General features: G+C 48.7%; 53 protein-coding genes and 3 pseudogenes (1 of these 56 cut by a window edge). 16 read left to right on the forward strand and 40 right to left on the reverse strand.

Annotation, left to right across the window (positions count from 1 at the left end; all coding sequences use genetic code 11):
* The 6 genes from OU421_RS04735 to OU421_RS04760 form a co-directional block, all read right to left on the reverse strand.
* Positions 1 to 1,162: the 5' portion of a beta-ribofuranosylaminobenzene 5'-phosphate synthase gene (locus tag OU421_RS04735; RefSeq protein ID WP_268187460.1), read on the reverse strand. It extends 374 nt beyond the left edge of the window; the window shows 1,162 of its 1,536 coding nt (coding positions 1-1,162); the start codon lies at positions 1,160 to 1,162; its stop codon lies off the left edge, out of view.
* A gap of 647 nt (positions 1,163 to 1,809) precedes the next feature.
* Positions 1,810 to 3,036 carry a phosphomethylpyrimidine synthase ThiC gene (gene thiC, locus OU421_RS04740; protein ID WP_268187461.1) on the reverse strand — a complete coding sequence of 409 codons (1,227 nt, stop codon included), beginning with the start codon at positions 3,034 to 3,036 and terminating at the stop codon, positions 1,810 to 1,812.
* Positions 3,037 to 3,521: 485 nt separating this feature from the next.
* Positions 3,522 to 4,031, reverse strand: coding sequence for a hypothetical protein (locus OU421_RS04745; protein WP_268187462.1), 510 nt, complete (start codon positions 4,029 to 4,031; stop codon positions 3,522 to 3,524).
* A 297-nt stretch (positions 4,032 to 4,328) separates the two neighbouring features.
* Entirely contained in the window at positions 4,329 to 5,423 is a 1,095-nt protein-coding gene (locus OU421_RS04750) for a TolB-like translocation protein (protein ID WP_268187463.1), read from the reverse strand.
* Positions 5,424 to 5,584: 161 nt separating this feature from the next.
* Positions 5,585 to 6,091, reverse strand: coding sequence for a hypothetical protein (locus tag OU421_RS04755; RefSeq protein ID WP_268187464.1), 507 nt, complete (start codon positions 6,089 to 6,091; stop codon positions 5,585 to 5,587).
* Between the two features lie 165 nt (positions 6,092 to 6,256).
* Positions 6,257 to 7,192 carry a hypothetical protein gene (locus tag OU421_RS04760; RefSeq protein ID WP_268187465.1) on the reverse strand — a complete coding sequence of 312 codons (936 nt, stop codon included), beginning with the start codon at positions 7,190 to 7,192 and terminating at the stop codon, positions 6,257 to 6,259.
* Positions 7,193 to 7,280: 88 nt separating this feature from the next.
* On the opposite strand from OU421_RS04760, the gene OU421_RS04765 reads away from it, so the two are divergent.
* A complete protein-coding gene (locus OU421_RS04765; RefSeq protein WP_268187466.1) occupies positions 7,281 to 7,481 on the forward strand; it encodes a hypothetical protein in 201 nt (66 codons plus the stop codon).
* On the opposite strand, the gene OU421_RS04770 is transcribed toward OU421_RS04765, so the two are convergent.
* On the reverse strand, positions 7,476 to 8,279 hold the full coding sequence (locus OU421_RS04770; protein ID WP_268187467.1) for a hypothetical protein: 804 nt from the start codon (positions 8,277 to 8,279) through the stop codon (positions 7,476 to 7,478). The genes OU421_RS04765 and OU421_RS04770 overlap by 6 nt on opposite strands.
* Before the next feature lie 328 nt (positions 8,280 to 8,607).
* On the opposite strand from OU421_RS04770, the gene OU421_RS04775 reads away from it, so the two are divergent.
* Both OU421_RS04775 and OU421_RS04780 read left to right on the forward strand, forming a co-directional pair.
* Positions 8,608 to 9,324 (forward strand): hypothetical protein, encoded by a 717-nt coding sequence (locus tag OU421_RS04775; protein WP_268187468.1) that lies wholly within the window; start codon positions 8,608 to 8,610, stop codon positions 9,322 to 9,324.
* A gap of 10 nt (positions 9,325 to 9,334) precedes the next feature.
* Positions 9,335 to 10,156, forward strand: a complete 822-nt coding sequence (locus OU421_RS04780) for a winged helix-turn-helix transcriptional regulator (RefSeq protein WP_268187469.1) — start codon at positions 9,335 to 9,337, stop codon at positions 10,154 to 10,156.
* Between the two features lie 262 nt (positions 10,157 to 10,418).
* Here OU421_RS04780 and OU421_RS04785 read toward each other — a convergent pair whose 3' ends face one another.
* The 3 genes from OU421_RS04785 to OU421_RS04795 form a co-directional block, all read right to left on the reverse strand.
* The gene (locus tag OU421_RS04785; protein ID WP_268187470.1) at positions 10,419 to 11,102 is read right to left on the reverse strand and encodes a GNAT family N-acetyltransferase; all 684 of its coding nucleotides are present in this window, start codon (positions 11,100 to 11,102) and stop codon (positions 10,419 to 10,421) included.
* Between the two features lie 97 nt (positions 11,103 to 11,199).
* The gene (locus OU421_RS04790; protein WP_268187471.1) at positions 11,200 to 11,736 is read right to left on the reverse strand and encodes a flavodoxin family protein; all 537 of its coding nucleotides are present in this window, start codon (positions 11,734 to 11,736) and stop codon (positions 11,200 to 11,202) included.
* Positions 11,737 to 11,867: 131 nt separating this feature from the next.
* A complete protein-coding gene (locus OU421_RS04795; protein ID WP_268187472.1) occupies positions 11,868 to 13,322 on the reverse strand; it encodes an MFS transporter in 1,455 nt (484 codons plus the stop codon).
* 292 nt (positions 13,323 to 13,614) lie between these two features.
* Here OU421_RS04795 and OU421_RS04800 point away from each other — a divergent pair, with 292 nt between their 5' ends.
* Positions 13,615 to 14,565 (forward strand): alpha/beta fold hydrolase, encoded by a 951-nt coding sequence (locus tag OU421_RS04800; protein ID WP_268187473.1) that lies wholly within the window; start codon positions 13,615 to 13,617, stop codon positions 14,563 to 14,565.
* 16 nt (positions 14,566 to 14,581) lie between these two features.
* On the opposite strand, the gene OU421_RS04805 is transcribed toward OU421_RS04800, so the two are convergent.
* A complete protein-coding gene (locus OU421_RS04805) occupies positions 14,582 to 15,217 on the reverse strand; it encodes a DUF2115 domain-containing protein (RefSeq protein WP_268187474.1) in 636 nt (211 codons plus the stop codon).
* 268 nt (positions 15,218 to 15,485) lie between these two features.
* Complete coding sequence (locus tag OU421_RS04810; RefSeq protein WP_268187475.1) at positions 15,486 to 16,283, reverse strand: V4R domain-containing protein; 798 nt, start codon at positions 16,281 to 16,283, stop codon at positions 15,486 to 15,488.
* Between the two features lie 81 nt (positions 16,284 to 16,364).
* Here OU421_RS04810 and OU421_RS04815 point away from each other — a divergent pair, with 81 nt between their 5' ends.
* Positions 16,365 to 17,582: an FprA family A-type flavoprotein gene (locus OU421_RS04815; protein ID WP_268187476.1), complete on the forward strand. Its 1,218-nt coding sequence runs from the start codon at positions 16,365 to 16,367 to the stop codon at positions 17,580 to 17,582.
* A gap of 151 nt (positions 17,583 to 17,733) precedes the next feature.
* On the opposite strand, the gene OU421_RS04820 is transcribed toward OU421_RS04815, so the two are convergent.
* The 5 genes from OU421_RS04820 to OU421_RS04840 all read right to left on the reverse strand — a co-directional run bounded on the left by OU421_RS04820 (position 17,734) and on the right by OU421_RS04840 (position 23,011).
* Positions 17,734 to 18,447 (reverse strand): DNA alkylation repair protein, encoded by a 714-nt coding sequence (locus OU421_RS04820; RefSeq protein WP_268187477.1) that lies wholly within the window; start codon positions 18,445 to 18,447, stop codon positions 17,734 to 17,736.
* 117 nt (positions 18,448 to 18,564) lie between these two features.
* A complete protein-coding gene (locus OU421_RS04825) occupies positions 18,565 to 19,242 on the reverse strand; it encodes an alpha/beta fold hydrolase (RefSeq protein WP_268187478.1) in 678 nt (225 codons plus the stop codon).
* A 693-nt stretch (positions 19,243 to 19,935) separates the two neighbouring features.
* The gene (locus OU421_RS04830; RefSeq protein WP_268187479.1) at positions 19,936 to 21,750 is read right to left on the reverse strand and encodes a cation:proton antiporter; all 1,815 of its coding nucleotides are present in this window, start codon (positions 21,748 to 21,750) and stop codon (positions 19,936 to 19,938) included.
* Complete coding sequence (locus OU421_RS04835; RefSeq protein WP_268187480.1) at positions 21,747 to 21,884, reverse strand: hypothetical protein; 138 nt, start codon at positions 21,882 to 21,884, stop codon at positions 21,747 to 21,749. The genes OU421_RS04830 and OU421_RS04835 overlap by 4 nt, the downstream gene beginning before the upstream one ends.
* Before the next feature lie 347 nt (positions 21,885 to 22,231).
* Positions 22,232 to 23,011, reverse strand: coding sequence for a hypothetical protein (locus OU421_RS04840; RefSeq protein WP_268187481.1), 780 nt, complete (start codon positions 23,009 to 23,011; stop codon positions 22,232 to 22,234).
* Between the two features lie 215 nt (positions 23,012 to 23,226).
* On the opposite strand from OU421_RS04840, the gene OU421_RS04845 reads away from it, so the two are divergent.
* Both OU421_RS04845 and OU421_RS04850 read left to right on the forward strand, forming a co-directional pair.
* The gene (locus OU421_RS04845) at positions 23,227 to 23,643 is read left to right on the forward strand and encodes a PaaI family thioesterase (protein ID WP_268187482.1); all 417 of its coding nucleotides are present in this window, start codon (positions 23,227 to 23,229) and stop codon (positions 23,641 to 23,643) included.
* A gap of 93 nt (positions 23,644 to 23,736) precedes the next feature.
* Positions 23,737 to 24,249 (forward strand): DUF6790 family protein, encoded by a 513-nt coding sequence (locus tag OU421_RS04850; RefSeq protein WP_268187483.1) that lies wholly within the window; start codon positions 23,737 to 23,739, stop codon positions 24,247 to 24,249.
* Here OU421_RS04850 and OU421_RS04855 read toward each other — a convergent pair.
* From OU421_RS04855 to OU421_RS04930, 15 genes are all read right to left on the reverse strand, one after another.
* Positions 24,246 to 24,695, reverse strand: coding sequence for a CGGC domain-containing protein (locus OU421_RS04855; protein WP_268187484.1), 450 nt, complete (start codon positions 24,693 to 24,695; stop codon positions 24,246 to 24,248). The two genes, OU421_RS04850 and OU421_RS04855, sit on opposite strands and share 4 nt — an antisense overlap.
* Positions 24,696 to 24,705: 10 nt before the next feature.
* Positions 24,706 to 25,833, reverse strand: a complete 1,128-nt coding sequence (gene cofH, locus OU421_RS04860; RefSeq protein WP_268187485.1) for a 5-amino-6-(D-ribitylamino)uracil--L-tyrosine 4-hydroxyphenyl transferase CofH — start codon at positions 25,831 to 25,833, stop codon at positions 24,706 to 24,708.
* 381 nt (positions 25,834 to 26,214) lie between these two features.
* A complete protein-coding gene (locus tag OU421_RS04865) occupies positions 26,215 to 26,994 on the reverse strand; it encodes a hypothetical protein (RefSeq protein WP_268187486.1) in 780 nt (259 codons plus the stop codon).
* Positions 26,995 to 27,047: 53 nt separating this feature from the next.
* Complete coding sequence (locus OU421_RS04870; RefSeq protein ID WP_268187487.1) at positions 27,048 to 27,254, reverse strand: helix-turn-helix transcriptional regulator; 207 nt, start codon at positions 27,252 to 27,254, stop codon at positions 27,048 to 27,050.
* Positions 27,255 to 27,680, reverse strand: a complete 426-nt coding sequence (locus OU421_RS04875; RefSeq protein WP_268187488.1) for a hypothetical protein — start codon at positions 27,678 to 27,680, stop codon at positions 27,255 to 27,257.
* A gap of 342 nt (positions 27,681 to 28,022) precedes the next feature.
* Positions 28,023 to 29,168: an ABC transporter ATP-binding protein gene (locus OU421_RS04880; protein WP_268187489.1), complete on the reverse strand. Its 1,146-nt coding sequence runs from the start codon at positions 29,166 to 29,168 to the stop codon at positions 28,023 to 28,025.
* A gap of 10 nt (positions 29,169 to 29,178) precedes the next feature.
* A complete protein-coding gene (locus tag OU421_RS04885) occupies positions 29,179 to 29,991 on the reverse strand; it encodes an ABC transporter permease (RefSeq protein ID WP_268187490.1) in 813 nt (270 codons plus the stop codon).
* A 10-nt stretch (positions 29,992 to 30,001) separates the two neighbouring features.
* A complete protein-coding gene (tsaA, locus tag OU421_RS04890) occupies positions 30,002 to 30,532 on the reverse strand; it encodes a tRNA (N6-threonylcarbamoyladenosine(37)-N6)-methyltransferase TrmO (protein ID WP_268187491.1) in 531 nt (176 codons plus the stop codon).
* A complete protein-coding gene (gene modA / locus OU421_RS04895; protein ID WP_268187492.1) occupies positions 30,529 to 31,350 on the reverse strand; it encodes a molybdate ABC transporter substrate-binding protein in 822 nt (273 codons plus the stop codon). Before modA ends, tsaA begins: the two co-directional genes overlap by 4 nt.
* A gap of 234 nt (positions 31,351 to 31,584) precedes the next feature.
* Positions 31,585 to 32,364: a hypothetical protein gene (locus OU421_RS04900; protein ID WP_268187493.1), complete on the reverse strand. Its 780-nt coding sequence runs from the start codon at positions 32,362 to 32,364 to the stop codon at positions 31,585 to 31,587.
* Between the two features lie 110 nt (positions 32,365 to 32,474).
* On the reverse strand, positions 32,475 to 33,056 hold the full coding sequence (locus OU421_RS04905; protein ID WP_268187494.1) for a hypothetical protein: 582 nt from the start codon (positions 33,054 to 33,056) through the stop codon (positions 32,475 to 32,477).
* On the reverse strand, positions 33,053 to 34,540 hold the full coding sequence (locus OU421_RS13005) for a PASTA domain-containing protein (protein ID WP_326493524.1): 1,488 nt from the start codon (positions 34,538 to 34,540) through the stop codon (positions 33,053 to 33,055). The genes OU421_RS04905 and OU421_RS13005 overlap by 4 nt, the downstream gene beginning before the upstream one ends.
* 332 nt (positions 34,541 to 34,872) lie before the next feature.
* Positions 34,873 to 35,301 (reverse strand): type II toxin-antitoxin system RelE family toxin, encoded by a 429-nt coding sequence (locus tag OU421_RS13010; protein ID WP_326493525.1) that lies wholly within the window; start codon positions 35,299 to 35,301, stop codon positions 34,873 to 34,875.
* A gap of 186 nt (positions 35,302 to 35,487) precedes the next feature.
* Positions 35,488 to 36,180, reverse strand: coding sequence for an epoxyqueuosine reductase (locus tag OU421_RS04925; RefSeq protein WP_268187495.1), 693 nt, complete (start codon positions 36,178 to 36,180; stop codon positions 35,488 to 35,490).
* The gene (locus OU421_RS04930) at positions 36,161 to 36,322 is read right to left on the reverse strand and encodes a hypothetical protein (protein WP_268187496.1); all 162 of its coding nucleotides are present in this window, start codon (positions 36,320 to 36,322) and stop codon (positions 36,161 to 36,163) included. Before OU421_RS04930 ends, OU421_RS04925 begins: the two co-directional genes overlap by 20 nt.
* Before the next feature lie 170 nt (positions 36,323 to 36,492).
* Here OU421_RS04930 and OU421_RS13060 point away from each other — a divergent pair.
* From OU421_RS13060 to OU421_RS04950, 3 genes and pseudogenes are all read left to right on the forward strand, one after another.
* Positions 36,493 to 36,999 (forward strand): annotated as a pseudogene (locus OU421_RS13060) (DUF6790 family protein).
* Between the two features lie 59 nt (positions 37,000 to 37,058).
* On the forward strand, positions 37,059 to 37,235 hold the full coding sequence (locus OU421_RS04945) for a hypothetical protein (protein ID WP_268187499.1): 177 nt from the start codon (positions 37,059 to 37,061) through the stop codon (positions 37,233 to 37,235).
* Positions 37,211 to 38,809, forward strand: a complete 1,599-nt coding sequence (locus OU421_RS04950) for a serine hydrolase (protein ID WP_268187500.1) — start codon at positions 37,211 to 37,213, stop codon at positions 38,807 to 38,809. Before OU421_RS04945 ends, OU421_RS04950 begins: the two co-directional genes overlap by 25 nt.
* A gap of 182 nt (positions 38,810 to 38,991) precedes the next feature.
* On the opposite strand, the gene OU421_RS04955 is transcribed toward OU421_RS04950, so the two are convergent.
* Positions 38,992 to 41,949 (reverse strand): hypothetical protein, encoded by a 2,958-nt coding sequence (locus OU421_RS04955; protein WP_407659796.1) that lies wholly within the window; start codon positions 41,947 to 41,949, stop codon positions 38,992 to 38,994.
* A 505-nt stretch (positions 41,950 to 42,454) separates the two neighbouring features.
* On the opposite strand from OU421_RS04955, the gene OU421_RS04960 reads away from it, so the two are divergent.
* From OU421_RS04960 to OU421_RS04985, 6 genes and pseudogenes are all read left to right on the forward strand, one after another.
* Positions 42,455 to 42,616, forward strand: a complete 162-nt coding sequence (locus OU421_RS04960) for a hypothetical protein (protein ID WP_268187502.1) — start codon at positions 42,455 to 42,457, stop codon at positions 42,614 to 42,616.
* A gap of 458 nt (positions 42,617 to 43,074) precedes the next feature.
* The gene (locus OU421_RS04965; RefSeq protein WP_268187503.1) at positions 43,075 to 43,434 is read left to right on the forward strand and encodes a hypothetical protein; all 360 of its coding nucleotides are present in this window, start codon (positions 43,075 to 43,077) and stop codon (positions 43,432 to 43,434) included.
* A gap of 12 nt (positions 43,435 to 43,446) precedes the next feature.
* Positions 43,447 to 44,037: pseudogene (locus tag OU421_RS04970) on the forward strand (transposase); the annotation flags it as partial.
* Between the two features lie 348 nt (positions 44,038 to 44,385).
* Positions 44,386 to 47,655, forward strand: coding sequence for a hypothetical protein (locus tag OU421_RS04975; RefSeq protein ID WP_268187504.1), 3,270 nt, complete (start codon positions 44,386 to 44,388; stop codon positions 47,653 to 47,655).
* Between the two features lie 14 nt (positions 47,656 to 47,669).
* Entirely contained in the window at positions 47,670 to 48,416 is a 747-nt protein-coding gene (locus tag OU421_RS04980; RefSeq protein ID WP_268187505.1) for a hypothetical protein, read from the forward strand.
* A gap of 682 nt (positions 48,417 to 49,098) precedes the next feature.
* Complete coding sequence (locus OU421_RS04985) at positions 49,099 to 49,434, forward strand: PEGA domain-containing protein (RefSeq protein ID WP_268187506.1); 336 nt, start codon at positions 49,099 to 49,101, stop codon at positions 49,432 to 49,434.
* Here OU421_RS04985 and OU421_RS04990 read toward each other — a convergent pair.
* The 7 genes and pseudogenes from OU421_RS04990 to OU421_RS05020 form a co-directional block, all read right to left on the reverse strand.
* A complete protein-coding gene (locus OU421_RS04990; RefSeq protein ID WP_268187507.1) occupies positions 49,397 to 49,741 on the reverse strand; it encodes a hypothetical protein in 345 nt (114 codons plus the stop codon). The genes OU421_RS04985 and OU421_RS04990 overlap by 38 nt on opposite strands.
* Positions 49,742 to 50,520: 779 nt before the next feature.
* Positions 50,521 to 52,656 (reverse strand): metallophosphoesterase family protein, encoded by a 2,136-nt coding sequence (locus tag OU421_RS04995; protein WP_268187508.1) that lies wholly within the window; start codon positions 52,654 to 52,656, stop codon positions 50,521 to 50,523.
* On the reverse strand, positions 52,653 to 55,115 hold the full coding sequence (locus OU421_RS05000; protein WP_268187509.1) for an ORC-CDC6 family AAA ATPase: 2,463 nt from the start codon (positions 55,113 to 55,115) through the stop codon (positions 52,653 to 52,655). Before OU421_RS05000 ends, OU421_RS04995 begins: the two co-directional genes overlap by 4 nt.
* 357 nt (positions 55,116 to 55,472) lie before the next feature.
* Complete coding sequence (locus OU421_RS05005; protein ID WP_268187510.1) at positions 55,473 to 56,597, reverse strand: DNA methyltransferase; 1,125 nt, start codon at positions 56,595 to 56,597, stop codon at positions 55,473 to 55,475.
* Between the two features lie 223 nt (positions 56,598 to 56,820).
* On the reverse strand, positions 56,821 to 56,973 hold the full coding sequence (locus tag OU421_RS05010; RefSeq protein WP_268187511.1) for a hypothetical protein: 153 nt from the start codon (positions 56,971 to 56,973) through the stop codon (positions 56,821 to 56,823).
* A gap of 8 nt (positions 56,974 to 56,981) precedes the next feature.
* Positions 56,982 to 57,272, reverse strand: a complete 291-nt coding sequence (locus tag OU421_RS05015; RefSeq protein ID WP_268187512.1) for a hypothetical protein — start codon at positions 57,270 to 57,272, stop codon at positions 56,982 to 56,984.
* Positions 57,273 to 57,348: 76 nt separating this feature from the next.
* Positions 57,349 to 57,619: pseudogene (locus OU421_RS05020) on the reverse strand (V-type ATP synthase subunit D); the annotation flags it as partial.
* Positions 57,620 to 57,671: the final 52 nt, after the last annotated feature.

The raw sequence follows: 57,671 nt of genomic DNA on the forward strand, positions 1-57,671 counted from the left end.
GGAAGATATCAACCTCGGCCTTCCCGCTCGCCCCCTCCGGGATGGCAGGGGTTGCGAGAAGAATCCGCCAGTCGTCGGGGAACGGGTGCCGGAAGAGAACCGGTGCGGGTTTCACCCCGCCGGATGCGGAAGACGGCCGGAAATCGGATTTTGCCCCTGACGGGCCGAACCGGTGGCCGCCGTCGAGAATAAATCCGCCTGACTCGAAGACCGCCGTCCCGATACCGGACGTGCCGCCTCTCCCGGCAACGGCAGCCATCTCCCGTACGGGAAGGGGACGGTAGAGTTCGCAGATAGCACGGGCGGTGGCAAGACTCACCTGCGTGCCGCTCCCGAGACCGATATGACCGGGATAGGTGCGGTGAAGGGTAATCTCGGCACCCCCCTGCACCCCCAGTGCGGTAAGAACCCGTTCTGCCGTTTTCTGAATCCGGTCGCAATTCCCGTTGTCACTCCGGACACGAATATCACTGCTTCGTTTTGCCTCGATGACAACAGCCGGATCTTCAACCGAGAGGCCGATGCCGCCGTCGACCCTGCCTGAACTGCCGTTCATGTCGATGAGGCCCATGTGAATGCGTGCCGGTGCTTCTACGATTACCCGGGATTCGTCGGTGAAGTGCGAGCACGGGAAGGTCTCCCGGATGGCGATAAGAGGTTCTCCGCCGGTGATGATGCGGTACCTCCGGGAGAGCAGGGGCTCATGGCGGAAGGTCCCGAGGATGCCGCTGACACGGGTTCCGGCCCGGCAGACCCGTACATCGTCGAGTTCACGCCGCGACTCAATCTGGTGCATCCGCATGATCCGGCCGATGGGAATGTCGGCCCGCATCAGATCGTCTTTAAAGGAAGGAGCCAGCCGGGAGAGCGGGGTGTCTGAAGCAGCATAGAGAAGGACTTTTCCGTCTTCACCCTCGTTCAGCGTCACAATGCGATGGTTGACCGGCTCTCCTTCCGGTATCTCCAAAGACACTGCCGCGTGTTTATCGGCCGGAACCACTTCCTGAGAGATGGTATGCACCGTCACCTCGCAGTCAAGAGCATTTTCAAGAAGAGCGGTCACCGACCCGTCTGTTCCGAGGAGGATCTTCTGCATCGGCGAAAGCGTGCCAACTTCTGTTTCCAGGTCCCGGAGTTTCTCAGCGATATTGAATGATTTCATAGGCATTCACGGTAAGAACGGTAAAGCATTGTTGCCTCAGACAGTTAATGGTATAGATTATCAGGGATCGCAATATCGTAGGAGTCGGGTGCATCAGGTTCTTTTTGCGCTCCAACCATAAGCCCCCACGCCCATGAACGGCCAGATTTCCTGAAACACGGCCCGGACGACTCCTGTGATGCAGTCATTTCTCACCTGACCAGTCGGGAAATTGAAGTCGCGAGCGAAGTTGAGGAATGGGATTGGTATGCACATGAAGGGATGATGCAGGACCTTATCGGGAGAATGGGGGAATGTGAACCAGAAAAATAGTATATTGAGAATACCGGGGAAATCCGGAAAGAAAAGTTCATTCCTGTTACAGATTTTGACAACCACGTTGAAATTAACGAATGATGGGTTGTATGAAAATCAAACATATCACATTCATGCAGTAAGACAAACGGAGATGTATCCGAACCTCAAAACTTCCTGTACACACTCTTCCTCCCCGTTCAAAAATGCCAAATATACACCCGACTCTGCATAGTTAGTACGGGTGATGATTCCACTGCCAGAAGAGATACTGCAGAGCCAGCCATTGAATAGTGTATACGGGAGATTACGCAACGATTGCACATATTGCGTAATGCTCCTGTCCGCACGGTTTAATACTGCCGCATAATCCTGATTGCACAGAATTCCCCACACATCGTGCACTCATCCTCTTCATCGGAAAATGCCTGTGCCCGGGCGGGATCAAGGGCATGGACAATCTGGCCTTTCGGATCCAGTGTCGCTCTGATATGTGCGATCTTTTTGTCTTTGGCATCTTTCCCGTACTTCACGGTATCACCAATATGGGCCGCAATTTTAAAGGCGATCAGCCCCTCCTTCACTGCTTCCGGGTTCGGAAGACCTAGATGTTCAGCAGGCGTAATATAGCAGAGATAATCGGCACCGGCAGTGCTTGCCATACTTCCACCGACACATCCCGCGATATGGTCGTACCCTGCGGCGATGTCTGTCGGCAGGGGACCTGCAACAAAAAGCGGGAATGGCGACTGTTTCTTATATTGCTTCACATACTTCGAGATCCGGTCGCTGCGGATATGCCCCCCGCATCCTTCAATGATCACCTGAACGCCATTTTCATGGGCACGGTGCGCAAGGGCGATATTCTGCCGCAGTTCTTCGAGCTGCATCCGGTCCCGGCAGTCATGGATGCAACCGGATCGTGCTGTATTCCCGAGAGAGAGGACAATATCACGCTTCTTACAGAGAGAAAGCACTTCGTCAAAACGCTCGACAAAGGGATTCTCGCATTCGTTAATCAGCATAAATGCGCTCGTGATCGAACCGCCTTTCGAGACCATCCCAAGGATCCGTTTATTCTTACGGAATGACTCCAACATGGCCCTGTTCACGCAATGGACAACAATCGAGCTGACTCCTTCGTCAGCATGTCTGCGAAGCGTGGCAAAAATATCATCGTCAGTCATCTCTTTCAGGCCGTTTTCGACAGCCGCCGGGTAGACCGGGACAGTCGTTATGGGCAGAGTGGAATTTTCAAATACTGCTTTCCGGATGGCGTTAATGTCCCCTCCCATGGACAGGTCGCTTATCGTGTCGGCACCGAACATTTCGGCGATCCGGACTTTTTCAATCTCGTCCTCCACGCTGACTTTTCCGGTTGAAGTACCAAGATTGACATTGATCTTGGTCGATAGCCCGGCACCGATGCCGGTCATGCGGTCGTCGCGCTGCATGATCACAATGCTGCCCTCCGCTATCCGCTCAGCGATGATTTCCGGACTGATTCCCTCAGCATGGGAGAGAGCTTCCATCTGGTGTGTTATTATCCCGTTTTCTGCATACCTGACAAGTGAATCCATATTATATTCCCCGGTATTTCTCTATAATTTTAGCCAGCCCAAATACGATCTAAATAATCTGCAAAAGAGTGGATCGATATAATCTGTGGGTGCTGCAATATGCCAAAATATCACAAAAACATCCGTAACAGTATACATGCCCTCAAATCAAAAGAATGTTCTGATCCTGCAGTCACCACACACGATACCGACATCTCGAAATCCCCATATACGGCAAACAAAACCAGAAGACGCCATTTCAGGCTGATATTGGGATGTCGGCAAATCGCCTGTCAATCCATTCAATCGGACGTGTGGTTCAAAAGGTTCCTGTCGTCGTCGGTGCGATGGCAGGTCCCGCTTCAATTCCTACATCGGTGCCCACCGGTTTGGCAATTGAGATTGCCATAAGGCCTGCAAGACAGCCGATGAAGTAACATGCCCAGAGCCCATAGAATGCCGGGGATTTGAGCGTCAGCGACCGGTAATATTCGCAGGCTTTTTCCTCACCGGGTTACCGGCCGGGGTGTGACCCCTCCCCATCCCAGACCACGAAACACACATGCCGCAAGGCCGACATTCAGTGCAATCACACATGCGTAGACAAGACCGTTGGAGAGAGGAGTGTGCCAGAAAAGTACCGGAACCATAGAGAGGCCGGACCAGACGAGGAGATACGGGAGAAAAAAACCAACGGCTGATACCAGAATGTCGCAAATGAGAATACGGGTGAACCGCACGTCCCCATCGAACCAATCGGAAAACACAAAGGGAGGGATGAGCACTGCCATGGGCACCACGAATATCAGTGCCCCGACGAGAAGCATCGGGGTATCAACTGGCATTAAAAGGGCAAATCCCGCTGCCATGACAAGGGCGGGGAGCCCGATACAAATCATCCGGTTTTTTGTCCGGCTGAGGACGGCATAGACGATGGAGAGCAGCACAACGCCCATAATACAGGCGACAATCTCAAAGAGTATCACCATGCCCAGAAAGCCTTCAACGTTACTCATACCCTGTTCTTCCGGAATAATGCTGGGGCATGGCTTTTCATATATCTATTGGGTGTTTCCCGGCAGGCAGTCACAAAAACGGTCAGGAAGAGTCCTGTGATTGTAGCTTTTCGTATGAATGATGCCCTTCGGGTGGAATTGGAGAGAAGGAGTCAGACCACAGTAACCGGATCAGACTCTCATTCCATGGAGATCTTTTTTCCCCCATATCGATTTTGATCATTAAACGGTGACATAATCAGAATATCCCGGAAAATGAGAGAAAAGGTGAATGATACATCCCGGATGAACAGGTCATTATCTCTTTTTCAGAATCGCAAAACCCACAATTCCGGCGATAAGAACGGATACAAGAACGACCAAACCGATTGGATTTTTCTGTGGAGAATGATTTTGTACCACACTGTCCGAAATATCTGTGACACCAGGTGTGTTTTTCGCAGCTATAGTAGTCGGAATCGTCCCAGATATTGCGGTTAACCATTCCACCCTCGGTGAGTAACGGTGCCATAGCACCAGTCCACCCTCAAAGTCTGTGATTCCTGCAACCTCTGATGCAATATCGCTGAAGGTTGCTGTCCCGATATCATATACCCGGATTGTACCGGTATTCGGATTATCGTAATCGACTTCCGGCTCGTTTACATAGACGACGGTCTCACCCGAGATGAACGGTTTTGAATATCCCTCCATTGTTTCAAGAGAGGTCGTCATGCCGGAAGCCAAATCCGTCAGTATGATTTCACTCCCTTTCATTGGAATATAACTCCCGTTATTCCACGACGGAGCGTGCAATGCCTTCATCCATACAACCGTATCACCGGAAATATCTGCCGTGCCAAAGGTTTTGTCCGATCTGCTCTCTGGAATAACAGTGTCCTCACCGGTAGAGATGGTATAGACATGGATTTCCCGCCCGGATTCCCCGTCCGTCCGGTCGCACCCCCATACGATACGGTCACCGTCGATGGCAAGACCCTGGATCATATCCCCTGAACGAAAGATTCTTTCGTTCGTGCCGGTTGAAAGCGTATGGAGGACAAGATCGTCACCTCCACAATTTTCGCGTAGTATCACGTGGTCCCCGTCAGCGGCAATATCAGTCACTCTTGGTTCAATGTTGTTGTAAAAGCCGGTCGAATAGAGAATTCGCTTTTCTCCGGTGGCCAGATCATATTCATATACCGTTTTGGTCCGCGAAGTCCAGAGTTCCGAAGTGTCATACCCGGTGTAATAAACTCGTCCTTCAGTGATCTCCAGTGATTCGATATCCATGGTATCATTCGCAAGGGGGACACGCCGGTACAGCGCCATGTCAGGACTGTACACCATAATTGCCGGAGGACTGGAACCACCCACATATGTTGCAATCAGATTGTCGTCAATACACATATGAACCTGAGCGGTAGCCGAAGCCTGGACAGGTATACGGACATCCGAGGGTTCTGCAAGACAGGGAACAACAGATACAGTACAAAAGAATAGTAACAGAAAAATAAAACACAATTTTTGGGAAAATTTCATAATTGATCCTCAAAATGGGTTATTTTCCTTCATGAATAACTAACCGGGTCTGCAGTGACGATGATACCTGACCGAATGGATTGAATGCTACCGCTCATAATTCCTGCAAGGATTGACCCGTCCGGGTCGTCAACAGGCTGGCTGTTCTCATCAAAGATCTTGGGACCGGGAGTCACAACCTCCGGGGCAAGGCTTGGATCTACCCACTGATAGGGCCTGCTCCACATTTCTTCGAGCAGCTTTGGATCAACGTTTGCTTTGATCTTTTCGTAATTTTCCTCAGTGTACGCGATCTTCGCCAGTTCACCACGTGTAAGCTCCTCTCCCCAGTGTTCATTCAGCCATTTCATTCCCTCTTCTGTGTATGTGCCAGATATTTCAAAGGCGCTTACAGAAGGGGCGACGAATACCAGCAGGACCATGAGTCCTGCAAGCATTGTTAGCGTTCGTGATCGGTTCATTTTCTTCACGTCCATCCTGGCCGGATCTGCCCGGCCGGGTCTGCTGTCAAAGTCGTTGGAGAAGATGAGTGACATGGTAATCCGGCTCTTTCCCCTGACCCGACAATTACCGATTTTCTTTATTATTAAATACCTTTTATTCCAGAACGCTCTACACATAGAATATCGTAACCATAGACAATAGTGAAAAAACTGTTTGTGAAAGATATCCAGGTGTTGAAAAAGAAGAAATTCTGGTTACTATCTTCTGCGTATAGCCACATAACCAGCAATTCCTGTTGTGAGTGCCACTATGACCGTGAAAGGATTGCCAGGACTTGTCTGTGTCGTAGTCTCTGCAGGTGCCGGGGATGTCACCGCCGGAATCATCCCTGAGAGAGAGGTGAGCCAGTCAGACCTTGGTGAGGACTTGTGCCAGATAACCAGTCCACCCTCAAAGTCAGTGAACCCTGCAACCTCTGATGCAATATCACTGAAGCTAGATGTCCCGATATCATAAACCCGGATCGTTCCGGTATTCGGATTGTCGTAATCAACTTCCGGTTTTTTCACATAGACAACCGTATCGTCGGAAATATACGGGGAGCTCAGTGCATTGATGATTTCGATAGAAAACGTCTTTCCCGTTGACAGGTTGGTCAAACGGATATCCCCACCTGCAGTCGTAAGACTCGGGTATCCCAGTGATGTATCCGGTTCCTCTGCTGTTCTAATCCAGACAACCCGGTCACCTGAAATATCACCATATCCCAATGTTCTGATTGACTGACTTTCTGGAATGATATCATCCTCACCGGTAGAAACAGTGTATACATGAATCTCCCGCCCTGGTTCCCCATCGGTCCGTTCGCATCCCCACATGATCCGGTCACCATCTATAGCAAGGCCATAAATAATGTCTCTGGAACCGAAGATTATCTGATTCGTGCCGGTTGAAAGAGTATGCAGTATGAGATCCTGATCATTAACTCCCCCGCGTAATACTACATGATCCCCATCAGCGGCAATATTTGTGACTCTTTGTTGAGGACCTGTAGTGTTGTAGATTGTCCGTTGTTCTTCGATAGCAAGATCAAACGCATAGACGGTTTCTGTTCGTGAATAAGACGGTTCGGTAGAGTCGTATTCGGAGTAATAGATTCTGCCGTCAGAAAATTCCAAAGAGTCAAGATCCATTTGATCACTGGAAAGAGGGATACTTTGGTACAAGGTACCATCAGCATTGAATACCATTATTGCCGCAGGTACGGAGCTACTTACATATGTGGCAACAAGATTGTTGTCGATATGGCTGTCAATCCAGTCCATATCTGAACCTCCAATTGGCATACAGATATCTGAGGATGCAGCGAGGCCGGGCATGATAGCTAATGAACAAAAAGAAATTAGCAAAAAGATAAAGGACATTTTCCCTGATAGGTTCATAAATAATTACTCCGGTAAAAAAATAGGTATTCCTTCATGAATAATAGTATGAAGGAGACCACGTGCTTCCACTTGCAGTTGGATTCGTTGATTGTGCAACTGTCTGGGATTGGTACAGGGTGTCATGAACCGGGCTCCGAGCGCCGGATGTCAATAATGTTATACGAGGATCGTTATCATAGCCATATTTAACATTGTATGATGTAGACAGCCAATCTCCGTTCCCGTGAAGTTGGGATTCAACTCTTAGAGAACCAACATATACTTCGCCATATACATATCCGCTGCCACCATGCCTGATGTACCCTCCGGAATAACTCACCGGGTCTGCTGTGACGACGATGCCTGACCGAATGGATTTAATACTACCATCCATGATCCCTGCAAGGATGGACCCGTCCGGGTCGTCAACAGGCTGGCTGTTCTCATCAAAGATCTTCGGGCCGGGAGTAACAACCTCCGGGGGATAGCGGTCTCCCCAGAAATAAGGCTGGCTCCATATTTCTTCGAGCAGTTTTGCGTCAACATTTGCCTTTATTTTCTCATAATTTTCCTCGGTGTACGCGATCTTCGCCAGTTCACCCAGTGTAATCTCCTCTCCCCAGTGTTCATTCAGCCATTTCTGACCATCTTCTGTGTACGTGCCCGATATTTCAAAAGCGCTCACAGAAGGGGCGACGAATACCAGCAGAACCATGAGTCCTGCAAGCATTGCTAGTGTTCGTGACCGGTTCATTTTTTTCACGTCCATCCCGGCCGGATCTGCCCGGCCGGGTCTGCTGTCAAAGCCATATGGAAGATGAGTAACATGGTAATCCGGCTCTTCCCTCTGACCCAACGATTACCGATTTTCTTTATTATTAAATACGTTTTATTTCAGATCAATCTACATATCTTTTGAAAAACATTCCATTCCACATTTCTAAAAAGATTCAATTAAATACAGGCTTCAAATCCCTTTTCTACCAATTTCAGAATCATATCTTTCTAATTTATGAGAAAGAAAGCACGTACCCGGATGTGATCCGGGGCAGAACACCTCCCATCATGATGCTCAATATATCGGCGATATGTAGAGGGATTGGGAATAATCTATTTATAAATATGTATGGAATACTGAAACAATTCAGGGGACTCAGGGAACCCCGGATGAGGAGCACAAGCAGATGAACACCAGGTACCTGACTGTCGGGGCTTTGATGGCACTTCTTTTTCTGTCTGCCGGAGTTGCAGCTTTTCAGATCTCAGGGGAATATACCGAAGAAGGGATGGCATGGCTGAATGAACACTGGGGGGAGAATATCACCGTAGGAGACGTCGCACGGATTGCCTATACCACAGAGAATTACGAAAAAATGAAGGCAAACGTTGAACCGGAACTTCTCGAAGAAATGTGGAGCAGGCCCTACCACTGGGGCAGTCGTCAGCCGGGGTACTCAGAAGAACATCCCGAATGCCCGTTCGGTGCCACCGCATGTGACGAGAACGGTCCGGTGAACATCCGGGAACTGAACCTCTCACAGAAACAGGAGATGGGCCTGGAGAATGCGGTGACCGATACGAGCGGCTACATTGTCATCGGGTATATGGACAAGTCCATTAAAGAGGGAGAGATGAAACCCTTTCACCGCCGGATGCCGGAGAATCTCAGCCGGTTCACGTATGATCTGCTCTGGGGAAATACCGAGGATTCCCTGAAACTGACCATCTTTGCCCCGGACGGGGTGATGGGGCCCTATTATGACGACAGCGACGGGAGGAAAAACGGCAGGATTTATCTACAGATCTCCCGCCCGGATGGTATCGAACCGGGTGACTGGTACGCGGTTGTCGAAGGAGAACAGGTTGACGGTACCTGCCAGTTCATGCTGCTTGTCGTGTGAGGCGTGAGAGATGATTTATCCACGATTAACGAATCTGGTTCTTCTTCTGGCTATTGTGGCCATGATGTCCCCTGTTGTCACTGCCGTTGAAACAGGCGGCTATGTGGTCGAACCGGCGTATGATATCTACCCGGAATACAGCGATGTCTATTTTACTCCGCGTTCAAATGAGACGGTGCTCCTCAATGAACCGGAACCCGCACCCATCCAGATAAACGATCTGCCCCCCTGGGTATTGATACTCCTGGGCATTATTGCAGTAACGCCGGGTGTTGCCTTTCTGGGCAAATACCTGTCAGCAACCAATCTACCCATCATCGGGGGATTCAAAAGAGTATCCCGGAACAATATTCTCGATAATTCTTCCCGCAGGATGATCTATTCCTGTGTAACAGAGAACCCCGGAATCCAGCTCTCGGACCTGAAACGCTCCACCGGGTTTAGCTACAAGAACCTGAGCTACCACCTCAATCTCCTCACGAATTATCACATGATTACCGCTGAAGAATGCAAGAATACAACCCGGTATTTTGAGAATTCAGGCAAATATTCACAGGAAGAGCGGGCGATGATGATGCATCTCATCCGCCCGAGTGACAGAAAAATAATAGAGACCGTCCTGCACCACCCCGGAATATCCCGCCGTGAGATCAGCAGTCATGTCGGAATCTCCGGTCCCTCGGTGAGCTGGCACATGCATTTCCTGATGGAAAACCATATTATCGAACAGAGAAAGGAGGGAAGAGTTTCTCGTCACTACCTCACAGGTGAGATGATGAACGTGTATGAGAATGTTTCAGGACGGCTTGGTTCGTCCGTTCATTCGATATAGCATCCCTGCTCAATCTTCCCGGAGAATATCCCATACCACCACTATCTGGTTTTTTCAGACAGCTGTAGATCATACAAATAAAGAAGATATTCGTAATTTGATAGATATCTGATTTAAATTGGATATTACCACAATATCCAGATATAACAAGATATTACCGATAACCGGATCAATAAAATATTGGATCAAATAGGTTGGTTCTGAAGACTTGTCTGAATGTGCACCCTCATAGAAATGGATCGATACGCGGTCGGAACCGCTCTCATCTATCCCGGAACCGGGCGTGCATCACCTCGTCCATCAGAACCCCGTTCTTCGTGATGGCATTGCGGAGCACCGCCTCGCGGACGAACCCGCACTTTTCGAGCACCCGCATCGAGGCCGGATTATTCGCAAACACCCCTGCCTGTATCCGGACGATATCAAGGCGAACAAATGCCACCGGCACGACGGCAGCGATGGCATCGGTCATAATCCCCCTCCCCCAGAAGGGTTCTCCCAGCCAGTAGCCGATCTCGGCGGTCCGGCAGTAGACATCGTCGAGGAGGGTGACGGCAATTCCCCCGGCGGCAACGCCGTCCACCTCGATTGCGAGGAGGAGATCGGTCGGCGTCCGGCATGATGAACCGGCGGGTGAGCCGGGCGAGGAGGATGGGAACGGGGATGGTTCGGATGAAGATGTACCCGACGGACCGGATAAACTCCCGGGGGACGGAAAAAAGGGAAATCCGGGGAACGGCCCGGACCCTGCACCGGATGACAACCACCGTGCATAAGCGATGAACCGGTTTGCGTCCTCCAGTGTGTACGGGGAGGGAAAGGAGTCCCTGAGGGCAGCGGCGACACACGGGTTGTCGGCATACGTCGCAAGCGAGGGGGCATCTTCCTCTCTCCACGGGCGAAGGAGAGATGTGGGTGTCCGGATATGGGGGAGATTCTCTATCAAGTAGACCTGACACTCTCGGCTATGATCAGCTCTATGTCAGGCGAACCTGACACTCCCGGGCGCAACGGGCTATCTCTCCGGCTGACAATCAGCCGGACTACACTGCAGGTGGTGTGATCGGCGGCTCTGAAGCTGGGCCGGTCGACGTTCCCGCAGACAAAGCCGTAGATTTGACCGCCGAAATCAGTGCATCAACCTTCCCTTTGTCCTGCACATCATTCTTGTCGAGCACAATCTTTACTCTGACATCCACGCCCTTTGCGGCGAGAGCCTCCGCGAGATGCGTGAGCGTGTCTTTCGCCTGTCCCCCGCAGGTGGCAAAAAGAACGGCTGTTTTTCCCTCGCATCCGGTAATAGCCTGCACTGCCCCGTTTACCGGCGGAGCAGCCCGGAGTGTCCAGACGGGTGTGCCGATCACAATCAGGTCGGATGCAGATACATCAATGGACGACGGTTCAATTGCATCCGCCTCGCCCTTCATTGCCCGGTAGCACCCCTTTGAGTATGCCGTTAACACCGAATATGGTTTCACGGCCGTCACCTCAATAAGCTCCCCGCCGCATTCAGCCTGAATCTTCTCCGCAATGCCCCGGGTCACCCCGGAATAGGAATAGAATATGGTTGTTATGGTCATGGTTTCATCCTCTTCGCCGTTGATGAGATCGAGGGGTGATCATATGTCCCCTCCGCCTCTCCGGTAAGGGGGTTATTTGTTGCCGGGGAAATAAATGCTCCGGGGGATTCCGGGGGGTATGCAGGCAGCCCTCAGTCCCGGATATCAAAGTCAGCCGGTTCACAGTGTTCCTTCCCCTCCCGTATCAGGAGGGTCAGGATAATCATCACGATTACAAAGATGACCCCGATCATAAACGCCGTATCAAACGCGGCCTCAACCGTTGCGATAGGGGACACCAGATGAACGGCGCCGGCGGTCCCGGGCGCCACATCCTTTCGTATCCAGTGATCGAAGATCATCTCGAAGATAACGATACCGATGGTGGAGGACAGATAGCGTGAGAAATACCAGAGTGACGCTGCCGAACCCTGATCGTCCTCCGGCGTGGATGAAAGGACGAGTCTGAGATTCGGTGCGGAAAAGAGCCCCATAGAGATTCCGCGAAAGGCAAGCGCGGTAAGGATCGCCACAAGTGCGATGGTATTGTCAAAAATAACGAAGATACCGACGGATAGAAAGAGGAAGAGTCCTGCAAGAACACAGAGACGCCGTGAGCCGATCCGGTCTGAAAGTGCACCGGACGTGGGGCCGGTGAAGATGATGAGCAGAGAAGGAGCAAGGAGCAGAAGACCGGTAAAGCCTGTTGAATACCCCTTCACAATTTCAAGATAGATCGGTATCAGGAACGTCATTCCGGAGAGGACAAGCCGGTTGAACATTGCTGCGCCGATTCCTGCCGAAATTCCAGGATTTTTCAGCATTCCTAACTGAAGCAGCGGGGAGGGAGTATGCTTCTCCCACGTGATGAATAAGAGCGAACATATTCCTGAGAGAATGATTGCTCCGATGATGGGAACGGAGTGCCACCCCATCTCTTCGCCCAGCGAAAGGGCATACGTAAAGAGACCCGCCGAGAGGATGACAAGCAGTGCTCCGGCGAAATCAAAGGCAGGGGGTTGTGTTCGCTGGACGGTATCTCCGGGAATAAATATGCAGGCGATGATGAGCGCGAACAGTCCGACGGGAACATTCATGAAAAAGATCCATTGCCATGAGAGGAAATGAACGATAATACCGCCGATACCAAATCCAGCGGCAAGACCCAGACCATTTGCAAGAGACAGATACCCCAGTCCCCTGCCACGGGTCTGCGCAGGCAGGGAGACGGAGAGTATGGCAGATCCTGTGGCGATGATCATCGCACCCCCGATTCCCTGAACCGCACGGAAGAGGATCAGTTCGGGAAGACTTCCGGACGCACCACAAAAAAACGAACCGGCGGTAAAGATTGCAAATCCTGCCACGAATATTTTCTTTCTGCCCCATACATCGCCCAGACGGCCAAAGGGTATCAGAAAGCCGGTAATTACCAGCAGGTAGATGATGAGAACCCAGGATGCCGCACTCGTCCCCACGTCAAAATACCGTGATATCGAAGTAAGGGCGATGATAACGATGCTTGAGTCCGTTGCTCCCATAAATGAACCGAGAACAACGGCAGCAACGATCATGCGTCTCACGAAGCGTTCATCTGTCCTGTACATTGGGGGGGCCTTCCTGCGTTGGTAGTCTATCGTTGTCGGTCAAATGAAAAGTGATTTCCGCATTCTCCGGGACGGACCACTATGCGGGTCACAACCGGATGAACGGATGACAAACAAAATGAATCGTATTTTCCGGCTTTGATATCGGAAAAACACAGCCATACGGCAGGAAAATCACGGACGCCGCCCCTCACCGGTATGAGAGAAGAGGCTGCCCCTGCAGAAAAGAATAGCAATATATCCCACAATGCCATAAAAAACAGTATTACCGAGATTTGGGAGATTTAGACAGATGAATTCGCAGATATCAGAAAACCAGAGTGATACCGAAGAAAAACAGGAAGTCATGGAGGGAGTCTTCATCTCCCCGCAGATCATCCACACAAAATTGGGCGACGTGGAAGTGGACATCACCGAAGGGGACGGGCCGGTGCTCTTAGGCAGCCACGGCGGTCTCGGCGGTGTGGACCAGTGCCGGGTGGCAATTGACTTTGCCGGCTCTGATTTCCGGCTTCTGTCCCTCTCCCGGCCGGGGTATCTCGGGACACCGCTTGAAAGCGGGAAGACGCTTGACGAACAGGCGGATCTCTTCGCGGCTGTCCTCGACGAGTTGGGCATTGAGAAGGTTGCGGTCTTCTCCATCTCAGCGGGCGGCCCGTTTGCCTACACCTTTGCGATCCGCCACCCGGACCGTATCTGGGCGCTCGTTACCGCAGACTCCGTGAGCGGGTTCTATGATATGCCGGAGAAGGCGGGCGCCCTGACGCAGATGTTCTTCCTGTCCGACACCGGCCAGGCACTCCTCCGGAAGATGACGAAGGCAAAACCGGACGCGTTCATTAAGGAGATCTTCAAGAGCGAGGCATACTTCACCAAAGAGCAGATGCAGGAGCACCTGGACTTTGTTCTCTCCGACCCCGAGGCGCATAAATTTGTCACCGCATTCATGAACACGATGTACCCCTATCGCCCGCGGAAGGCAGGGACGGAGAACGACATGGTGATCACGCGGGAGCTGTACCACCTCGCGGTGGAAGAGATCACCTGCCCGACGCTCGTCATCCACGGCACCCATGATGCGGACGTGAAATTCTACGACGGCGTCTATGTCTATGAGCATGTTCCGAACGCGGAACGATTCTGGATTGAAGAGGGGTCACATCTCGCGTTCTGGATCAACCCGCATGCAAAAGAGGCGCAGGCGTATGCGCTGGACTTCCTGAAACGGCACCTGCCGGAGTAACGCTCCCGGAACCGGGTTACCCGTTGAAGTGATGGAATTCATACGTGTTCCGTATGAACTCCTGCTTCCGGTGCGTACTGCCCTTCACCGGCGGCTTCAGGTATCCCACCTCAGGTGTCTGGTGGGCCGGACAGAACGGGCAGAGGGCGGAATCGACGTCATTCGCCTTTGTCCGGACCGGGCAGTAATAGGTGCCCTCGATGAGCTGGACCGTGTCGCCGCCCGGAAACGGCATCCCGACAGGGTGCGGCGGGATAGTCCGGACGAACATGCAGAAGCCTGCGAGAAGGAACTTAAGAAACCGCAGCCGGTCCTTTTCGCCCTCACCTGAGGAACAGTTTTCCGCCACCATCGTCCAGTATTCTCCGGTGGTCTCCGGCACCGGTTCCCGCATTGCTGCAAATGCCCCCTGCTGGTTCATGAGCCGGATATCCTCCCATGTTGCAAGCAGGTGACCGGTGACGAGCTTCTCGAGCTTTTTCCGGTAAATGGGATCAATTTTCCGGATTTTTCCAGAGAAATTCCATTGCATCTTCTTCAGATCACGCGGGGAGTACCGCAGCACGATTGCGGCGATTTCCCTCCCGAGATCCCCGCGGGTCTGCTGTAATGCAAGCCTGCTGCAGTCGGTGTCCACTCCCTCTTCCGTCATCGTACTCTCGTATTTTTTTGCACCGGTGCATAATTATTCCATCCTTCCCTGCACCCCTGCTCCTGCCGGTCCCGGATATCCGGATGATAAGATAAAATGATGCTATGCAACCACGTATGTCAGGTACGCATGGATGATAAGACCCGACTCGAACCGACCGCAGCGGACCGGCAGAAACGAGTACTTCCCCACCGTTGCCGACGGGTGGATTGGTATTGCGGAAGGATGGATGTGAGGAATGGTGTGCGGGATTCTCAGCCAGTTCGGCCTATTCTGACCCGGTTATGGGTGTAATCACAAAGGAGCAGTGGTCATCGCCCGATGAGTAGCATTGCACCTCCACGACCGTAACCGGGCACCGGAGATGATGGGAGAAGATTGCCGTGAGGACACCAATATCAAACGCACAGGCCCCGTGCCCCGTGACCGGCAGTTCCATGCATTCGAAGCAGTCGCGAACCTCAAGCCGCAGCGGGTCGGCACTGACAAGCTGAACTGAACCGAGACCGTGTGCCTGCCAGAAGGAGTCCATCTGTCTCACCACGTCTTCGACAGAACGGCCCGCCACCTTCGGGGCGAGGACGGTTCCGACCTCCGCACCCGTTTGCCGGAGCACCGGATCGATATTGATTCCCATGGCCATGGCCTGCGACCGGAATACCCGCACGCAGTAGCGGAAGAACGAAACGAGATCATCGTCGTCGAACGGCTCGTCATGGTCGCCGTTCCGGTGAAGATAAGGAGAGGGTTCTGCATGGCGATCGGTGTTGGTCAGCCGCCCGATCACAGATGAGGAGAGCGCGATGATACGGCGCCTGCTGTCATGGGGGTCCGGAACCGAGGTAATAAGCCCGGCACGTTCAAGGTCGCGGAGATGCACCGATATCGTCGACTTTGCCTTCCCGGTCTCCTCGACAATCCGGTCGAACGCTACCGGACCGTCACTGATAATCTCAAGAATCCGGACCTTGATCGGGCTGTCGACCGCCACAACCGTATCAGGGGTGGAGAAGAGCCGGACGTCCCCGGGGTGCCTGTCCTGATCTCCGGCCTGCCGTGCGTGCATAAACAAATTCGTACCGCAATGTTCTTAAAGTTTGTTCGCACACCATAGAATGTTCGCAACAATACGAACGATGTGATGACCATGAAAGCAGAATCATATAAGATTGCTGACGGTGTGTACTGGGTCGGAACTCTCGACTGGGACCTTCGGAGCTATCACGGCTATACCCTTGACGGAACGTCCTACAACTGCTACCTTGTCTTTGGGGAAAAGACGGCACTCATCGACAACGTGTACCCGGGCCAATCCGCCCAGATGTGGGCCAGAATCAGAGATGCATGTGCAAAAGAAGGGAAGACGGAACACATAGACATCATCGTCCAGAACCACGTCGAGAAGGATCATTCGGGAGCGCTTGTCGAGATTCACAAGAAGTATCCCGATGCGCCGATCTACTGCACCGCGGTTGCAGAGAAGGGTCTCCTCCGGCACTTCCCGGCTCTTGCGGGCGCCACCTTCCACCAGGTAACAACCGGCGAAAGCCTCGATCTCGGCGGAAAAACGCTTGCATTCGTCGAGGCCCCGCTTCTCCACTGGCCTGATTCGATGTTCACCCTCTACGCTGAAGACGGAATCCTCTTCCCGAACGATGCCTTCGGCCAGCACCTCTGCTGTGCAGACCGGCTGGATACCGACATTCCCGAATATGTCCTGATGGATGCGGCGCAGAAGTTCTATGCCAACCTGATCGTTCCGCTCACCCCGTTATTCGTCAGAAAGGCAGAAGAGCTCACCGGCCTCGGCCTGATAGAAAAGGTAAGGATGATTGCCCCGTCGCACGGCCAGATCTGGACTGACCCCGGCAAGGTACTCGGTGCATACGTGGGATGGGCAACCGGTTCGTTACGCAAAGACAAGGTGACGATAATCTACGACACCATGCACGGTTCGACAAAGATGCTTGCCCACGGTCTCGCAGAAGGCGTCATCGCCGGCGGATGCGATGTGAAGCTCTTCAACCTGCATGAGGACGAGCGTTCCGAGATTGTCAAGCATATCCTCGACTCAAAAGCGGTCATGGTCGGTGTCCCGACCATCAACGACATGCCCTACCCGAGTATCGGGGATCTCCTGTATTATCTCAGGGGGCTCCACTTCAACCGTACGGGAGAGCGTCTCGCCCTCGCCTTCGGTTCGATGGGCGGTACGGGAGGCGCCGTCAAGATTGTCGCCGACGAGCTCACGGAAGCGGGGTTCACGGTTGTCGGAACACAGGAGGTCCTGTACGTCCCTGACGGGTCCGAGATGGACCAGGCATTTGAAATCGGAAAGGAGATGGCCGACCGGATACGGGAATAACCGTCCTCCCTCCTTTTGGGAGGATTCGGATATGCTGCACCGGGCGGGCCAGCCGCCCGGCCAAATCTCCTTTCCCATGATCCAATAAAAATGATACCAATCCAAACAATCGGTCCGGGTGAAGACAGAGCCCGGCTACCGACATCCGGATTTACCAGTCCTTCTTCATTACCTCCGCACGCAGCTCCTTCGGCATCAGCTCGATTGCATAGCGCAGTGCCGTCCGGGGCATATCCTTCTTTTTTGCCATGACAAAGGAGAAGATCTCATCCGTGTGCTCTCTGCTCTCCTCCTTTAAAAGCCACCCGTAGCCTTTCTGCACCATGTCGTCCGCGTCCGTCAGGAGAAGGTCTGCAATCGCCATTGCCTCTGCAAGAAATTTCCCGTGTTTCGCGGGAACGATGAGAGATACTGCTGCCGCACGCCGCATCCAGCGGTTCTCCGACTGCGTCCAGTCCCGGAGTTCTGCGATGCACTCCGGGTACTGCTCCATGAAATCCCCCACGGTATGGTTGCAGAAGGTGTCGCAGGCGGCCCAGGTGGTGATGCAGGTGTCAATCCAGCGCCGGAAGATAGCGAGGTCTGCCCGGTCATAGGTGCCCGAGAGGGCATAGGTCCAGTTCGAGGCGATGCCCGCCTCCTCCAGGTAGCCGGAGGAGAAGAGTTCCTCACAGAGGGCATAGATCTCTGCTTTTGGCAGTGTTTTCGCCTCTTTCCAGTATCTTTTTGCGATGCCGGTCGCGGTTTTGGTCTTCATCCCGTAGCAGCGTACGCCCTCCTTAAAGAACCGCTGCGAACCCGCCCGTATATCCGGGTCGGCGTTCTTGCTGAGGTCTTCGCGAATGCGGGCGATGAGAGGGTCCATGGTGAGACGTATGCCGTTCGGCGGTAAAGACGTTGGCGGTGCGGGGTGACGGTGAATGTAGTGGTGGCGGGGATGAAGAAAACAGGAATGAGAAGAGGTGCGTACCGGGATTGAATCTTACGACGGCGACTCGTGCTCTCCGGCAGCCTCCAGCAGTATCCTGAACAGTTCCTCAGGCATATCGGCCATCGGGACATGCGAGGCGGGGAGTTCATGATAGGTCCACCGGGTCCGGTCGGCCGCGATCTTCTCTCGGGCTCCGGCGGTGACCTGCACAAAATCGCTCTTCGTGCAGCGGATATAGGTCTTTTGCAGCGGCCGTAATACGGCCGGGTCGAAGAAGAGAGGTTCCACGTACGGCGGTGCGGGGTCAAGACCGGAGACTGCGGCGGGACGGATGCCTGCACCTGCAATGATATCAAAGAGCGACTGGCCGGAGTCAGGCAGTGCGGCATCCACATAGACCAGACGGCCAATCCGCTCCGGGAGTGCTGCTGCAACGCCTGTTGTGATCATCCCGCCGTAGCTGTGCCCGACAAGGACGACATTCTGCAGGGTATGCTCGGTGATGAGTCTCCTGACCTCCCCGATATGGCCGGTCAGGGTGGCGGTGTATTCGTCTGCGAGGGTCGGGGCGAACGCACGGTGGCCGTGCTCCCGGAGGCGGGCGACGGTCCCGTCCCAGATCCTGCCGCCCATTTTCCCGTCTGCGGTATCAACCGGTTCACCTATCGTGAGCCGGTTCCATGTCTCCGTGTCCATGTTTCCGCCGTGGACCAGCACATATGTTGCCACTCTGAATTCCCTTCCTTCCGGTATACTTCTGCTCCGGGATTTCTCCGGCTTTTACGTGCCGGGGACGGGTGCCCCCGGACAGTTACCCGTTAGACACCATTGAAAACAGCAGGGCATTAAGTGTTCTGTTGCAATGGTCACATATGCGGGAGGAGACCGCAAAGATACGATGGAATACGGCAGTCCCGGTGAGGGGCCGGCCGGCAAGGGTGTCGAATTCCATTGACTGCAGTCACGCACCCACCTGCACCGCTGCAGTTCCTGCGTTCCCGAAGTGGATTCAAATGCAGATTCAATGGTTTTTAACGCCCGGATTCAAACCCGATTATTTCCAATGGAATTCAGTATTTTGGGCAGATTATCTGCATATTTGCCCCATTAAATTATTATAATTTACTCTGTTTACACAAAAACAGATGAATAATTATTTATATCATACATAGATTCAAAATACGGCAGAATAGGGATTTTTGTTCGGTAATACTGCGTTCTCTTTTGCTCATATTTTTCGTTTTTCCAGTGGAAATCGAGGTTTGTCTCCGGATCCGGCCACCGTTTTGAGTTCAGTTCTTTCCTGCCGAAATGAACCAGGGCTCTCTCCTCCCGTACGCGGTGCTGAAATGGTGATTTCCAGTCCCTCTCTCTCTCCATCTTTCTGCCGGAATAAAAGGGGAGATAATTGATCAACCGGAGTCAATACGTATCTTTTTTTGGCAGATCGTGTTTTTTTGTGATGATAATAAGGGATTCTCCGTCTTCAAGACGGGAATCACTTCCGGGTACGGCAAGCGTTCCGTCACGATTCACCCTGAGAAAGGCCCGTGTCCCTTCCGGGGTTCCGCCATCCTGTGGCTGTTCCCTGTTGTCGATGGCCCGGAAACTGTATCCGTTTTCCAGCATGTCCAGCAGTTCATCCTCGTTACGACCAAAAAGGCCGTACGGCGTTTTCGCGAGAATATCGATTTTTCCTCCAAAAACTCTCCTGTCCTGCAGGTCCCGATCCGATCCGAATATGATCATATTCTCAGGCCCGATTGAATCGATAAATGCATCCTCAGCTGACCCGATGCTGTCTCTGTTGGAAGACGCAATCAGGAGCCACGCAACTTTCATCTTAAAAAAATGGGCATCGTTCAGAACCTCTTCATCCGCCAGGTCCGCGAGAGATCCGGTATACGCTTCAAACGGTATCTTTCCGGAGTCTGCAACACTCCGAAGTATCCTGCTGCCCGGTGCCAGCACCATAACCGTTGCTCCTGCCGTATGCAGGGCTGCTGCCAGATCGAGAGCCCAGTGCTGTTCCCCGTAGACCGCAATACCGGTGGGTTCCGGGTCTGCAATCTTCAGCACACGGGAGAGGACAGGAGTTCCCAGTCCGTAGATAATGACGGTCGCCAGTATCACCGTGAAAACAACCGGGACCATCTCGGGAAAATCAACCCCGAATTCGGCTAAATTCAGGGCGAATAATGAGGCGGTGGCTGCAGCAACAATGCCCCGCGGGTGCAGGGCCCCGATAAATATCCGTTGTGCATTGCTGTACCCCAGACCATGCGTGGCGAGAAAGCCTGCCAGCGGGCGGGCGACGAGCACATATATCGCCACCAGAACGAGAGCGGGTACCAGGTACTGAACCATGGCGCCAAGATCAACCATTGCAGCCAGCATGATGAACAGAATGCCGATGATGAGTGGTTCCAGTGTTTCCGTGAGGACGCGTATACTGCCAAACGGTGTCAGGCGCTGGTTTGCGATGACAAACCCCATGGTTAACGCGGCGAAGAGACCTGCCTCCGAAAATATCAGTTCTCCCACGGTGACAACCACAATCCCCAGCATCAGGGCAATGAGGCCGCCGAGCCCCCTGGGTATATTGCGTGTACGGTCGGCGTACGTGTAGATCAGCGCTGCTGCAATACCAAGCATCACGCCCACTGCCATGGTCAAAAATATATCCAGAAACGGGTTCGGGTTTTCCGCCGTAATGAAGCTGATCGCAGCCACTGCAAGAGCAGCGCCAATCGGGTCAATAATAATACCTTCCCATTGCAAAACGGTCCCTACCGGTTCCTTTGGACGGGCAAAACTGAGGATTGGCCCGACCACGGTGGGGCCGGAGACCACTAAGAGAGCGGAGAGGAGAAATGCCAAAACAGGAGGGATATGGAAGAGGAACAGTGCAGCCACCGTTCCGATAAAGAGTGTCAAAATCACCCCGACCGTTACGAGACGCCAGACAGAGCGGCTCATACCGGGCTGCAGGTTCTTCAGACGAAGTTCTAATCCACCTTTTAAGAGGAGAATTCCCACGCCAATGGTCACCAGGGGGAATAAGGTATCTCCAAAGATTTCCTGTGGCCGCACGAGCCCGAGTACCGGGCCGACAATCATACCGGCCGGTAACAGGAGGATAATCCCCGGAATTCTGAAGATCTTTGCGAGCCACTGCATTGAGATGCCAAGACCGATGATAAGGCCCAGCCCGATATAGATCAATTCACTGCTCATGCAGACCGCCCACGGTTGACAGCCGCACACCCGCTGCCCATACCGGAAAATATTGGTTTATTCAATCCCGTTCGGTATGAAACCATCACCATCCGCCGTGCACCTGCCTGTTGTATTTTTGGTACGAATATCATCTCTTCTCCGGTTCCTGCTTCTTTTCACGGTCACCGTCTGTATATACTGCTGCTGCCGTCGCGACAGGGGTCGTTACGGCACCGTTTTGTGAATCGTTTTGCATCCTGACAATACCCGGTATGATGGGCTACTGGTATTTTCCGTCGTGTTTCATCGACCAAAACAGATACAACACTCAGAACTACTGAGATTGAGCCGAATCTACATTTATTATTTCCGATTGGCACGATTGATACGAATAGGGGAATTTTAGAATCACCAGCACCTCCCCTCGAATACGGGAGAATACGCCCAAACCGGGAAACCGGGATGCTCGCAAAAAATAAGGGAAAATCAGGGAAAATGATCACGCCTCTGCAACAGAGACCGTCCAGTCTCCGTCGCAGACGACGTTCAGGAGATAATTATTGCTCTCGTTCACGGCGACCGTCACCACATCATCATATGTTCCCTCATGGAAGGACAGAGGCATCTGGCGGTCTTTTTTCTCGACGTCATTTCCGGAAAAGTCCATCAGATGGACTTCCACCATGTCATTGTTCGATGCCTGAATAGAGAAATCGTATGTTCCCTCGTTTATCTGGAAGAAGGGCGTTGCGGTGGTCCCGATTCCCTTAAAGTTCTGTGGGACGATGCCATTGATCTGCTGGGGGAAGGAGAAATAAAGCGTCCAGTTCCCGGTGGCCTCAACCTGAACGGTCGCCTCTGCGTCTTCTTCAAGCATGAAGGCATAGCTCCAGGTGTATTTGCCGTCCTTCATCGCCTCGTCTGTGACAGCCTCATTGAGCGTACCCTCCGCGTTGACGTAGTCCTTTTCGGTTGATATGGAAACGGTGGTTTTTGCGGGGCTGTCCTGCGTGACGGTCAGGAGGTGCACGCCCCCTGCGAGGGAGACGGTGAAGTTCCCGGTGCCGGTACCGTCGAAAGTGGTTGCAGGAGCTTCCGGCGCTGCGGTGGTCGGGGCGGGGGTCGCTTCGGTCGCGGTCTCTGCGGGCGGTGCCTCCGGTGTCGGGGTGGCGGTTGCAGGAGCGGTCGTATCGGTGGTGCCCGTGCATCCTGCCGAAATCACGGCTGCTGCCACAAGAATGACAAGGAGGGCAGCGGAAAGGATGAAATCTTTTCTCATGGGAAACTATTCGTTAACGAACGTTATGAAATGTTATTCTGGAATCCGTGAAACGGGCGAGAAAATCGCTTCGATAAACCAGAATACTCCTTTTTTCCGGAGAAATCGCCGACAGGCAGGGATGTCTCCGGCATGACCGGAGGGTCTGCCCCGGTATGACAGAGAGATACTTTCATTCAGAAAACCTCTTTCATTAACAGGTGCAATCTCACCGTATGTCAGCATCCGACGATCTCAGGAGAGCGAAGGAGTTCTTCGCCGCCGATTCATTCTCACAGGAAACCGGGCTGGAACTCGTCTCGGTTTCACCCGGCCGAGCTACGGTCTCTATGCAGATCTGCGATCGCCACAAAAACAGCCACGGGACGGTGCACGGCGGGGCACTGTTTACGCTTGCGGACACTGCATTTGCGCTTGCCTCAAACTCCCACGGGATCCCTGCGGCAGGCATCAACGCCTCCATATCGTATCTCACCGCCGCACGGGACGGCATTCTCACAGCGGAAGCGGAGGAGTTTACCGGGAACCCGAAGCTCGCCTCCTATACGGTTGTCATAACGGACGACAAAGAGAGAAAGATCGCGATCTTCCAGGGGATGGTCTACCGGAAGACGCCGAAAAGGGATATCTGATTCGGGGACAACGGATGGATACAAGACCGGACCACGGGCATCCGCCGGTCGCGTATCAATTTCCTTATTACCCATTCCACCCCATCCTTCGTCATGGACCTCGTCGCATATCTCTGGCCGCTCGTCTTCCCGCTCCTCGGTGTCGCAATCGCCCTCATCCATATCCGGGTGAAGGGGCACGAGGGGGCAAAGCGGCTGGAGACCGTGCTCATGTGGCAGCTTGCCATCGGTCTCGGCCTGAACATGGCCTACTCGGGGTTCGGCCACCTCGTCATCCCCGACCAGGTCGCAGAATCCATTGGCTGGCCCCCGGGGAGCCCGTTCCAGCGTGAGGTGGGGATGTGGGACGTTGCGATGGGGATCGTCGGCCTCCTCTGCCTGAAGTTTAAGAGCGAAGGCTACTGGACCGCGACCATCATCGGCACCGGGATCTTTCTCATCGGTGCGGGGCTGGGGCATGTCTACGAGATGGTCGCAGGCGGCAACTTCGCCCCCAATAACGCCGGAGCGATGATGTATATGGATTTGTTCTATCCACTGGTGCTGGCGGGGCTTTTGATCTGGCTTCATAGGAAAAGGGAAGAAGAGGCAGGATTGCTTCCTTAATCATACGACTGACGTGTTTTTTCATCTGACAGGGTCGGTGCGATTAATGGTTCCCACAATTTTGAATCCCATGTTTTCAGATTCGTATGGGTTTTGTAGTATTTTTCCGGAATCGGGTGTGTTCCCACAACTACTTCCAGACCGAATTTTTCCATAATAAAATTTGAAAAATAGTTCACTCTTGTACAGGGCGGATAACCCACAATCATACCCGTTGCAAGGTGAATAACTTCTGCGCCATTTTTTTTCATTTCTTCAGGTGCATACTCGATATTCCCTCCCGGACACCCTCCACAGGTTGCATAACCAACGAGTTCGACTTCTTTACCATCATATCTGCTAAAAGCACCCTCACGGTTATGGAGAGATCGCATGCATTTCCCTCCTGCGCACGTATGATATCTGTCACAAATTATTATGCCAATTTTAACTGGTTCTTCCATCATCTCACCTCCTCTACATTACCTGATAAAGCGTTGACCTCTGTGCAAGTTTCCGGCCGGTATTTTCGGCCATTCGTCTCATCTCCAAAGGATCAAGGAAATCTGTATCCCTTGCCCCTGCCTCTCTGGATATGCTCTCCTCAAATATCGTCCCGCCCAGATCATTTCCTCCGGCCATTAATCCGAGCTGGGCAAGTTTTTTTCCGTATTTAACCCAGGACACCTGAATATTGTCAAAATTGTCAAGGAATAGTCTCGAAACGGCTATCATGAGAATATCCTCCCGCCCTGTGGCTCCGGGCCGTACTCTTCCCTCAAGATAGAGAGGAGTGTTATTGTGGATGAATGAAAGAGGCACAAATTCGAGAAAACCACCGGTATCATCCTGGATCTCTCTCAGTAGTTTCAGGTGCATTATCCTGTCTGCCAGGGTCTCGACGTGACCATACATAATCGTAGCAGTTGTGGGTATGCCAAGACCATGAGTCTCCCTGATAATCCTCTCCCATGTACCGGTGTCAATCTTGCCCGGGCAGATAACTTCTCTTACATCATCAACAAGAATCTCAGCCGCAGTCCCACACAAAGAGCCAAGTCCTGCTTCTTTCATGTGTTCAAGCATCTCAATAGTTGGTATTCCACTCTTTTTTGCTCCGTACCAGACCTCCATCGGGTTATTTGCATGGATGTGAATCTCCGGGGCGGTATGGTGTATAAGGGAAATGATCTCAATATAATTCTCTGCGGTAAAATCCGGGTGAAGTCCACCAACACTGCAGATTTCAGTTACGTTGCGATTTTTTGCCTGATTTACCTTCTCAATGATTTCTTCCCTGTTAAAGCAGAAGGTATCCGGTTGGCCGGTCTTCCGGCAGAAACTGCAGAATCCACAGGAATTAATACAGTTGTTTGTAAAATTGAGATTCTGGTTTCTGACATACGTTATAATATCCCCATTTTTTCGCTCTCTTATTATATCGGCTGCTGCTGCAATTTCAAAGACATCCCTCCCTTTTGCGGTCAGCAAATTCAGTGCCTCGGCTTCAGTGAGACGGTGCCCTTCAATTACATCATCAAGAATCGTTCCAATACCTGAACTGCTGCTGCACCAGTGTCGGCGACCATTTGGTTCAAGAGCCATCAGATCACATTTATCACACGGGGGTTAAAATAACTATTGTATCCACCCGAAATCATAATCAAACACCAATAGCCTCATAAAAACCAATGTCGGAACCCTGATTGCCGGTCTGCTTTCATTCGTCATTATTTGGTCTCCACAGAATTTTTGGTGCACCGAAGGAATGATTTGTAAAAATGATGGTGCGCACATTACTCAGTTGCCCGTTAAAATGTATGTCCATAATGATCACAGGGATTTATGCACCACACCCAGGGGATTTGTGGTGCACAGCTCACGGGGCGTGGGATGACATCAGGACCTGGCCAAATCCATACCCTGAGTATGAGAATCTGAATTATCCGGGATCATCCGTAATTTTTCAAAATAACTCAAAAAAACTCAAAACCTCAAACACCCCGTCACACATTCACTGCACGGCATCGTCGCAAACCGTGCAAAACGCGGGGCGAGGGGAGCGGCACATCTGAGGAGAAACGATCGTCCCAAAAGCCACTTCGCAACCGGAACCGCCACGGGAGGCACCCACGGGCGGATGGTCATGCACCGGAATGCATCCACTCTTCCGTCGGGCCCGAATGCGTTACCGGGGCAGTTTTTGATGCAGAGCCCGCAGCCGGTGCAGAGCGGGGGAACGGGAGATGCAGGAGATTCCGGTTCTGATGCTCCCGCCGGAACAGAGCAATACTTTTGTCCTGATTCAGAAATTCCCCGGCCGGTCACCACCCCGCTTAAAAAAACCCGTGGGCCATAGTGCGGGGTGATGAGAAGAGAACTTTTGCCAATCACCCCAAGCCCTCCGGCAGCGGCAGTCTGCTTTAACCGGACAAGCCCCCGGACCGTTCCATCGGTTATCGTTACGGGAAGATAGAGGGGGACCCGCTTTGCAGGGATGCCTGCTTCGTTTAACAGGTGAGATAAACGGATGGAAGTTGTGTCCAGCGCCTCGGCAATCTTCAGCATCTCCCTCGTCTTCTCTTTCGGCGGCATCCGGTAGACCGGATCAGGAATTTCCTGTGCAAAGACAATAACCGAGCCTGCTCCGGGGAAAAATTCACGGATATAATCCCGGTCGGGAGCGGGAATATCTGCAATACCAACCTCCGCGAAAACCTCTATTCTCTCACAGTGGAAAAATGCAGCAATGTCCGGATTGGTCATGTACAGATCCTTTTTCAGCAGATTCAGGTATAAAGGAATGGGAGAGGAGAAAATCAGGGTTTATCTTCTTCACTGAATACGAAGACCTGCTCAATGGCACACTCAAAAATGAATGCCAGTTTATAGGCAAGGAGGACCGACGGGTTGTACTGCCCTTTTTCAAGGGAAATGATGGTGCGGGAGGAGACATTCACGAGCTCTGCAAGCCGCTGCTGGGTCAATCCCCGCTCATTCCTCAGCTCCCGGATGCGATTATCCATTCACATCCTCTTCTCGTAATATACCAGGGAACCTGCCGTCAGTGAAAACTCCATGATAATCAGGAATACGAATGAGAGAGTGACATACAGTCCCAGATTCATCAGTGCTGAAGCAAGTGCGAGGAAACACAGGACATAGTTTGTGATACGGGCGGTATTCCACCCTGCTCTTTCCCGAACACGAATATTTCGCTCATCATTCTCTTCCCGGAGGGAAGCCTTCTGAATTTCAGGTGTTTCAACAGCACGGGTAACATATTTTCCGGCAAGATTCCCGATTCCCAGAACGGCAAGAGCCGCACCAACTCCAATACAGATACCATTTATCTGATTGCTGTCTGTTATGCCGGTTTGGGAAAAAACCATCAGGGCAGTTCCAAGAATCATCATACCCCACATGAGAGGAAGATATTTCGTATTCATCATATTCTGATATGAAGTTTATTTCATATGAAGTTTGCTTCATGTTTTTTATTTCTTCAGGTGCATACCCGGTATTTTCGGCCATTCATCTCATCTCCAAAGGATCAAGGAAATCTGTATCCTTTGCCCCTCGCTCTCCGGTAACGGAGGCATCTATGGCCAGGGAATAACTACACCGGGAGAAATCGATGCGGATGTCATACCGGGAGAGACTGCAGAATGATTTTTTCAAAAAAACGGGACCATAGTATTTTCGTACTGTCGTAATGGTATTCGTATATCCCTCGTAGGAAAGATGGTTTCATATTCCGTCTCCGGCCTGCCCGTCAGGCGGCAAAAAGGATTCTACAGCAGGCCATGCAGGTTATTCTGTGACTTTGCCGCACATTTCCCGCATTTTTTTCCGCATCCGGAATGACTGCAATGCCACGAGGTCAGATCCCCCTCCCGCGGGAAGATATGGATGGCAGATTCAGGAAGGGTGAGAGAAACCGTATCCCCTTCTGCAAGTCCCATACGCAGAATATACTGAGGGGTAAGGGCGCAGATGAACCGGATCCCGGTATCCACCATAACCCGGGAGAACATGCCGTTCTGCCTGATCTCCGTAATGGTCCCGGTGAACGTGTTTACTGCACCACCACTGACCGTTTCACGGGAAAGAACCACATCTTCCGGCCGGATTCCGACATAGACATCTCCCTCGATTCCGGTGTCCGCCCGGATTGTGCCCGGACCGAGATCGATCTGCATCTCCCCTTCCACACTCAACGACTGCCCGGGAAATATATTCTCCATGCCGGTGAATGCAGCAACAAACCCGGAAGCAGGATGCTGGAATATCTCCTCCGGCGTCCCTGTCTGCACCACCCGGCCGTTTTCCATGATAGCCACCCTGTCCGCGAGAGAGTAGATATCTTCAAAATGGTGTGTGATGTGGAGGATCGTGGTCTTCAGTTCCCTGTGGAGTGTCTGCAGTTCACTGCGTAACCGTTCCCGTGTGGAGGCATCCAGTGCACTGAGCGGTTCATCAAGGAGGAGGAGCCGGGGCCGGGTGATGATGGCCCGGGCGATGGCGGCACGCTGCTGCTCACCGCCGGAGAGGGTCCCCGGATACCGGTCCAGGAGATGTTCTATATGCAGCATCTCTGCCGCCTTCGTCACCTCTTCGTGGATGGACTGTGGATCGGTCTTCCTCTGCTTCAGACCGAATCCGATATTCTCCTCCACGGTCAGGTGCGGGAAGAGCATATAGTCCTGGTACACCATTGCCACTCCACGCTCCTTCGGGTCAATGCGGGAGATATCTTCCCCGGCTATTTCGATACTGCCCGTATCGGGAGAGTAGATGCCCGCAATCGTTTCGAGGAGAATGGTCTTGCCTGCCCCGGTCGGCCCGACGATGATGAAATATTCTCCCTCTTCAATTCTCAGGGAAATGTCTCTCAGGGAGAAATCGCCGAGGTTTTTTGACAGGTTCGTTATCTGCATATCGTGTCTCCTATAGGACCCGTGTTCCTTCGCCGTATCGTTCGAATACCAGGAGCGATACGATTGCGATGCCGATGAGTATGACTGAGGCGGCAATGGCTTCGTTCAGTTCACCGGTGGATATGTTGATATAGACTGCTATCGGCAGGGTTTCTGTCTTCATCATCGTTGCCCCTGCGAGAAGGAGAACGGCGCCGAACTCTCCGATGGATTTCGACCAGGTGATCACCAGGCCTGCAAGGAGCCCTTTCTTTGCCAGGGGAAGTGTCACCTGCCGGAATGCCTCCCATTCCGAGCACCCGAGTGTCCGGGCAACATTTTCATAGCGGGGATTGATCATCTCGAAGGCGGAGCGTGTAACACGGATCATGTAGGGGACGTTTACAAAGAACTTGGCTACGATGATTGCAATGCCGGTATACACGACGTCAATACCCGCATCCTTCAGGAACGTGCCGACCAGAGACGGGCCGAAGAAGATCAAGAGGGCAATACCTGCCACGAGAGGCGGGAGGGAGAGGGGCAGGTTTATGATGAGGTTGGCATAGGATTTTCCCGGAAAGGAGAACCGTGCCATTGCATAGGCGACCGGGATGGCGACGATGATACAGAGTGCGGTCGATATCGCCGAGGTGACCAGTGAGAGCCGTACCGCGAAGAGGATCTCCGGAGAGGTGATACTCGCAATGAGATCGGTGAACGACGGGTAGAAGATGAGGCCCCCGATAACTGCCGTCATAAATATGACGAGCACTGCCAGTACCGCCAGAAATGTCGCCGAAAATACGGTTGAATTCAGGAATATCCTTCGCTTGCCACTCACAGCTGACCACTCACAGATTTGTTCTCCGACGGTCCCTCAGCTGTTTCGGGGTTGCGTTCCATTCCTGGATATCATCGATGTGCGTCGAGTCCACCCACCCGCTCTTCACTTCGTCGCGGTGGTCGAACTGGTAGACGTAGGGTTTGATGTCCAGGAGAGGAGTGCCGTCGAGGATGTCACATGCGCTGATCTCGAGGATATTGCCCCTGACTGCCTTCAGGTCGACGATCGAGATGCCGATGGGGTTCGGACGGTTGAAGTGGCGAATAGAGAAGATACCGCGTGCCTTCTCCCCGTCGAGGAACGGCGCCTGGACGAGGGAGTCGCCCGTTGCCCGGTGGAAGTGGTAGAGGAGGAAGAGGTGGGTGAAGGACTCGATGTCCTGCAACCCCTCTGCGAACTCCTCGAATACCTCGATGGTGCCAGGTGCCGGGTTGAAGATCCCCTGGATGGGGGTGTCCTCGTGTCGGGTGTGTTCTGAGTGGATAATGCCGATTGGTTTATACGTGATATTCATCGCTTTGACATCTGATTCTGTCATAATTCATACACCTCATCAGGATAGGTGGGGAAGCCGTGCTTGGCAAAGATGGCCTTTCCTTCTTCTGAAGAGACGAAATCAATGTACTCCCGGGCAAGGTCCGGGTCTTCGGTGAAGGTGGTCATCCCGATGGGGATGATGAGCGCCATATTGTCCTCCAGCGGGAGCTGGATAGCCTCCATCGTGTCGCGGTTCATCTTATCGATGGTGATGAGCGTGGCGTCAACGGTACCCATGTTCATTGCAACGACAAGTTCGTTGATGGTGGGAGCGCGAATAACGACGTTCTCTTCAACAGCGCTCTTGATGCCGTGGGCAGTGAAGAGCTTGTCACCGGCCTTCCCGATGGCAGTTTCGTTTATCCCGCCAAGGGCAATCTTCACCCCGGGCCGGGTTAAGTCTTCGACAGAAGTGATGTTGAGCGGATTGCCCTTCTGGACAGCGATTACGGGTACATGGTACGCGACGTACTCCGGTGCATCGCTCACCAGGCCCTTGTCCACGGCAATTGCATAATCCGGGGTGCCTCCGGGAATGAAGATGTCCCCCTTCTGTGAGATTTCCATCTGCGTAATGAGCGCTCCCGAACCTGCATAGGTGTTATCGACGGTCACATGATGTTGTTCCCCGAACTGAGCACTGATCTCCTGCATCGGGGCCTTCAGGCCTGCTCCTGAATAGACGAAGAGTGTGTCTCCGGTCGTCTGGTCCGGAGAACTCCCTGCCGATTCTGTTGTCTGAGTGCTTGTACATCCTGCCATCAGAATGCATCCAAGCAGGATAACTGTGGTAATAATAAGGGCATTTCGTCCTTGCATGGTCACCATATTTGTCACACGACTATTTATACAAACCGGAAGGTTACTTCCACCACACAATATATAAATATATTTGTCATAGACAGAATACAACCCGATCATACCATTCACATAACCTGAACAGCTCCCGAGGAACGGCCGAAATCGAACCAGACAGCAGGAAACCGATAATAAAGCCAATACGGATACAAACGGCATGATTCTGCCGGAAAAAAGAAGATAGGATGAATAGGATCAGGCTTCTGCAACAGAAACCGTCCAGTTTCCGTCGCACATGACATTGAAGAGATAATTGCTGCTCTCGTTTATCTGCACCGTAACCACACCATCATAGGCGCCCCGGTGGAATGCGAGGGGCATCTGGCTGTCTTTCTTCAGAATGTCATTTCCGGAGAAATCCATCAGGTGGACGGCGATAACGTCGTTATTCTCTGCTTTTATTGAGAAATTATACGTCCCCGCGTTGATCTGGAAGAAGGGCGTTGCCTTGTTGGCGGCTCCCGTAAATGTCTGCGGCACGATGCCGTTTATTTGCTGCGGGAATGAGAAGTCAAGCGTCCAGTTTCCGGTGGTCGTGACCTGAACGTCAGCGGTTGCATCTTCCTGAACCATAAATGCCTGGGTCCAGTAGTATGCGCCGTCCTTCATGGACTGTTCGGCAACGGTTGCATTGTAGGCATTCGGGATCATGATGGCGTCCGTTTCGGTCATGACCGAGACGGTGCTCTTTTCAGGGGTGTCCTGTGTGAACGTCAGGAGATGGACACCCTTTGCAAGCGCCACGGTGGTATTCACATCGCCGTTCCCGGAGAGGGCCGGGGAATTCTCTGCCGGTGTCTGGGAAGGTGCTGCGTCGGTTGGTGCAGGTGTCACGTCGGCGGTGGCCGCCGGGGTCGGGGTAACGGTTTCGGGGCCGGTTGTGTCGGTATTCCCGGTGCATCCTGCTGAAATTACTGCTGCCGCCACAAGGAGAACGAGGAGGGCAGCGGAGATGATGCTGATATCTTTTCTCATGGGAAACGGTTCGTCACCTACCCATATGTATTTTTATTCTGGGAACGGCCGGGATGCCCGGAACGGGGAGGATAGGCACAGACCATCGAGGTCCATTCCTTTCCGTCCCGTTATTCGCCGATGGGAATACCGTCTCCCAAATCGATCTTGCCGGGGAGTTCGACGCTCTCCGTCTCTTTGCCGGGAAGCACGACGTCCTCGCAGGAGATGGTGCATGTCCCCTTGCACGACCCGGTTTTGATGCTGATGATCTTCGCGTCTTTTATCTCCAGGACCGCTCCCTCGAAGACCAGGGCGATATCCACCGTGAAATCGACATAGTCAAGGTGCCCCCCATTCAGGAGGACCTCGATTCTGGGGTTTTGCGTTGAATGTATCGTATACCCCCCGACGGTCACCACATGCACCTCATCCGGGGGATATGTCTCCCGGTCCCGGTATTTCTGAAGGCGCTCTGCCGTCTTCCAGGCATGGATGATGATATCTTTTACACTGCTTTTCAGGAGCTCCCTCGTCTCTTCGCGGACTCCATCGGAGATCATCGACCGGGGTATCAACCGGCTCTTTGACGCTACCGTTTTCTGCAGTGAATTCATCTCCCTGCTCTTTTTTGGATCTGACAATCTCTTCAGAAACGATTCTTTCTCCTGTTCTGAAAAGAACTGCCCCATTGTCATATCAGCATGGTTCATTCTTCGTCACCTCCTTTCGTCTTGTCCTCCATCACTACCGACGCTTCATCTTCGATGACCTGTTTCCCGGCGTCCCTGACCGGCCGCAATGTGATCTCATCTTCACAGAGAACCGAATTACATGGTTCGATAACCTGTTTCCCCGGAGTAATTTCCGGTTTAAATGAAATACTCGGCCTGAAAACCCGGTATGCCGTATAGCCACCACCCAATGCGACACCGCCAATGACAATAATCGGCCACCACGGCCACCCTTCCTCTTCGGCAACCCGGAGGTCAACAGCACTCCCGCGGGATACCCGGCTGCCGGCCGCCGGTTTCTGGCCAAAGATAGTGCCCTCATCAAGAGAAGAGGACTCTTCATAGACGTTCCCCTCAGAGAGTCCGGATTCTTCAAGAATTTCCAGGATCTCATCTTCTTCTTCATAGAGATTCCATCCGGTGAGGTCCGGGACCGTCACGAGGGTATACTGTCCCGTTGAAACAATAAGGTCCACGGCACTCCCGCGGGGCACCATGCTGCCGGGTCCGGGGTTCTGGCGGACGATGATGCCCTCCTCCCTGTTTGAATCATCCTCAGAGAACCCGCCTGCATCCAACCCGGATTCTCCCAGAATCCGGACAACAACACTCTCTTCCGAGTACAGATTATACCCGCGGACATCGGGAACCTCGACAAAAGTCGTTTGTCCATCCACGCGGATGTAGTCTGTCTTCCAGGTCTCATCGTCAGAGCCGGAATTCCAGACCGTAAGCCCCACGGTATACGTGCCTGTCGAATAGGTGTGGGACGGGTTCTGTTCACTGGATATCGCACCGTCCCCGAAATCCCAGCGCCAGCCGGTGGGGTCGCCGGTCGAGAGATCACGGAACCCGACGGTCAGGGGCTCCTCGCCATAGGTGATATTTGCAGAGAAGTCTGCCGTGAGCGGGGTCGCCGTTTCGCCCTCAAACCGGAAATCATCGACATTGATGTGCCCCCACGCCCTGGAAGATTCGTCAACGACACGGATCTGTCCAATCTGCCCGGCATACGGAGTAAGATCCCAGCTCACTCTCCGCATTGTTTCACTGTTGAGTCCGGTGGCATGAAAGAGTCTCCTCTTCCCCCCATCGGTGACAAGCTCTACGCGGGTATCAAAACTACTCCCGCCGCTGACCAAAAAACTGAGCATTCCCTCGGGGATGGTAAATGATCCGGAGTACATGATACCCTGAGGAGAATCACCCGACCAATCCTCTGGAGGAGGAGTGGCATATATCATAGGGTAATAATACGTTCCCACCCAGTAGTTTCCCTCATGTCCTGACGTCTGCCCCAATGCAAGAGCTCTTGGATTGTCCCCATAGGTTGGCTGACCGGAAAAGGCAGCACCAGATGGGTCCCACCCACTCAGGTCCCCGTCCTCAAAGTCCAGCGTGAAATCCACCGTTTGTGCCGATGCAAAAAACGAGAGAGATGGCGGAGAAAGAATGCCGTACATCACCACCACTACCATACAGGCCCCGACAAGAGCGGGTCTGTGGCAACGGGGAAATTGTGCAGACAGGGGGACAGGCAGAGAACCACCATACCGCCTCATGGTGCCTCAGGTAACGGTATGAAAGTAATTAAAGATAATTGCACCAATATTTTGGCAAAACGAGAGTATAAACCCGATATCCGGCGTACAATTCAATACCTCCGTCAAATATTTCTGAAACGGCTTAATATAGGGCAAATCGTTCCCATTTGATGAATTATCACATGGAAAGGCCGGATTATTCCCCATACCAATGTGAGGGTCTGGCGGTGGTGCTGTGGTGGCGCATTCTTTCAACACTTCCGGTATAGGTGCCTCCGGTGCCCGACTTCAATCACATGGATGACCATCTCATCGTCGACGATGGACATCACCGCCCGGTACTGCCCGATGCGAAGGGAATAGAACGGGGGATTATCCGGGCCCCTGAGTTCTTTCAGAGAGATTCGTGGATTCTCGACATCCGCCAGTGTATGGAATGCGTTGATAAATTTCAGCATAATCTCCCGGGGGAGCCGTTTGAGCGAATGACGTGCAGATGAAGAGTATATCAGCCGGTAGTGCATCAGGCATCCGACTCTGGGTTTGCACAGGTTCCGGTGCTCTTCCCCCTCTGGGAATCGTGGCGGGACTCGCGAAATTCCGGGGATTATCCGATACATCGACGATCTCTGACGTTCCCGGGTCTTCTGCCACACCGAGTTCGCGAAAGATCTCTTCATGAGTATAGTAGATTCCCTCCCGGTATTCCTTCAGGGACCGCTCGATGGTCGCGAGCGTCTCTTAACTGAGGGGTTCCTCATCTATCGTGGTACCGAGAAGCCTTGTTATCACGGCATCAAACGATTCACGGGGATGGTTTTTCAGCCGTTCCAAACGGTCCCGGGTGGCGGCCCGGATACGACCGACTACTCCCTGACGTTCCGGCGAATGCCAGTGGCATTCGGACAGGCCTTCCTGCATTCCCAACATTTCTGGAGGACAAATCCCATCTCCGTTTTGTAGTTGGAGAGTGGCCTGCACCGTTTTTGATCAACCGTCCTCCCGTCGAGAGCAGAGACCGGGCAGCGTTTCAGGCAGAGATTGCATTTTTCCGGACAGGCTTCATAGGTGGCGATTGGGTCGGGAGTCACCTCCGCTGCGAGAAGAAGGGCGCCGAGGTAGATCATGTTTCCGAACCTGTCGTTGATGAGAAGATTGTTCTTTCCCAGGCGACCCAGTCCCGCAAGGTATCCTGCATGACGAAGGGAAAGGACACCGTTCCCGTGACAGGTTTTGGGGTCCCACGATTCAAACGGGTCATCGGATGGAACGATGACATTTGGTATGCCCAGATCTTCGAGGGCGAGCGAGAGGGCCAGCCCGAGCCTGTCCGTCTCCTGCATCAGGATGTTGTTCACCGTTGTGTACGGAATGCAGCTTTCCGCATCCAGAACGGTCGTGGGAATTCTCCTGGCATACACCAGGACCGACCGGGTCCGGCTGAATATATCATGGGGGTGAAACCCTTTGGGGGCCTCCCGGAATCTCCCGACCGGCGCAATCCCGCAGAGATCCGCACCGAGTCCGGCGGCTGTTTTCTTAATAATCCCGGAGTCCATAGTTATCCTCGCAATGTCTCCGGAAGCGTTCTTCCGGTTCTTCTTTCCGGCTCATGGTGATCGATATGTCCGTATGACTATTGCCGTCGATGATTGATAGGTCTTCAGGACGGCGGGAGTATTCCGGGATGGCGTCCCGCATGGCCGGATCGAATGCTGTATATGCATCCGCCACCGGTGCCCGAACGAAGTCACGACAACAGAGGAGGGGAGAGCGGAGTCGGGAGCAGAATCCCGGATATTCTCCGGTCACACATCATTCGCCGGTCCCGTATCAATTTCCCTATTACCCATTCCACCCCATCCTTCGTCATGGACCTCGTCGCATATCTCTGGCCGCTCGTCTTCCCGCTCCTCGGTGCCGTAATCGCCCTCATCCATATCCGGGTGAAGGGCCACGAGGGGGTGAAGCGGCTGGAGACCGTTCTGATGTGGCAGATTGCCATCGGTCTCGGCCTGAACATGGCCTACTCGGGGTTCGGCCACCTCGTCATTCCCGACTAGGTCGCAGAATCCATCGGCTGGCCCCCGGGGAGCCCGTTCCAGCGCGAGGTGGGGATGTGGGACGTTGCGATGGGAATCGTCGGTCTCCTCTGCCTGAAGTTTAAGAGCGAAGGCTACTGGACCGCGACCATCATCGGCACCGGGATCTTTCTCATCGGTGCGGGCCTCGGGCATGTCTACGAGATGGTCGCAAACGGCAACTTCGCCCCGAACAACGCGGGAGCGGTGATGTATATAGATCTGTTCTATCCGCTGGTGCTCGCGGGGCTTCTTGTGTGGTTGCACCGGCACCGCAGTGAACCTGTTCCACAGTGAAGGAATCAGGGGGGCCATGCCGGCACCTCCCGCCGGTGAGACAGGGAGGGGATCGTTTCATGGGAATCCCGCCGGACATCCGGGTGGCGTGCAGGAATCCTCCCGGAAAATACTCCCGTTTTTGTGTCTCCGGTTCATCCGGCAGGGAGCGGGGGAGCGCAATAGAGAAATGCCGGGAATGCCACAATGAACATAGAAAGGAGTTTATCCAATGTTCCCACGATTCCCTGCTGTAATCACCCTTGTATGTCTCTTTTGCCTCATCCTTCTCTCAGGATGCGTGGATTCTGCGCAGAACCCGGCATATACTGCACCGAATGCAAACGTCCCCGCCGGAGAGACCGATGCGGGGGATATTGGTCCGGTCATCGAAGACTTCGATGCCTATTCCGAACAGATCTTTGAAAAAAGCGGTGTTCCGGGAATGGCCGTTGCGGTGGTGAAGGATGACGCGGTGATATATCTCCGCTGTTTCGGTGTGAAAAACATCACGACCCGCGAGCCGGTTACCCCGCATACCCGGTTCCAGCTGGCGTCCGTTTCGAAGTCGTTCACCTCGGCAACGATTGCGTCGCTCGTCGGGGAGGGGGAACTCTCCTGGGATGATGAGGTCACATCCCTCAATCCCGCGTTCCAACTCTCGGACCCCTGGGTCTCCGAACAGGTCACCATCCGCGACCTTCTCTCCCACCGGACAGGCCTCCCGGAATATGGCGGCGATGACCTCCAGCATCTCGGGTTCAACCGCTCAGAGATCATTCACCAGCTCCGGTATGTGCCGCTCACAGGGGAGTTCCGCTCATCCTACGGCTATTCGAATATCGGCATCACCTCTGCTGCTGAGGCGGCCGCGGCAAAGACGGGAACACAATGGGAGGATTTGATCGCGGAGAGGATCTTCATCCCCGCAGGCATGACGAACACGAGCGCCCGGTTCATCGATTTTGAGACCGCAGCGGACCGGGTCGATACCTATCCCGTGACGAACGGGACCCCAACCCCCGGACCGTTCTTCAACGACGATGTGAACACGGCGGCCGGAGGGGTGAGTTCGACCATCACCGACATGACCCGGTACCTTCGGCTCCAGTTGGGCGGGGGGAGTATCGACGGGGTGCAGGTGATAGACGCCCGTGCCCTGCAGGAGACCCACAGCCCCCAGAACATCAAGAGGTTCGGGAATGACAGCATCGATATGTATGCCCTCGGGTGGGAGTTCATCGCAGAGGACGGGAGGGTCCGGGTCGAACACGGCGGCGACCTCACCAGCGGTGTCTCTACCTACGTCACGCTCTGGCCCGACGAGAATATGGGAATCGTTGTCCTGACAAACGGTTTCCCCGGCGGATTCATCCTGAAAAAGGGTGTCATCAGCGCATGGGATGATCTCTACTTCACGGGAGCAATCCAGACAGACGGGTATGCAGAAGCAGAGGCGGCAATCAACGCTGCGATGCAGCCGGGAGCATCACAAATAAGCCCCTTCGACGTGCTCCCCTCCGCCCCTGCGGGCGCAGACGCAGCACCGGCCCGGCCGCTTGATGCCTACACCGGATCATACACCCAGGACTACTTCGGCACCGTCCGGGTGGAGACGAATGATACGGGAGACGGACTCCTCCTCTATGCAGGACACCTGACGGAACCCTTTGTCCTCGCCCCGTATGACGGCGACACCTTCGTCGAAACGGAGAGCAGGACTGCGGTGGAATTTATTGCGGACGAGAGCGGGGGGGCGATTGAACGCCTGCACGTTGCGATGCTCGATGAGCCGTGGATGGATGCGGTGTTTGTGCGGATACCATCCTGAATCTTTTCTTTTCGGGAGCTCACGGCCGTCCCAACAGCCACCCGAAGACCGGGGAATTCTGTAGCTTCAAACCTCCCGATACAAGTGGTGATCCCCATCTATGTCAAGTGCACTTTACACTCTCCGGTATGTTTCGCTGTATGTCAAACAGACCTGACATAAACCGTTGAAAAAATCATTTCTTATTGCACCCCCTCTCCCCTGTTCCACTCCCGGACAAGCCGTGCATAGCACGTTTCACAGATACTCGCCCGCTGTGCTTTTGACTGGTAGACTGCAGGTCCTTCGCCGCAGATGGTGCAGCGCCCGAGAGAGACAGACGAACGGCAAAAGTCCCGGTGGTCAAGGATGCCGGGGAGAGGAGGGGTGCGGCCGGTTTTTGGTCCCTGTCTTCCACACGTTTCCCCGGTGTTCCACTTTGTCTTCCACTCGTTTTGAGCCGTTTCTGATGATGAACCTGAATTTCGTGGACGAACAGGCGTAGAAACCGTTTGTGTTCCACTTTCTCCCGGATCAGAGATACCCCCATCCCCCTCCGTACCGGAACCCGGATCGCTGAATGATACCGGAAATGAGTGGAAGACTCCTGTACTATCTGTACATATATCTCTATTACTCTCCTCTTTATCGAAACGATTGTCAGTATGCGCAGTATTCAGAGTTCCACTTTTTGGCGGATGTGAGTGGAACACGGGTGGAAGAGTGGAACTCTCCGGGTCACTGTCACCTCCGGTATGCCTGTTATCATCTGCACTGTCATCCCCATCATCGGGTTTTAGCCAGACATCTGACCGGGCCGCCCATGTCTGATACATGACACGGTCAAAGGAGAAGAAATGTTTGTGCCGGCGGATATCAATTCCATAGAGGTCTTCAGCCACCGATGCTGAAATGAGGCTTATTGCAGGGCACTTGTCAAGGATACCGGCATAGCTTGCCTTCGTGTTGGTGTATCCATGGAGCAGGCGGTACGCCTGTTTATAGGAGAAGCCAAGGGCGTCCTGAAGCGTCCGGGTTGTGAAGACCTCCAGGTCCATCGCTGCGATAGAGGCAAGTGCGGCCGCTTCGTTTTTGGTCAGCTTCGTCTCCTGTCCGCCGGCGCTCCCGTTAATTGAACCATAGAGCTGCTCTGCATAGCGGAAGTCCTCATCTGTTGCGATGAGTGTCCCGTCCGCATCCGTCTCCCGCTGGAGGAAGTGCATCAGGGCGTGGCACTTGATGAGGTCAAAGAGCATCGCCGGGTTGCGCCGGTTGTGTGTCGCAGAGAAACAGATCCGTTTTGCATAGGGGATTTTTACCCGGCGCACCGCACCCTTGAGGACCTCCCAGACTGCCCGGCAGACCGGGATGTCCGCATCGTCATCAAACGAGGGGGAAACGCCTGTTTCAGACTCCTTCAGGTGTTCAAGAACCGCGAGGTCCTGTGTGGCTGAATCGTCAATCCAGACGGTGAGCATCCGGTTCATCACCTGGTCGTCGCCGATTGCCTCGACTTTTGCGAGCCACCAGACACAGCGCTCGGGGATGGTGCAGACCTTCAGCTGGCGTTCACGGGAGAGGGTCCGGTGAACGATGGGCTGCCGGAAGTTCGCGGTCGCGGACTTCAGGAGTTCCTGCATGTCGTCGGAGAGGGTGACATCATCGAAGAGGAGGACGGTCCCCGCCCGGAGGTCATCGTAATAGAAGAGTGCCTTGTCAGATACCGTGCCTGTCAGCCGGTATTCCTCCGGGAGCAGCCGGACCATCGTATTGCAGGCATGGGTCTTTCCCTTGCCGGAGTTCCCGGAGATGGCGACGTGCAGGCCGGAGGTGTTCTCGACGGACTGGGAGGCAACGGACATGATGAGGCATTCAGCCACCGTCCGGTCGCCGACGTGTTCACGGTGGAAGACGTCGAGGAGGAAGGAAAGCGGGTCGCCCGTCGTGAGGAGTTCGAGGGCCCGTTTCCGGTGCTCCTGGCCCTCGGCAGGCGTCTCCGCGGGAGGTGAGACCGGCGGGGCGGCTCCCGGCGGTGCAGGGGAGGGGCCATCCGGGGTACCTCCTTCCCCGGCGGCGACCTCCGTCTCCGCCTGTGGCCGTCCGGCGGTCTGCTTCCCGCCCGCTCTCCCGGCATCTCTCCTAGCATCTCTCCCGGTATCTCTCTCCCGCTCATACATCGCCCGGAGTTCCGGCCACCGCTGCGTCCCGCCGCCGCAGGAGTCGTGATGGCACCCGGCGAAAACCGCACCGTTCGAAAACTGGATGGCAAACGCCCCGTCGGTGTGTGCCGAAGAGAAGGGGCAGCGGGCGAGCGAGAAGAGCGTCCCCCCGTGCCACGGTTTTTCGGCGGCGACCGGGATGTTGTGGTAGTCCAGCCACCAGCGGAGCTCAAGGGAACTCCGCCTGCGGCCCCGGTCCTCTGCGGGAGGTGCCGTGGGGAGGAGGTCTGCGAGGCGGCGAAGGTCGCCCTCCGCGACAACCCCAACCTCACCCTCTTCCGGGACAGACAAAATGCGGGCCATACGGTGAGGCCGCTCCGGCGTGCTGTCGCCCTTGCAGGCGGTGGTGCCGTAGAGCTTCCATATCCGCCCGGCGTTGAAGTTCGCCGTGTCGCAGTGGACGGCATCGTCCGAGAAGAACCCGTCGAGGACACCGAGACAGCCCTTCACGAGCCGGGTGGCATCATCATCGTTCGGGAGGTCAATCCGATAGAGCAGGTGGGCGCCGTTCCCCGAATCGGCCCGCACCGGGTCCGGGAAGCCCTGTTTCGCGAGCCAGGCGGCGATCTCTTCCGCACGCCGGAGGGCCGCCGCATGCTCCGCATCGGTCGCGGAGACGCCCGAGGGACGGACCGGGTCGAGGTCGATGGGGAGCCACCGGCGGCGTATGATGTCCGCATCCGCGGTCGTCGCATCACTGCGAGACAAACGGTGCTTCACCCGGTTCGCCCGCCGCGAGAGGAGCGCCGGGTCCACCGTGTTCAGGGTGACATACACCCCGGTCACATCAGAGAATGCGTCCAGCGTCCGTGCACGGTCCGCAAGCATTTCAAAGTCCGTGAAGTAGCCGCTCTTCACCCCGCCGTCCCCCAGGGCACGGAGTTCGACGACGGAGCCTGAGGGGAAGAGGAGGGAGAGGGCGTGGGGGATGGAAGAGTGCAGGTTGGAAGTGGCCGGGTCGGGCCCGGCGGCGGTTCCGGTTACAGTTTCGGTTCCATCAGACACAATGGTGGCGCAGGGTCGTGTGGTGGGGCTGCCGGTTTCAGGTTCCGGCCCGGATTTAGGTTCTGATTTTTTTGTTTTGGTTTCGTTTTCGTTCACATTTTCGTTCATAATTTTCATCTCCTCTGTTCGAGACAGAGAGTGTCCACTATTCACAGAGTATGAGTGTGATAGCAGCGGGGCCTGAGGGAGAAGTCAGTGGTGGTATCGCACACCTGTGCACATGCACACATGTACGCACTTCTGTCAGCCGGTTCCCCGGTGGCGGCTGGCATATGAACGTATTACTTCGGGTAATATAAGTCTGACTTAACCGGGGATGGGAAGTTCCAATTCTTTCAATAAAAGAGGGAAGTAAGAGGAATTAACTCCGCGAATTCTTCAGGTGAACTTTGATATACCCTCCCGGTATATTCAGCCCCAAACACACGGGAGGTGAAAATCTATGGGAAAAGGCAGAGGCGGCGGACGCAGCCCGAATGATGACCGGTCCGATTCAATGAATCCGAACAACCCTGCATACGATGCTGCAAGGGATAATCGTTCAGACCAATTGAACCCCAACAATGAACGATACCAGGGGGATGAGGAAGAAGATGAGGATTGAAGTTCTCATCTGATTTTTGTCATATTTTCATCATGATCTCAATCAGGAGATTGGTAAAAAATACTATTTTCGTGTGTTCATTTTACAAAATATGATTTTATGGAAAGCAGGATTATTGTGAGTGAGATGTGTGGCGTGCTATGATTTTCCCATTTGCAGATTATTTTTGGAAGTAATTTAATAGCCCCCTCCATTTTCCCCTGTTCAAATACGCCAAAACCATACTTCAACCGGAAATCTCATTGTCGATCAATTCCCCCCTTCTAAAAGTACACCACCAGATTATTACATTCCAGAATCAGAGAGAATTTTGACCGCAAAATTGATCGTACAGGAAGGGGATGTCATATTTGGTGAATCAAATGAAATCCCCTTTGATAGTGGATCGTACTGACTCAAAATGGTTGCTCCTGGAACAGATCATTGGTGCCACAACTTCCCGTCGAGCTAAACAGGAAATGGCAAAACAGGGAATAACACCTGTCAATAATGCCGACTCAATGCTGCGAATCCTGATCCTTTCAATGTTTTTCTCTGTTGAAGTAACCTATGTCATCGGAGAACTCAGAAAACGGCGAGAATTACAATTATTCCTCCGCGTAGAGGTTATTCCGGAAGCAGATGATGTCTATCGTTTTTTCAGTAGGACCGATGAGGATCATTTCATTGCTATGATCAACGGCCTCATCCGGAACCTAAGCAGACCTTCCCGGAAACGGAAAGAGAAAACAATCATCATCGACGGTTCTGCGATTACCCTTGATATCAAACTCTTTAAAAAACGTCTCACTAAGAAAGAACTTGAGAAAAATGATTAAAAATGGGGATTCTCAAATACAGCTGGATATTATCCCGGTTTCAAGCTGACTCTGGCCATTGAATATCCTTCACTTGTTCCTCTGGCTTTTCTCATTCATCCTGGATCACCACATGATTCCCGTCTTTTCAATGATATTATGGACGAACTTAAACGGCGGAGAATAATCCAAACAGGAGATGTTGTCGTATTTGACCGGGGATACTATTCCTATGAGAACTACGTGAACGGCATACGGGATTATCGAATCGTGCCGGTAATCTTCCCAAAGAAAAAGTTTGATATCAATAAAGTGATGAGGAAAATGAACTATCCCCTCAATATTTTTTCAAGTCATGAATATCGGAAAATACAGACAATGTATCAGAAGCTTGTTCACAAAATGATGGATCTGAGAGAACGGTGGCACGAATTTCCTGCTGTACGATCGCTCATTGAAGATCTGTTCAAATTGGCAAAAGATGCGTTCTCATTACGACATTTGCACCGGTATTCTGCCGTATCTGTGAAAAAATTCGTTGCTATTAATGTACTTTTAGTAGGGGTGGCAATGGCTGCGGGGAATAACGAAAAGAAGCTCATTCAGAGGATGTCTGAATGGTGAATTTTGGAGGGGGGGTAATACTTAATGTATGACAGTCTAATGAAAAGTTAATGTGCATATCCATTTGGACTAATTTGAATAGATTTACATAATTGTTTAGCTTAAGATTCGTTTAATAAATAAGTTGAATAGGGAGGAATTGTTATTAACCAAAAGAAGAAGTTTTTTGATTCGATAAGTAAGGGGCCAGCTTTACTTTTTATCGGTCAAAACCATTTAAAAATACAAACCGGAGAAGATCCATACCTACTTGAAATATTACGGAAGTACGGAAAAGGTCAATTACCCGATCAGCCAACATACTATTCGATTTTCGATTCTTTGTCTATAGAAATTACAGACAATGAAATGGCATGGATGCATAACCTCTCCCAAAAAATAGCAATCCCACATTGGATGGAATTTGTTGCAAAGTTCGATTGGAGTAGTATTTATACATCAACAATAGATGAAACAATATCAAGAGCATTCCAAAATGATTGGAGGACTGTACCTAGAATTTCATCAACAAATAATAATCCAAGTGATCAAACTAATCGAAGAAAATTGCATTGTACATACTTATTTGGCTCAATCGTCGATACATCAGAAAATGAAATTCCCCCTTTTAATGAAGAAGACTACGAGAGCAGATTAGAAGATGAAGCATATCCTCTTTTATCACGAATTCGTCAAACCATTACTCCCCTTGGAACTTTAGTAATAGATACTTATGATCCAGACAATGACTGGCTTAAGCCAAAACAATTGCGATTGATAATAAAAAAGTTAATCAAGGGACAAACTTTTTTGTTTAGTGCCACAGATAGCATCAAAGAAATCTTTTCTAAAGAGATTCGAGAAGGAAAAATTATTGTTTTTGATGAACCGCTCTATCACGTACTAAAAGAAGGAGAGAAACTTGGTAAAGTTAGCTTAGAAAATATTCCCAGTGAAGAATTAAGTCAAATTTATATAGATATTGGCGAAAATACAATAAACGTACCCTCAAATTTATGGAAGACAATTTCACAATTTGCAGAAATAATTGATTGCAGTTTATTTTTTGAAACAAAGCAAATTACAAAACTTGAGAATGAGATAGAATTTCAGCAATTTATTGCAAGTTCATCGAATTTTCCAATATGGTCGGGATATATTAGAAATTATCCATTTGAGAGGGATTATGAAAAAGAATTACAAAGTTTAGTATTGTCGTGTCTGAAAAAAAAATCAATTGACGAATGCCCAATAATTCTTCACGGTCAAACAGGTAGCGGAAAGACAATTGCATTACAACATTTAGCATTTAATGTTAGCAAGCTAAAACATCCTGTTTTATTCATTAGGAATGGCATTCAAACAGATTTTGCAACTATTCGGTCTGGCATTGAGGATTTTTGTGAATGGACACAAAAAATAGGTGCAAATAAATTATTGGTTGTATGGGATGGAATGTTTCAGCCAAATGTATATCAAAAACAATTTAATATTCTAAGCAATCGGGGAAAAAAAACTGTTTTTGTTGGAAGTTCATATCATTTAGAAGAAGAAAAGGAATACAAATATTCATCCAACAATGAATGTATTCCCATTGAAGCACCTGTGATATTAACTGAATGTGAAATTAATAATCTCATATTACATTTTTCAACTATTTATCCTGATTTCAGTAAAATCCTTAAAACCAATCGCGGAAAATTATCTAGCGATAATTTTTTGGTTTATCTATATCGTCTTTTACCACCATCGAGAAGTAATATTCATCTAGGTATTGTCTCAGAAACTGATAGAGCTAAATCAAATATTCGATTAGCTACAGCAAGGAAAAAAATTACATTTGGAACAAGTATTTTTAAGTCAAAACTTGTTGAGGCCGGTTTTTCATTACCCGATGACTATATAGAGGATGAGAAAATTAATTATTTTAATTCTTCAGATGTATTTACAACACTTTTTCATTATGTTATGGTCCCTGGAAGATTAGGGCAAAAAGTACCATTTGATTTAATTCAGAGAACAATAAAATCAAATGGTTACTATGAATTGCTAGAAATACTTGAAAATGAGGACCTTTTTGTTGTTATTGAAGAGAATGATGGCAATTTATTTATTTCACCAAGGCATACCCTTGAAGCAAAAATTATTTGCAACTGGGATTTTGGAGGGCCAGAAAATGAAGTAGGATATTGTCTAAAATTAATGGACAGTGTCCACATTATCAATTATGGTCTATCTCATATTTCAGATGAAGATATTGAATTAAAATTTATTTTAGAACTTGTAAAAAATTTAGGGCCTAATGGCCCCGAAAAAGAAAGATACAAAGAATATTATTATAAAATATCACAAAAATTGGCAGAATTAAGAAAAGAGAAATCAATTATAATCCCTAGCCTAATTTTACAAGAGGCAAATCTTTCAAGGGAATATATACGGACAAAATCACAATCTGGTTTTGACCTCCCAGAAGATACAGAAAAAATATTAAATAATTCTATTGAATTGCTAACTAATGCAATCTTTAATCTTGGAAGAACCAGGAGCTCTCAAAGTAAAAATAATCTAATTGAACAGATGACAGTTGAATTAGCTTCAATAAAATCTACCAAAATTATTCACTGTTTACAAAATAATATTGAATTTGATATTTCTAATGAATACAAATCATTATTTTCTGATCTCGATAAAATTCTTAATAAATCAACAAATGATGAACATGCGCTTGATGTTTATGGTTGGAGTACAATAAACATTATTAAGAATTCTTCGTTGCCTGAAATTGAAAAAACTAAAATGTTGACTCAGGCACTTAATGTAATTGAGGTAGGTGAAACCAGTGCTTTTGGAATAAATGAGAGAATCATTACGAGAAAAATGAGTTTGTTTAAGTTAATGGGTGAGGAAGAATTATCAAAAGATCTTTTCGATAAATTAAGGGATAATGGCTCTAGAATTGGATATTTATGGCGAGTATTTGAAAATACTTCAGAAATCTCGAATAAAAAATCACAATATACAGACAATGAAGTAGAAAAATTTAAAGAAAATTGTCAGTTTTTAGAAAAAAATAGAAGTTTTATCAAAGAAGATAGTGGATGTTTATTTCAACTATTAAAGAGCTGGTGGATAATGAAAACAACTCGACCTATCTTTAATAAAGAAAATGAAAGGCAAACCTTACCTTTTTCAGATGACGATTGGTCCTATTGCCTAGGTATTTTGGAGGATCTACATCAACTGAGTAAACTGAGAGACAATGCCTCTTTGATGTATATCTATGGAATAGTAAATTTTCACCTAAAAAAATATGAGACTTCAAGAAATGCGTTTAAATCAATTGCACACCTAGATTTTGAATATGGAGGAGGTGGAGGTCGCCGCATTATTCGGTACTATTTAGCAAGTACAGAGGATGGCAGTCCAAAATTATATAATGGGAGAATTAAGTCAGTTTCTGAAGATAATAAGGGATTAATTCAGGTTGACGAAACCCGGAAAGATATTATATTTTTCCCACGTGATTTCAGAGAATCCTCTTTAAATGAAGGAGATCAGATGGAACCATTCCATATTGCATTTAATTTCATAAGTCCTGTTGCAGATCCAGTTCGTCACTACGAATTAAAACATAATTAAGGTAAAGTTGAAATATGTTTTCTAAGACATATGCTAAAATCTCTTCAATAAATAGTATTGTTGATGAAATAAACAAAAAAGGCAATAGTTTTTTTGATGATGAAATGCTGATTGTTTATCCCGAAAATCTTAAATGTATCAACTTTACATGTTTTGAAGGTGCTTTTTTCCACGTTATTAGCGGTTTATATTTAAAATACATTGATAATAAAAAAAGTCAGGAAAATTTGAAATATTTACTTGAAAAAACTGATATCTATGGTATTTCTCCAGACATAAACTTAAGGAGCCATATTAAAACAATTCAAACATTAAGAACATTTTTTCAGCATGATATACTTAAGGAAAATAAGAATAACCGGAGTACCAAGAGAAAAACATACGAATGGTTTCAAAATCAATGTGGAAATGATTTACCAATTACAGAAAATGATTGGAAATTATCTTTAAATTCAATTTTAGATGAATCATCTCAGTTTTTTTTAGCAATATTAGATTGCGTTATGCAAATATCTAACGATGAAGAAAAGAAATTCATATTAGAAAATTGGACTACTTCACTATTCCCCTTTTCAGTACATGATGTTTCTGAAATTGTAAGTGAAATATTTGAAGAAAAAGGGATTGAAGGAGTGAATTCATTTAATTATACAAAGAAAAATTATCAAAAATTTATTAGGGAACTAAAAATATATGAAGAACCTTCTTCTGAAAATTTAAAACGAATAATAAATAGCGCAACGGCAGATCTAATAATGTAGTTCAAGTTTATTTTTTAATATTTGATGATTACTTTTATCCCCTTTTTTCGAACATCCATCACACAAATTTCCTAAATCAGGGACTATTTGTCACTGCTGCCTTAAAAATCCCCAAGTGTGCCAGTTTAAAAATCCACAAAAAACAAACCTCGGTTAACCACCTCAGAGGTTTTGTAAACGCTCATTAAAAATAGATCCACTTTTCGCGAAAACGCTCACTAAAAAATGATCCACCTCGGTAACACTGGCAGCAAGTGAAACTGCCTGCAACAACATAATCTCGGAGGTGAAAACAATGGAAGATGTTGACCGTATTCGTCAGATATATCCTATATTCCCGCTCACTCATAACGAGGTGGGCGGGAATATAGGTTGTAATGAACTGAATTCATAAGGACACCATGAAGAGGTGATTTGAAATCCAAATACAGGAGATTCACACTATTTATCCTTGAAGGAACGCTTCTTTTCAGAGCAAATGATGCCACAGAAGAGGACGGATCTCAATATTGAATTCCTCGTTTGAATTCTATGAATTCGATGGCTTAACAAGAATGGTAATTTTTTTCGCCAAGGACTGCATCATTTGCGGGTGCACCATCAGCAATTGCCCGGCTACAGCAACAATTATTGCGCATCAGACATATTACAAAAAAATGTTTCCATGAAATGGGGGAAATGTGTGACTGAGAATGCATCTGATTCTGAAACAAATAGAACCGGAAAAATCATAGTAAACTCAATACCTGATGGAGTATCTGTTAAGCTTGACGGAAAGGATACAGGAAAAACTCCTGCAACTCTTGAAAACATAACAGCAGGGTTTCATAAAGTAGAAGTAAATCTGCCAGATAATCGTCAGATATCAAGAAATATTTCTGTAAGTGCCGGCAATACTTCAACAATTTGCCTTAATAAATATACTGAAAAAGAAGTCAATATAATAAAAGCTATTGGGATATATATCGCATTGACCTCCATCATGTGTACAGCGCCGGGTCCACCGCGTTCAGGGTGACATACACCCCGGTCACATCAGAGAATGCGTCCAGCGTCCGTGCACGGTCCGCAAGCATTTCAAAGTCCGTGAAGTAGCCGCTCTTCACCCCGCCGTCCCCCAGGGCACGGAGTTCGACGACGGAGCCTGAGGGGAAGAGGAGGGAGAGGGCGTGGGGGATGGCGGTTGTTTCGGTTTCGGTTCCTTCAGACACAATGTTGGCGCAGGGTTGTGTGGTGGGGCTGCCGGTTTCGGGTTTTGGCCCGGATTCTGTTTCGGTTCTTGTGGTTTCTGTTTCAATTTTGGTTTCGTTTTCGGTTTCGTTCATAATTTTCATCTCCTCTGTTCGAGACAGACAGTGTCCACTATTCACAGAGTATGAGTGTGATAGCAGCGGGGCCTGAGTGAGAAGTCAGAAGTCTGTGGTGGTGTTGTCACCTGCGTGCGTGTTTGTGTGTTTGCACGCCCTTCTGCCAGCCGGTTCCCCGGTGGCGGCTGGCATATGAAGGTATTACCTTGGGTAATATAAGTCTGACTTTACCGGGGAGATGGGATGGGGTTGGAGGAGAGGTAGAAATTATTGGGGACGCAGGAGGACGCATCTCAAAAGAGAGAATGGAACGATTCGGGAAAGGGCATTAAACAGGAACAGGGGTTTCTTTCGACACAGAGAGATAAGGATAACGGTAGTATGGTGGTGAAAATCTATGGGAAGAGGCGAAGGTGGTGGACGCAGCCCAAATGATAACGGTCCATGAATCCAAACAACGAAACATACCATGCGGCGATGGATAAACATGCGGACCAGTTGAACCCCAATAATGAGAGATACCAAGGGGATGAGGACTGAAGTTCTCATTCTTTTTTCGTGTGATGATTTTTATTTTTACACACATAATTCACCGAAAAACCAAGCCCATTTTATTACCCTTCATGCTTGTCATCATCCCCTAATTTGTGAACGGCGTGATCTCTTGAAATATAACCTAGATAACTCCCAAGACGAAATTGTTGATAGGTGTTTGCAAACAGATACCATATTTCGACATCACGATCCTGCCAGGGCTTATTGTAAATCGAAGAATTAATGATATAATTAAGGGATATTTAATCATCTAAGTGGATATAATATCGAGGATCTGGATTGTTAATATCACCCCAACGTGAATCAGCTGACCAAGCCCCATCCGGTTCTTCTTTTTTTCGAGTTTCTACAGTAATACATTGTAAAGTTGGATCATATCTTAATAAATTATATTGAAGAGGTATGCCAGGGATTTGTTCTTTAACAGGAGCACCAAATGTCCCAGCACCAATAAAAGTAATATTTCTATTACCCCGATTGCGAAAATTATAACTTGCTTTATGAATATGCCCATGTAAACAAATTTTGAAACCGTTATCTGCTAATAGTTCTTGAATCTCTTCATTTTCAATCATCTCCCTGCCTGTAAGAGGATGATGCAATACTCCAATTTTCAGCCAACCATCATATTTTGGACCAATAATTTGAGAGATGGCCTTTGATAATGCATCCGTGTTTACATGTGATCTATTTCTATGTGGTTCATAATGATCAATATTCCAAGATGAATTAAGAGCCAGGAAAAGAATATTATTATCCGGAAATGTGCTTATAACACCTTGATCAATATATTCCAGAGGGTAATACGTATCATAAATTGGAAAATGGAAATGGTTGCTAAAATTATCAAATCTATTCTTGTAACAGTTTTCATCTTTTAATAAAACTCCATTGCTATCCCCAGGAATGAATGAACCCCGTTCTAAATTAGGGGGGCAACTCTCATATTTGGTATATTTATACGCTTTTTCCGAAATACCCCAATTTAGATCATGGTTACCAGGAACAACGATAATCTGTTTGCGGTTCAGATCAATTATTTCCATCAATTCTTCTATTAAAAAAATGGCTGCCTCATATTCTTCTTGAGTCGAATATGTACCAATATCCCCTGAAATAATTAAAAAATCAATTTTTTGAATTTTAAGATTATTTAGTAAATCAGTCACAAGTTGAACAGAATATTTTCGAGAATCACTTTTTGTTCCAAGATGGATATCTGATAAATGAAGAATATGAATTAGTTCTGAGTTGTCTTTTTCTATTTTTTGTTTTAATTGGGTTACCTGATATTTATTATATTTTTCAAGTTTTTTTACAAAATCAGAATAATTGCAGAATTCCAAATGCCAGATCTTCGTATACCCTTCAGAATAGTCCTCCGCAAATTTTTTAACAATTGGATATACTAATTGAATTTCTGGATGCATTCGATTAAAAACAAAAACTCCAATTGTCTGCAATTTACTTCCCGTAGGGGATATTACACACTTGTGTGAATACTTATAGTCATTATAAATACCCTCCAATATTTTTACTAATTCAATATACTCAAAAGTTCTTGCCTCTTTATGATGTATGTGTTTAATATTGCCAATTAATGATTTCTCAATTCTTTCATTAACCCAGCGAATAGCATCCGATCGCCATTCATTCACACTATTGTGCGGGACACCCTCAATTTCAATTAAGTATTGAGGATTCATTTCATTCAACAATGCCCCTAATTCTTGATGATTAAATGTTGGAAAAGCGATCATCAATAGAGGACTGCCTGCCATAGTAATACTAGACAATTCGTTTATACAAACCAATTTATAAATGTCCTTGGTTAGGAAAGTCGGAAGAGGTAATGGATAGTTATGATTTTCTTTTTCACTTAGAAATTTTTCTTGGGTCGGGTGATAAATTTCAGCTTCGGAGTAAATAATATGAATATTTCCTTGAAAATTCGATAGTAAATTTAAAAGAAAGATGATTAAAAACTTTGAAAAACTACTAACATCGATTATTATATCATTTGTGCTATTGATCACTTTTTGAATTTTATTAAATTCACTATAAAATGTATCAGGGTTTACTCTATTATAATTCAACCATTCCATTTTATTTATTGTGAGTGTATTGGCCAAATCACCAAATTCAGTCTCTCGATTTTTGGGGTTATATGGTTCATATTTAATGCCAAAAACATATGCAAATTTTTTATTCCTTAATGCCATTTTATTGAGAAATGCAAAACCTCTATCTTCAAAACCTGCAGCTCCAATAAAAATAGCATCCGTAGGAATATTGCTGGTTCTTAATTCATTTATTGATGGTAAAACCTCATCGAAATATCGACTAGCTTGTTCAGAAATTTCTCCAAATTCAGTCATAGATATTTACTCAACTTATTACTGCCAATCCCTTTTTTGCATCTATCACTTTCCATATATGATTCAAACTCACTTGGATTATTTAACAAAAGATTTAATTCTTCAGTATCGAGGCCAATATTATCTCTTTTAGACGGTGATAATCTAAATGTGGGAATCAACAATTTTCTCAAATAGAGCCTCGGCGCAACAACACCCCGTTGGCTTTTCCCCCTAGAATCCTTAATAAAAATCGAGTAACGTAAAAGCCCATCATATATTTTTTGAGACTTTTCGTCTAGGGTAGGACGTTCACGCATCTCTATTCTATATGCTTGCCAAGGAGGGCTTTTTGTTTGATTTTTAGAATCCTTATGAACTAAGTACCAATGTGCAACATTACCAAAGGCCTCAGTAACTTCTCTTAAATCTTGCCCAATATCTGGAACCATTTCAATTTTATCTAAAAATTCATTACCCATTTCTTTAACTACTTTATTTTGTTTTGCTGCATCGATTGGCAATTTAACATCTGGAGTCATAAAAGCTTTTAATCCCCCATTTGATTCAAAAATACGTTTAATTAGCGATAAAATTTGAGCAACATCACCCGAGCATAATCCCATAATTACTTGATGCCCAGAATAAATTTCATGTTTTCCTTCTCTAATTTGTTCTGCCATATGGACATATATTTTCAGAGGGCTATCTCCTAATATCTGTTCAATATTGTGATATTTCTCGTGGATCTCAGAATTTTTTAATCGGTTATTAACAACTTCATATAAGAAATCTTTTCCAGCTTCCTCATTACCAAGGAATATATCTCCAAAATCAACTGTCAGATACTCTCGACCTTCTTCCAATAATTTCTTTTTTGAGTTATATGGATGGAAAGATATGAAACTCTCTGTTGACACTTTAAAGAAATATTCTGAGCCTGCGCTTGGGAAAAAGATGAAATCATGCAATGTTTCTTGCAAATCTATTGAAATGCTGGGTGAAGAATAATCATCTAAAAAGAAATAAATAACCCGCCCCTTCATCCAATGGATTTCATTCTGTAAAAGTTTACATACATTTTTTAAAAAATCCATTGGTAATAGATCTGGTTGGTTATTTTTATTATCACCAAACCATTGTCTTAATATTACTTTTTCTCCTAAAACAAAGGCGATTAAATGTTCAATTACATTTGTTCCGCAGGGAGGGACTGTATATGAAGAAACATATTTCGAGAACAATTTTTGCAATGTATATATTGTATTTTGATCTAATTCAAATCCCTCAATATCCTTTGCGACATTAAGTAGATCTAAAATCTCAGAAAAAATTGATAAATTAAAATAATGAATAATACCCCTTCTTTCATCATCTGCAATATAACCATTCAAATATGGAAATGCAAAATATAAATCATTGCAATGGTAATAAATACCGATATAATCATCTGAAAAATCATCTAATTTTTTCACTTTATTTCCTAAAATTTGTGTTTTTAGGCTAATATTTCTAAATATTGTTGTTTTTCCACAACCCCTCGGACCAGTCAAAACGGTATTATTTTTTGAAAGAAGAGATGAATAGATTGGGAAATTTTTTGAATATAATAACTGCAAAAGTTCAAAAGAATCACCAATATCTTCGCACCTTAAATAATCAAAAGGATCCGTAAGTTTTTGCATCGTTGAGATATTTTTTTCTTTATATTTTTCAGGAATATGGTAAAGAAGTGAAAGTAATTTCAAAGGTTTCCGGACATAGTCACCTTCAACAGTAGGATCTGTTTCTAATACTTTTTTTGTGAGAAAATCCTCAATAAAGACATCATAAAAATATCTGTCTTTCCCATCCAATATGGAGTAGTCAATAACTTCAAGTAGCGATTGGCAAATCAAGGCAAATTGGCTATAATCATCCTTTAAGACTAAATTATCTAGGTGTCCCAATTTAAAATCAAAATCAGTTACTTTAAGTGTGGGAATATCCGGATTAATCGTAAATGGATCATGTAATATTAAAATATTGTTTCCATTCAAGAAACCATGACTATTTATCCCAATTTTTTCTATTGCAACAAATAATTGTAACATCTGGTCAGCAAACAATTTTATAAATGGTATCGTAATATTTTTATTATTGCCACTGACATATTCCAAAAGAGATTTGCCTTCAAGGTATTGAGAAAATACACAAATTATAGATTTATTTTCTAACTTTATTTCTATTGGATCATTATAATATAATATTTGAGAGATTCCTTCTAATTTTCGGGCATTTATTTTTATTTTGGAATTACAATCGTTTTTTAATAAGTCTTTGGGGATCAATTTACACAGTACGTAAATATTTTCAGTTTTGTTATATGCCCTATATACAACTCCTAACAATTCTCTTCGAATCTCACTTTCAAGGGTATATCCATCAATTTCTACCCCCACATATTCATTTTTTAAGGGATGCCACTCATTTGTCATCATTTTTCACCTTTTAATTTTTTGACCATCTCCACTTTGAAGTGTTCTTTGATATTCTGAAAATAATTATCCAAAGAGAACAATGAGCAATATTTTTAATTTTTATGATTACTTATTTATACCACTATTTTCAATTATGATTATTTCCACATATGAGTCTTTCTAATTGAATCCTCATTATCACATGAGCGGATCCACTCAAAAATCCCAAATATCACAATAAGTAACGGAATATTCCAACAACAGCTCTCTTTTTATTTTTTTATGTGCAACCCATTTTTCCACAGTCTATTTCTTTACAAATAATGTACTCCACAATTCTTACTCCTTAGAATAGATTCATAGGAATTTTTAATATCATCATCTTACCTTCCGAATTACCACAATCCATTCTTTTTTTGTACAATTACATTCCTTCCGAACCCTACGAATGTCTGGAACTATATCTTCAACGGCATCACAAATTTCCAAGTTTCCAATTTGATCTGTTACTTCTACTAACGCTTGTGCAGTGCTGTATGAATGCTTCGTCCTTTTCACATTCCCAACAACAAATACAAAATATCCATTTTTTTTAATTGCTGGATAAAGATTACTCAGAGCATCCTTCATTAAAATTTTAAATTCTCCAATATTTCGTGGATTGGATTGATCGATTTCTTTAAATTGACTAATACCTAAAAACCATAATCTTAGACGATTATCTCGTGCATAATCTAATGCGTTCATATATGGGGGGCTTGTTATCACGGCATCGATAGATTCATCTTCCAAGTTAATTTTTTGAGCAGATTCTAATAAACAAGCTCTATTTAATGAAAAATCCAGTTCGGGAAATTTACGATATGATCGAACAATTTTCTTAATAATCCTTGATTCAAGATCCCTATATTCATATAATTCAGGGAATTGATCTTTTGGAAATTTTTTTGTACGCAGATATGGAACCATATGACTTGCAGGGTAAGAAAGGAACCCAGGTCGTTGATGATGGATAATGCCAAGAAGATTCGCCCTTATAAAATATTCATTTGATGTTCGCAATAACGTGTTAAAGGCGATGCATTCCTTCAGTGTGTCTGGATGATAGAAATCTTTCACCCAATCAGGAATATTAGATAACGAAGTATTATTTGAGAGTATTTTCATCGACGATAAATAATCCCATGTTTTTTCTAAAGCCTCTTCAAGTGATTTATATGGATGCAATTTTGCACATGTTAATGTATAGGCGTATGGATTTATATCACAAGAAACAACATTTCTGCCCAAAATCCAGCTTTCTAAAGGGATAGTTCCAGATCCTGAAAACGGATCCAAAATCGTATCCTTTGGTTTCGAGAAGGTTTGAACCAATTTTTTTGCAAAAGCTGGTTTAATCTTACCAATGTAAGGTGAGATTTGATGGATATTACAATCTTGATTTTGTGTATATCCTGACCATTCAATCGGATTTAACCCAAAATTATTCTGATCAGTAATCATTGTCAAATTCTCACTACCTGTATCACAAGTTAGATGATATTCATTTGAGTTAACACTACAATGTAGTTGTCATTCTTAATTATAAAAAAAGAGTGGCAAATTATATTCCAACGAAAGTGGGATGAATAAAACCATCATTGTCAATCAGCCAGCTACGAGTCAATCCAAAAATCAAGTCAGATATTTCTCACGACAATTGTTATTCCCGATTAAACAACCAAAATTAACGGGAATTCGGCTCGCTCTTCACTAACCGCAATGCTTCCCTGATGAGCTCACGACCGGCTTCGGTATCATCAGGATTCTCCATGTATTCATGGAATGCACGTGCGTTATCCCCTTCCAGGGACAGACCAAATTCAATTTTTGTTGCCATTTCACGCCTCATATAATTGAAAATACAGTTTTTAGCATTTTTATAATGACTATGGCAAAACCCAGATATACCAATGAACCTGCAAAATCGCCCAAAGCCTGAGTAAATGCAATTAATCCATGCAGTAATTCAAATATTTCTTGAAGATCAGAATTCCCCGATACAATATTCTCAAATAATGATTCAATCAGGGAAAAATGCAGATCATCAAAGACGCCGGTGATTTGATCCAAAACCTCTGAAAACAGAGAAGACAACAACCCTTCCAGCCAATTCCAAATTACCTGACCATATCCCATGATCGATAAAATAGCAACCTTCAGTTAATATCCTTCCCGTCGCAGGGTGAAAGTAATACAATCAAAAAAAAAGAAATCAGGCCTTACTCTTCGCCTTGATCTTCTTCAGGCAAACGTTTTCGTCCCGTTCCATTTCGCGGGGCCACATTTTGATGAATGCAGAGGCCTCCTTGAGCTCCGGGATAACCGTGAACCAGAAGTGCGTTGACACGGCGTTTCGTGCTCTCGATTTCGTTTAAGAGACGCTTCATCGTCGTCTCAATCCCAGCCGCCCGGATGATCTCGTCGACCAGTTCCTCGAAGGCACTCGCGGTCTCATCAATGACTGCGGAGGTGCCGAGCACGCCAAGAATGCAGACTCGTCAAAGAGATATACTGAAACCTTATCATCTAAAAAAT

Origin of the sequence: Methanogenium organophilum (assembly GCF_026684035.1) — an archaeon.
GTDB lineage: Archaea > Halobacteriota > Methanomicrobia > Methanomicrobiales > Methanomicrobiaceae > Methanogenium > Methanogenium organophilum.

Coding starts and splice junctions, on each gene's coding strand:
- thiC (WP_268187461.1), bottom strand. CDS start 3,036: ATGGATTCACTTGTCAGGTATGCAGAAAACGGGATAATAACACACCAG.
- OU421_RS04745 (WP_268187462.1), bottom strand. CDS start 4,031: ATGAGTAACGTTGAAGGCTTTCTGGGCATGGTGATACTCTTTGAGATT.
- OU421_RS04750 (WP_268187463.1), bottom strand. CDS start 5,423: ATGTGTATTGACGACAATCTGATTGCAACATATGTGGGTGGTTCCAGT.
- OU421_RS04755 (WP_268187464.1), bottom strand. CDS start 6,091: ATGTCACTCATCTTCTCCAACGACTTTGACAGCAGACCCGGCCGGGCA.
- OU421_RS04760 (WP_268187465.1), bottom strand. CDS start 7,192: ATGGATCTTGACTCTTTGGAATTTTCTGACGGCAGAATCTATTACTCC.
- OU421_RS04775 (WP_268187468.1), top strand. CDS start 8,608: ATGAACACCAGGTACCTGACTGTCGGGGCTTTGATGGCACTTCTTTTT.
- OU421_RS04780 (WP_268187469.1), top strand. CDS start 9,335: ATGATTTATCCACGATTAACGAATCTGGTTCTTCTTCTGGCTATTGTG.
- OU421_RS04790 (WP_268187471.1), bottom strand. CDS start 11,736: ATGACCATAACAACCATATTCTATTCCTATTCCGGGGTGACCCGGGGC.
- OU421_RS04795 (WP_268187472.1), bottom strand. CDS start 13,322: ATGTACAGGACAGATGAACGCTTCGTGAGACGCATGATCGTTGCTGCC.
- OU421_RS04800 (WP_268187473.1), top strand. CDS start 13,615: ATGAATTCGCAGATATCAGAAAACCAGAGTGATACCGAAGAAAAACAG.
- OU421_RS04805 (WP_268187474.1), bottom strand. CDS start 15,217: ATGACGGAAGAGGGAGTGGACACCGACTGCAGCAGGCTTGCATTACAG.
- OU421_RS04810 (WP_268187475.1), bottom strand. CDS start 16,283: ATGCACGCACGGCAGGCCGGAGATCAGGACAGGCACCCCGGGGACGTC.
- OU421_RS04815 (WP_268187476.1), top strand. CDS start 16,365: ATGAAAGCAGAATCATATAAGATTGCTGACGGTGTGTACTGGGTCGGA.
- OU421_RS04820 (WP_268187477.1), bottom strand. CDS start 18,447: ATGGACCCTCTCATCGCCCGCATTCGCGAAGACCTCAGCAAGAACGCC.
- OU421_RS04830 (WP_268187479.1), bottom strand. CDS start 21,750: ATGAGCAGTGAATTGATCTATATCGGGCTGGGCCTTATCATCGGTCTT.
- OU421_RS04835 (WP_268187480.1), bottom strand. CDS start 21,884: ATGATATTCGTACCAAAAATACAACAGGCAGGTGCACGGCGGATGGTG.
- OU421_RS04840 (WP_268187481.1), bottom strand. CDS start 23,011: ATGAGAAAAGATTTCATCCTTTCCGCTGCCCTCCTTGTCATTCTTGTG.
- OU421_RS04845 (WP_268187482.1), top strand. CDS start 23,227: ATGTCAGCATCCGACGATCTCAGGAGAGCGAAGGAGTTCTTCGCCGCC.
- OU421_RS04850 (WP_268187483.1), top strand. CDS start 23,737: ATGGACCTCGTCGCATATCTCTGGCCGCTCGTCTTCCCGCTCCTCGGT.
- OU421_RS04855 (WP_268187484.1), bottom strand. CDS start 24,695: ATGATGGAAGAACCAGTTAAAATTGGCATAATAATTTGTGACAGATAT.
- cofH (WP_268187485.1), bottom strand. CDS start 25,833: ATGGCTCTTGAACCAAATGGTCGCCGACACTGGTGCAGCAGCAGTTCA.
- OU421_RS04865 (WP_268187486.1), bottom strand. CDS start 26,994: ATGACCAATCCGGACATTGCTGCATTTTTCCACTGTGAGAGAATAGAG.
- OU421_RS04870 (WP_268187487.1), bottom strand. CDS start 27,254: ATGGATAATCGCATCCGGGAGCTGAGGAATGAGCGGGGATTGACCCAG.
- OU421_RS04875 (WP_268187488.1), bottom strand. CDS start 27,680: ATGATGAATACGAAATATCTTCCTCTCATGTGGGGTATGATGATTCTT.
- OU421_RS04880 (WP_268187489.1), bottom strand. CDS start 29,168: ATGCAGATAACGAACCTGTCAAAAAACCTCGGCGATTTCTCCCTGAGA.
- tsaA (WP_268187491.1), bottom strand. CDS start 30,532: ATGACAGAATCAGATGTCAAAGCGATGAATATCACGTATAAACCAATC.
- modA (WP_268187492.1), bottom strand. CDS start 31,350: ATGCAAGGACGAAATGCCCTTATTATTACCACAGTTATCCTGCTTGGA.
- OU421_RS04900 (WP_268187493.1), bottom strand. CDS start 32,364: ATGAGAAAAGATATCAGCATCATCTCCGCTGCCCTCCTCGTTCTCCTT.
- OU421_RS04905 (WP_268187494.1), bottom strand. CDS start 33,056: ATGAACCATGCTGATATGACAATGGGGCAGTTCTTTTCAGAACAGGAG.
- OU421_RS13005 (WP_326493524.1), bottom strand. CDS start 34,540: ATGTACGGCATTCTTTCTCCGCCATCTCTCTCGTTTTTTGCATCGGCA.
- OU421_RS13010 (WP_326493525.1), bottom strand. CDS start 35,301: ATGAAGAGATCTTTCGCGAACTCGGTGTGGCAGAAGACCCGGGAACGT.
- OU421_RS04925 (WP_268187495.1), bottom strand. CDS start 36,180: ATGGACTCCGGGATTATTAAGAAAACAGCCGCCGGACTCGGTGCGGAT.
- OU421_RS04930 (WP_268187496.1), bottom strand. CDS start 36,322: ATGCGGGACGCCATCCCGGAATACTCCCGCCGTCCTGAAGACCTATCA.
- OU421_RS04945 (WP_268187499.1), top strand. CDS start 37,059: ATGGGAATCCCGCCGGACATCCGGGTGGCGTGCAGGAATCCTCCCGGA.
- OU421_RS04950 (WP_268187500.1), top strand. CDS start 37,211: ATGTTCCCACGATTCCCTGCTGTAATCACCCTTGTATGTCTCTTTTGC.
- OU421_RS04960 (WP_268187502.1), top strand. CDS start 42,455: ATGGGAAAAGGCAGAGGCGGCGGACGCAGCCCGAATGATGACCGGTCC.
- OU421_RS04965 (WP_268187503.1), top strand. CDS start 43,075: ATGGCAAAACAGGGAATAACACCTGTCAATAATGCCGACTCAATGCTG.
- OU421_RS04975 (WP_268187504.1), top strand. CDS start 44,386: ATGGCATGGATGCATAACCTCTCCCAAAAAATAGCAATCCCACATTGG.
- OU421_RS04980 (WP_268187505.1), top strand. CDS start 47,670: ATGTTTTCTAAGACATATGCTAAAATCTCTTCAATAAATAGTATTGTT.
- OU421_RS04990 (WP_268187507.1), bottom strand. CDS start 49,741: ATGAACGAAACCGAAAACGAAACCAAAATTGAAACAGAAACCACAAGA.
- OU421_RS04995 (WP_268187508.1), bottom strand. CDS start 52,656: ATGACTGAATTTGGAGAAATTTCTGAACAAGCTAGTCGATATTTCGAT.
- OU421_RS05000 (WP_268187509.1), bottom strand. CDS start 55,115: ATGATGACAAATGAGTGGCATCCCTTAAAAAATGAATATGTGGGGGTA.
- OU421_RS05005 (WP_268187510.1), bottom strand. CDS start 56,597: ATGATTACTGATCAGAATAATTTTGGGTTAAATCCGATTGAATGGTCA.
- OU421_RS05010 (WP_268187511.1), bottom strand. CDS start 56,973: ATGGCAACAAAAATTGAATTTGGTCTGTCCCTGGAAGGGGATAACGCA.
- OU421_RS05015 (WP_268187512.1), bottom strand. CDS start 57,272: ATGGGATATGGTCAGGTAATTTGGAATTGGCTGGAAGGGTTGTTGTCT.